The 54,558-nt window shown below is 70.7% G+C and carries 39 protein-coding genes, 1 tRNA gene and 1 pseudogene; 33 read left to right on the plus strand and 8 right to left on the minus strand.

Translation table 11 applies throughout. The features are described from left to right. Positions 1-730: 730 nt before the first annotated feature. A complete protein-coding gene (locus ABZT18_RS29650; RefSeq protein WP_355253001.1) occupies positions 731-2,470 on the minus strand; it encodes a beta-N-acetylhexosaminidase in 1,740 nt (579 codons plus the stop codon). A 310-nt stretch (positions 2,471-2,780) separates the two neighbouring features. On the opposite strand from ABZT18_RS29650, the gene ppdK reads away from it, so the two are divergent. Then, positions 2,781-5,489 (plus strand): pyruvate, phosphate dikinase, encoded by a 2,709-nt coding sequence (gene ppdK, locus ABZT18_RS29655; protein ID WP_355253004.1) that lies wholly within the window; start codon positions 2,781-2,783, stop codon positions 5,487-5,489. Positions 5,490-5,533: 44 nt separating this feature from the next. Here the strand turns inward: ppdK and ABZT18_RS29660 are convergent, their stop codons facing one another. After that, a complete protein-coding gene (locus ABZT18_RS29660) occupies positions 5,534-6,034 on the minus strand; it encodes a roadblock/LC7 domain-containing protein (RefSeq protein WP_354997411.1) in 501 nt (166 codons plus the stop codon). A gap of 254 nt (positions 6,035-6,288) precedes the next feature. Between ABZT18_RS29660 and ABZT18_RS29665 the strand changes: the two genes are divergently transcribed. Genes ABZT18_RS29665 through ABZT18_RS29675 form a run of 3 tightly spaced genes read left to right on the plus strand, consistent with a single transcriptional unit; the run spans position 6,289 to position 8,737 of the window. Further along, positions 6,289-6,642: a VOC family protein gene (locus ABZT18_RS29665; protein ID WP_354997410.1), complete on the plus strand. Its 354-nt coding sequence runs from the start codon at positions 6,289-6,291 to the stop codon at positions 6,640-6,642. Next, positions 6,626-7,864: a deoxyguanosinetriphosphate triphosphohydrolase gene (locus ABZT18_RS29670; protein WP_355253007.1), complete on the plus strand. Its 1,239-nt coding sequence runs from the start codon at positions 6,626-6,628 to the stop codon at positions 7,862-7,864. Before ABZT18_RS29665 ends, ABZT18_RS29670 begins: the two co-directional genes overlap by 17 nt. A 42-nt stretch (positions 7,865-7,906) precedes the next feature. Continuing rightward, positions 7,907-8,737 carry a siderophore-interacting protein gene (locus tag ABZT18_RS29675; RefSeq protein WP_355253010.1) on the plus strand — a complete coding sequence of 277 codons (831 nt, stop codon included), beginning with the start codon at positions 7,907-7,909 and terminating at the stop codon, positions 8,735-8,737. Positions 8,738-8,744: 7 nt separating this feature from the next. Here the strand turns inward: ABZT18_RS29675 and ABZT18_RS29680 are convergent, their stop codons facing one another. Next, positions 8,745-9,953, minus strand: coding sequence for a low temperature requirement protein A (locus ABZT18_RS29680; protein ID WP_355253013.1), 1,209 nt, complete (start codon positions 9,951-9,953; stop codon positions 8,745-8,747). Between the two features lie 110 nt (positions 9,954-10,063). Between ABZT18_RS29680 and dnaG the strand changes: the two are divergent. Together dnaG and ABZT18_RS29690 are read left to right on the plus strand one after the other, a co-directional pair. Then, positions 10,064-11,966, plus strand: a pseudogene (dnaG, locus tag ABZT18_RS29685) (DNA primase). Next, positions 11,967-12,503 carry a hypothetical protein gene (locus ABZT18_RS29690; RefSeq protein WP_355253016.1) on the plus strand — a complete coding sequence of 179 codons (537 nt, stop codon included), beginning with the start codon at positions 11,967-11,969 and terminating at the stop codon, positions 12,501-12,503. A 9-nt stretch (positions 12,504-12,512) separates the two neighbouring features. Here the strand turns inward: ABZT18_RS29690 and ABZT18_RS29695 are convergent, their stop codons facing one another. Continuing rightward, a complete protein-coding gene (locus tag ABZT18_RS29695) occupies positions 12,513-13,532 on the minus strand; it encodes a TAXI family TRAP transporter solute-binding subunit (protein ID WP_355253019.1) in 1,020 nt (339 codons plus the stop codon). Then, positions 13,529-15,901, minus strand: a complete 2,373-nt coding sequence (locus ABZT18_RS29700; protein WP_354997404.1) for a TRAP transporter fused permease subunit — start codon at positions 15,899-15,901, stop codon at positions 13,529-13,531. Before ABZT18_RS29700 ends, ABZT18_RS29695 begins: the two co-directional genes overlap by 4 nt. A gap of 167 nt (positions 15,902-16,068) precedes the next feature. Here ABZT18_RS29700 and ABZT18_RS29705 point away from each other — a divergent pair, with 167 nt between their 5' ends. The 22 genes from ABZT18_RS29705 (at position 16,069) to ABZT18_RS29810 (ending at position 43,317) form a co-directional block, all read left to right on the plus strand. Continuing rightward, a complete protein-coding gene (locus ABZT18_RS29705) occupies positions 16,069-17,001 on the plus strand; it encodes an ABC transporter ATP-binding protein (protein ID WP_354997403.1) in 933 nt (310 codons plus the stop codon). Positions 17,002-17,205: 204 nt separating this feature from the next. Continuing rightward, positions 17,206-17,745: a hypothetical protein gene (locus tag ABZT18_RS29710; protein ID WP_354997402.1), complete on the plus strand. Its 540-nt coding sequence runs from the start codon at positions 17,206-17,208 to the stop codon at positions 17,743-17,745. 330 nt (positions 17,746-18,075) lie between these two features. Continuing rightward, the gene (locus ABZT18_RS29715) at positions 18,076-18,831 is read left to right on the plus strand and encodes an ABC transporter permease (protein ID WP_354997442.1); all 756 of its coding nucleotides are present in this window, start codon (positions 18,076-18,078) and stop codon (positions 18,829-18,831) included. 10 nt (positions 18,832-18,841) lie between these two features. Further along, positions 18,842-19,651 (plus strand): ABC transporter permease, encoded by an 810-nt coding sequence (locus ABZT18_RS29720; protein WP_354997401.1) that lies wholly within the window; start codon positions 18,842-18,844, stop codon positions 19,649-19,651. Positions 19,652-19,714: 63 nt separating this feature from the next. Continuing rightward, positions 19,715-20,740, plus strand: a complete 1,026-nt coding sequence (locus tag ABZT18_RS29725; protein WP_354997400.1) for a YihY/virulence factor BrkB family protein — start codon at positions 19,715-19,717, stop codon at positions 20,738-20,740. Between the two features lie 275 nt (positions 20,741-21,015). Continuing rightward, a complete protein-coding gene (locus ABZT18_RS29730; protein ID WP_354997399.1) occupies positions 21,016-22,194 on the plus strand; it encodes an ROK family protein in 1,179 nt (392 codons plus the stop codon). A gap of 133 nt (positions 22,195-22,327) precedes the next feature. Further along, positions 22,328-23,836 (plus strand): sugar ABC transporter ATP-binding protein, encoded by a 1,509-nt coding sequence (locus ABZT18_RS29735; RefSeq protein WP_354997441.1) that lies wholly within the window; start codon positions 22,328-22,330, stop codon positions 23,834-23,836. Further along, the gene (locus ABZT18_RS29740) at positions 23,833-24,960 is read left to right on the plus strand and encodes an ABC transporter permease (RefSeq protein WP_354997398.1); all 1,128 of its coding nucleotides are present in this window, start codon (positions 23,833-23,835) and stop codon (positions 24,958-24,960) included. The genes ABZT18_RS29735 and ABZT18_RS29740 overlap by 4 nt, the downstream gene beginning before the upstream one ends. Before the next feature lie 98 nt (positions 24,961-25,058). Then, positions 25,059-26,111, plus strand: a complete 1,053-nt coding sequence (locus ABZT18_RS29745) for a substrate-binding domain-containing protein (protein WP_354997397.1) — start codon at positions 25,059-25,061, stop codon at positions 26,109-26,111. Positions 26,112-26,131: 20 nt separating this feature from the next. Beyond that, positions 26,132-27,358, plus strand: a complete 1,227-nt coding sequence (locus ABZT18_RS29750; protein WP_354997396.1) for a Gfo/Idh/MocA family oxidoreductase — start codon at positions 26,132-26,134, stop codon at positions 27,356-27,358. A 610-nt stretch (positions 27,359-27,968) separates the two neighbouring features. Continuing rightward, complete coding sequence (locus tag ABZT18_RS29755) at positions 27,969-29,135, plus strand: inositol-3-phosphate synthase (RefSeq protein WP_354997395.1); 1,167 nt, start codon at positions 27,969-27,971, stop codon at positions 29,133-29,135. Next, positions 29,119-29,973: an SCO3242 family prenyltransferase gene (locus ABZT18_RS29760; RefSeq protein ID WP_354997394.1), complete on the plus strand. Its 855-nt coding sequence runs from the start codon at positions 29,119-29,121 to the stop codon at positions 29,971-29,973. Before ABZT18_RS29755 ends, ABZT18_RS29760 begins: the two co-directional genes overlap by 17 nt. Next, entirely contained in the window at positions 29,970-30,962 is a 993-nt protein-coding gene (locus ABZT18_RS29765) for a sugar phosphate isomerase/epimerase family protein (RefSeq protein ID WP_354997393.1), read from the plus strand. Before ABZT18_RS29760 ends, ABZT18_RS29765 begins: the two co-directional genes overlap by 4 nt. A 57-nt stretch (positions 30,963-31,019) precedes the next feature. Beyond that, positions 31,020-31,628 (plus strand): EboA domain-containing protein, encoded by a 609-nt coding sequence (locus ABZT18_RS29770; protein ID WP_354997392.1) that lies wholly within the window; start codon positions 31,020-31,022, stop codon positions 31,626-31,628. A gap of 1 nt (position 31,629) precedes the next feature. Continuing rightward, a complete protein-coding gene (locus tag ABZT18_RS29775; RefSeq protein ID WP_354997391.1) occupies positions 31,630-32,487 on the plus strand; it encodes a TatD family hydrolase in 858 nt (285 codons plus the stop codon). Continuing rightward, positions 32,487-33,686 carry a metabolite traffic protein EboE gene (gene eboE / locus ABZT18_RS29780; RefSeq protein ID WP_354997390.1) on the plus strand — a complete coding sequence of 400 codons (1,200 nt, stop codon included), beginning with the start codon at positions 32,487-32,489 and terminating at the stop codon, positions 33,684-33,686. Before ABZT18_RS29775 ends, eboE begins: the two co-directional genes overlap by 1 nt. Beyond that, positions 33,683-35,104: a nucleotide pyrophosphatase/phosphodiesterase family protein gene (locus tag ABZT18_RS29785; protein WP_354997389.1), complete on the plus strand. Its 1,422-nt coding sequence runs from the start codon at positions 33,683-33,685 to the stop codon at positions 35,102-35,104. Before eboE ends, ABZT18_RS29785 begins: the two co-directional genes overlap by 4 nt. After that, complete coding sequence (locus ABZT18_RS29790; protein ID WP_354997388.1) at positions 35,101-36,168, plus strand: polyprenyl synthetase family protein; 1,068 nt, start codon at positions 35,101-35,103, stop codon at positions 36,166-36,168. Before ABZT18_RS29785 ends, ABZT18_RS29790 begins: the two co-directional genes overlap by 4 nt. A 220-nt stretch (positions 36,169-36,388) precedes the next feature. Next, positions 36,389-39,241, plus strand: coding sequence for a PQQ-dependent sugar dehydrogenase (locus ABZT18_RS29795; RefSeq protein ID WP_354997387.1), 2,853 nt, complete (start codon positions 36,389-36,391; stop codon positions 39,239-39,241). Positions 39,242-39,267: 26 nt separating this feature from the next. After that, on the plus strand, positions 39,268-41,382 hold the full coding sequence (locus ABZT18_RS29800) for a ThuA domain-containing protein (protein ID WP_355253023.1): 2,115 nt from the start codon (positions 39,268-39,270) through the stop codon (positions 41,380-41,382). A 212-nt stretch (positions 41,383-41,594) separates the two neighbouring features. After that, positions 41,595-42,098, plus strand: coding sequence for an ATP-binding protein (locus ABZT18_RS29805; protein ID WP_354997385.1), 504 nt, complete (start codon positions 41,595-41,597; stop codon positions 42,096-42,098). Positions 42,099-42,309: 211 nt separating this feature from the next. Further along, positions 42,310-43,317, plus strand: coding sequence for a sugar phosphate isomerase/epimerase family protein (locus ABZT18_RS29810; protein ID WP_354997384.1), 1,008 nt, complete (start codon positions 42,310-42,312; stop codon positions 43,315-43,317). 85 nt (positions 43,318-43,402) lie between these two features. On the opposite strand, the gene ABZT18_RS29815 is transcribed toward ABZT18_RS29810, so the two are convergent. Next, complete coding sequence (locus ABZT18_RS29815) at positions 43,403-43,813, minus strand: hypothetical protein (protein WP_354997383.1); 411 nt, start codon at positions 43,811-43,813, stop codon at positions 43,403-43,405. 293 nt (positions 43,814-44,106) lie between these two features. On the opposite strand from ABZT18_RS29815, the gene ABZT18_RS29820 reads away from it, so the two are divergent. Then, positions 44,107-44,179, plus strand: a tRNA-Asn gene (locus ABZT18_RS29820). A 92-nt stretch (positions 44,180-44,271) separates the two neighbouring features. On the opposite strand, the gene ABZT18_RS29825 is transcribed toward ABZT18_RS29820, so the two are convergent. Then, complete coding sequence (locus ABZT18_RS29825; RefSeq protein ID WP_354997382.1) at positions 44,272-44,868, minus strand: TetR/AcrR family transcriptional regulator; 597 nt, start codon at positions 44,866-44,868, stop codon at positions 44,272-44,274. Positions 44,869-44,967: 99 nt separating this feature from the next. Between ABZT18_RS29825 and ABZT18_RS29830 the strand changes: the two genes are divergently transcribed. From ABZT18_RS29830 to ABZT18_RS29840, 3 genes are all read left to right on the plus strand, one after another. Next, a complete protein-coding gene (locus tag ABZT18_RS29830; RefSeq protein WP_354997440.1) occupies positions 44,968-45,906 on the plus strand; it encodes an ABC transporter ATP-binding protein in 939 nt (312 codons plus the stop codon). Continuing rightward, the gene (locus ABZT18_RS29835) at positions 45,887-46,624 is read left to right on the plus strand and encodes an ABC transporter permease (protein ID WP_354997381.1); all 738 of its coding nucleotides are present in this window, start codon (positions 45,887-45,889) and stop codon (positions 46,622-46,624) included. Before ABZT18_RS29830 ends, ABZT18_RS29835 begins: the two co-directional genes overlap by 20 nt. Before the next feature lie 194 nt (positions 46,625-46,818). Then, positions 46,819-47,166 (plus strand): MoaD/ThiS family protein, encoded by a 348-nt coding sequence (locus ABZT18_RS29840; protein WP_354997439.1) that lies wholly within the window; start codon positions 46,819-46,821, stop codon positions 47,164-47,166. 15 nt (positions 47,167-47,181) lie between these two features. On the opposite strand, the gene ABZT18_RS29845 is transcribed toward ABZT18_RS29840, so the two are convergent. Next, the gene (locus ABZT18_RS29845) at positions 47,182-48,261 is read right to left on the minus strand and encodes a Glu/Leu/Phe/Val dehydrogenase dimerization domain-containing protein (RefSeq protein WP_354997380.1); all 1,080 of its coding nucleotides are present in this window, start codon (positions 48,259-48,261) and stop codon (positions 47,182-47,184) included. A gap of 376 nt (positions 48,262-48,637) precedes the next feature. Between ABZT18_RS29845 and ABZT18_RS29850 the strand changes: the two genes are divergently transcribed. Continuing rightward, a partial coding sequence (locus tag ABZT18_RS29850) for an amino acid adenylation domain-containing protein (protein WP_355253026.1) occupies positions 48,638-54,558 on the plus strand: 5,921 nt, incomplete at its 3' end.

Consider the following 54,558-nt stretch of genomic DNA (forward strand, 5'->3'; position numbering starts at 1 on the left):
TGAAGGCGAGCCCAGCGGCGGTCAGTGCGGTCTTACGGATCAGATCGGTACGCATGATGGCGTGCTCCTCTGCCTTGGGGGAACCCACACAGCACTCAGGGGGGTGGTGCTGCCGTGCGGGCGGAAAGGTTCACGGGAACGACCCGGCGATCCGGGGGGACCTGCTCAGCGTTCCGGGGGGATGTAACCGGGGCGGCCTACCGGATGTTCCCGGGGGCCTGCCGGCGTCTGGCGGGTCTTACCCGGCCAGCGGTTACGGGGGATGTAACCCGGCCGGCCTGGTGGGTGTTCCCACGGTCGGCGGCTACGGGGGTGTAACCGGGGCGGCCGGTCGGGTGTTCCCGGCGGCTGCCGTGCACCGGGCCAGGGGGCCACGGTCGCATGCCAGGTATAACGACCCGGGCCGGCCCCCGATTCCACCGCCAGAGTGGCCCCGACCACGGGACAGCCAGCCCATAACCGGACACCCACCCACCGGCGTTACATCCCGAACCGGACGCCACGCCCACACCCGCCCGCGACGACCGGCGTCGAGATCCACGCACTTTCGGGGAAAGTGCTGCCTCCCGACGCGTCGAGGCCGCACTTTCCCCGGAAAGTGTGCGGATCTTGGCCGCCCGCCGCCCGCCGCCCGCCGCCCGCCCGCCGGGTCGCCCGGCTGCCGGTCTTTGGGGCGGCTACCTGCGGGGAGGCCCGGATGAGGTGATTTCGCCGGTTTTGGGCGGGGGCGTCAGGGCTTGTCGGGGACGGGGGCGGGGGCGGGATCGGGGGAGAGGGCGGTGTCGGGGCTGGTCTGGGTCGGGAGGTGCGGGCGGGTCGGCTGGGTGAATCCCTCTGCGGGCCAGGGGATCTCGGGGGAGCGGTGGAAGGTGACCCCGGCGGTGGCCCAGCGGGGGCCGTGCCCGGCCAGCCGGTCGCGGAACCCGGCCCAGTCGTGCGTCGCCCGGGGCGACCAGCCCAACTCGGCGATGGCGGGCAGCCGGGGGAACAGCATGAACTCGATCTCGGCCAGCGAGGTGATCGACTCGGTCCAGAGCGGGGCCTCCATGCCGAGGACCGCAGCCTCCGGCACGCCCGTCACGTGTGATCCGGGATCCCAGTCGTACGCGCGTCGCACGTCGATCAGGCCAGCCCAGTCCTGCCCGACCGGGGTGTCCGGGGCGTACTTCATGTCCAGGTAGGCATGGTTGCCGGGGGAGAGGATGAGTCGGGCGCCCTGGCGTACGGCCTCGACCGTGGTCTGGTCCTCGCTGTCGGTGCCCCACCACTGCAGGACCCGCCCGTCGATGTGGGTGGCCGGTGCGAGCTGGTGCCAGCCGACCACGGTCTTCCCGAGGCCAGTCACGATGCGCTGGACCCGCTCGACGAAATCGGTGTAGACCTCGCCCTTCACCTTGAATGCCTCGTCGCCACCGATGTGCAGCCACGGCCCGGGGGTGATCGCGGCCAGCTCGCTCAACACGTCGGCAACGAAGTCGTACGTCCGCTCATCGGCCGGGTCGACGTAGCTGAAACCGACCTCGGTGCCGGTGTAGGGCGGCGGCGCGGTCTTGTCCGGTGCCAGCTCCGGGTACGCGACCAGCGCCGAGTTGGTGTGCCCGGGGAGGTCGATCTCCGGGACGACAGTGATGTGGCGGGCGGCCGCGTAGGAGACGATCCGCACGTAGTCGGCCTTCGTGTAGTGCCCGCCCGGGCCGCCACCGACCTCGGTCACCCCGCCGACGGTGGTCAGCCTCGGCCAGGAGTCGACAGCGATCCGCCAGCCCTGATCGTCGGTGAGGTGCAGGTGCAGGTGGTTGAGCTTGTACCGGGCGAGGTGGTCGATCACCCGCAGCACGTCAGCGACGGCGAAGAAGTGCCGTGCCACGTCGAGCATCGCGCCCCGGTACGGGAAACGGGGTCGGTCGACGATCGACCCGCCGGGCAGCATCCAGCGCTCGGTGATCGGGACCGGGCTCTCGATCGCCGGTGGCAGCAGTTGGCGCAGGGTCTGCACGCCGTGGAAGAGGCCGGTGGCGGTGACCGCGGTGATGGTGACCCCGGCCCGGGTCACGGTGAGCCGGTAACCCTCGGCGCCCAGGCCGTCGTCGTCGGTCAGCACGAGTGCGATGCCGTCGGCCGGTGTCGGTCCGGCTGCGTCGGTCACCGGCAGCGGGTATCCGGTGGCGGGGCGCAGCAGCTCGGCGAGCTGTTCGGCGACCGCCAGCGCGGCGGGATCGGCGGTGGCCACGACGATCGCTTCGGCCGGCAGCAGCCAGTCCTCGGACGGGTTCGGCTCGACGCTCTGCGGGGCGGGCACGACGTCGGCCAGACGGACCGGGGCCGGAGGGGCGAGCAGCTCGCCGGCGGCCCGTTCGGCGGCCCGGGCCAGCGTGGCCGCGTTCGGTTCGTGGGCCGACAGCGAGATCGGGCCGGGGGACCCGGCTGCACTGGGGGTGGCGGTGGGTCCGGGGGAGGAGGTGGTCGACACGGCGGCGGCTCCGGGGTGTATTCGCGCCGGTTATGGCAAAAGCGAGGTTCACCGGCTGCGTTGCCATCCAGGGTACGGCGACAGGGCGGGATGCGTGATAGTGCGCGTGGAAGCGTTCCCAAAAACCGGTACGAACACGGATAGTCGTGATAGCTGTGCCTATTGTCACCGAACGGTCCCAGGTCACCCGATGTTCGCTTAACCTTCGCCCACCGATCGGCGTTGACCCCCGGGATTACCGGCGGTCCGTTCCGGGGTAATCAACTGAACCTTCGTTAAGTGTCAATCCGGCGCGTGTGTGGAGGCTCTGGTGGCAGCGCAAGAGACCGTCGATCAGAAGTACGTCTACGACTTCTCCGAAGGCAACAAGGATCTCAAGGACCTGCTCGGCGGCAAGGGGGCGAACCTCGCCGAGATGACCAACCTCGGCCTGCCTGTTCCGCCCGGCTTCACCATCACCACCGAGGCCTGCCAGGCGTACCTCGAAACAGGGCAGGAGCCGGACGGGCTCGCCGGTCAGATCGAGGCGCACCTGGAGTCGCTGGAGCGCACGATGGGCAAGCGCCTCGGCGACCCGCAGGACCCCCTGCTGGTCTCCGTCCGCTCCGGCGCCAAGTTCTCCATGCCCGGCATGATGGAGACCGTCCTCAACGTCGGCCTCAACGACCAGAGCGTGATCGGTCTCTCCGCGCAGGCAGGGGGGAACGACCGGTTCGCCTGGGACTCCTACCGCCGCCTCATCCAGATGTTCGGCAAGACCGTCTGCGAGGTGCCGGGCGAGGAGTTCGAGCACGCGCTCGACGGAATCAAGAACGCCAAGGGCACTCACAACGACCTGGACCTGGACGCCGACGACCTGCGCGGGCTGGTCGACGCGTACAAGAAGATCTTCCTGACCCACACCGGTCGGGAGTTCCCGCAGCAGCCGCGCGAGCAGCTCGATCTCGCGATCCGGGCGGTCTTCGAGTCGTGGAACGCCGACCGGGCGGTGCTCTACCGTCGCCAGGAGCGGATCCCGGCCGACCTCGGCACCGCGGTCAACGTGGTGACCATGGTCTTCGGCAACCTCGGTCCGGATTCCGGCACTGGCGTCGCGTTCACCCGCGACCCGGCCAGCGGCGCGCAGGGAATCTACGGCGACTACCTGGCCAACGCCCAGGGCGAGGACGTCGTCGCCGGCATCCGCAACACCGTGCCCCTGCAGGAGCTGGAGCAGCTCGACAAGGCCTCCTACGACGAGCTGCTCAGCATCATGGCTCGGCTGGAGGAGCACTACAAGGACCTCTGCGACATCGAGTTCACCATCGAACGCGGCAAGCTGTGGATGCTGCAGACCCGGGTGGGCAAGCGCACCGCCGCCGCCGCGTTCGTCATCGCCGGGCAGCTCGTCGACGAGGGCCTGATCGACCTGGACGAGGCGCTGCACCGGGTCAACGGCGCGCAGCTGGCCCAGCTGATGTTCCCCCGCTTCCAGCTCGACCACGAGTTCCAGCCGGTCGCCAAGGGCATCGGCGCCTCGCCCGGCGCGGCGTCCGGCAAGGTGGTCTTCACCTCGGCGCGGGCCGTCGAGCTGGCCGCCGAGGGTGAGTCGGTGATCCTGGTTCGTCGGGAGACCAACCCCGACGATCTGAACGGCATGATCGCCGCCCAGGGCATCCTCACCTCGCGCGGCGGCAAGACCAGCCACGCCGCCGTGGTGGCCCGGGGCATGGGCAAGACCTGCGTCTCCGGTGCCGACGAGATCGAGGTGAACGTACCGGCGAAGCGGTTCGCCGTGGCCGGGCAGACCGTCAACGAGGGCGACATCGTGTCCATCGACGGCACCACCGGCAAGGTCTACCTGGGCGAGGTGCCGGTCATGCCCTCGGAGGTGGTGCAGTACTTCGAGGGCAGCCTCGACCCTGAGCACATCGACAACGCGCTGGTCCGGGCCGTACACCGGATCATGACGCACGCCGACAGCAAGCGGCGGCTCGCGGTCCGGACGAACGCCGACACCGGCGCGGACGCCGCTCGGGCCCGGCGCTTCGGCGCCGAGGGCATCGGGCTGTGCCGCACCGAGCACATGTTCCTCGGCGACCGGCGGGAGCTGGTCGAGCGGCTGATCCTGTCCCGAGCCGAGGGTGAGCGGGAAGCGGCGCTGGCGGCGCTGCTGCCGTTGCAGCGGGCCGACTTCGAGGAGATCTTCCGCGAGATGGACGGCCTGCCCGTCACGGTCCGGCTGATCGACCCGCCGCTGCACGAGTTCCTGCCTCCGCTGGAGCAGCTCGCGGTCAACGTCGCGGTCGCTCAGGAGCGCGGCGAGGACGTCGCCAAGGAGGAGGCGCTGCTCGCCGCCGTCCGGCGGATGCACGAGGAGAACCCGATGCTCGGGCTGCGGGGCGTCCGCCTCGGCCTGGTCATCCCGGGCCTGTTCGCGATGCAGGTCCGGGCCATCGCCGAGGCGGCGGTCAGCTGCGCCCGTGGCGGCGGGGTGGCAAAGCCGGAGATCATGGTGCCGCTGGTCGGAGCCGTGCAGGAGCTGGAGACGGTCCGCGCCGAGGCCGAGAAGATCATCGCGGAGGTGGTCGGTGACAGCGGGGTCGAGGTGCTGATCGGCACCATGATCGAGGTGCCCCGGGCGGCACTCACCGCCGGGCAGATCGCCGAGGCGGCCGAGTTCTTCTCGTTCGGCACCAACGACCTGACCCAGATGGGCTGGGGCTTCTCCCGCGACGACGTCGAGGGCGCGTTCTTCTGGCGCTACCTGGAGCTGGGCATCTTCGGAATCTCACCATTCGAGTCGATCGACCGCGACGGTGTGGGCCGGCTGGTGCGGATCGCCGCCGAGGAGGGTCGGGCCGCCCGGCCCGGGCTGAAGCTCGGCGTCTGCGGTGAGCACGGCGGCGACCCCGACTCGGTGCACTTCTTCCACGAGGTCGGCCTGGACTACGTGTCCTGCTCGCCGTTCCGCGTGCCGGTGGCCCGGCTGGAGGCCGGCCGGGCGGTCGTGGAGACCGGCGGTTCGGACAGCCGCTGACGCGGGGCCGGCGGCGGACCGGGCGACCGGGCCGCCGCCGGCGTTCAGATCGGCGGGCGACGCCAGGTGGGCCGGGACGAGCGGTGCAACTGGGCTGGCAGGGTGGCCATCGGGGTACGCACGGCCAGCGGGGCGTGGGCATCCGGAACAGCGGTGGCGCCGATTCCGCCGCCGCGAATGTCCAGTACGGAGCCGGCCCGCCGGGCCACGGCACGCGCCTCCTCGTGCAGCGCCTCCAGATCGTCCGCCGCCGACACGGTGACCAGGGTCAGCAGGGCGGTACGCCCGGCCGGGTAGGTCACCACGCAGCCGGCGGTCGTGCACACGACCGATTCCCGGAACGCACCGCGCCGGACGGTGTCGGCCACCCGGTTGCCGAGCCCGAAGCTGGCCGCGGCGAGCGCCGCGAGATGGGTGGCGTCGGTGCTGGGCAGATCGCTGGAGATGAGCAGCCCGTCGGTGCCGGCCAGCACTGTTCCGGCGACCTCGGGTCGGCGTTGGCGCAGCTTGCGTAGCTCCGTTCCCACCACCGTGTCCGCGTCCACGAGCGTCACCCCTAACCGGTCGGGCTCTGTGTGTCAGTCGGCTGGTCACGTTCCGCGCTGGGAACGCTACCGGTGGCCACCCTCCGCCCGCGAGCCCGTGACCCTCGGCAATCGGTTGACAACTCCGAGCCAATCGGCGGTTGTGCACCCACCGTCGATGCGTCGGAGGCGGGTCGAGCCGCTGTGGCGGGCGTAATCTTGGCTCGCTCGCACACGGCCGATTGCGCACGCCGTCGAACGGGAAGGGTGACTGCATGACCAGTGTCTGGGAGAGCCTGACCGTCGACGCCCGGGATCCGGCCCGACTGGCCCGATGGTGGGCCGAGGCGCTCGGCTATCAGGTCGTCACCGAGAAGCCGGACGAGGTGGAGATCCGCCAGTCCGCCGACCGCCTGCCCGGCCTGGTCTTCGTGCCGGTGACCGACGCCAAGGAGCGTAAGAACCGCCTGCACCTCGACCTGCGACCCGCCGACCAGGAGGCCGAGGTCGAGCGGCTCGTCGACATGGGCGCCCGGCACGTCGACATCGGACAGGGCCACGTCGAGTGGACGGTGCTGGCCGACCCGGAGGGCAACGAGTTCTGCGTGCTGCATGCCCGCGAGGAGTGAGTCGGCGGAAGCGCGGCTGGTCGAGGAACCGCCCAAGGACACCGGGCACCGTCGGTCACCGTACGAGCGCGACCGGGCCCGGGTGCTGCACTCCGCGGCGTTCCGCCGGCTGGCCACGAAGACCCAGGTGCACACCGCCGGCACCGACGACTTCCTGCGTACGCGGCTGACGCACTCGCTGGAGGTGGCCCAGATCGCCCGGGAGATGGGTGCCCGACTGGGCTGCGACCCGGACGTGGTGGACGTCGCCGGGCTCGCCCACGACCTGGGGCACCCGCCGTTCGGGCACAACGGTGAGGCGGCCCTGGACCTGCTCGCCACACCGTGCGGCGGCTTCGAGGGCAACGCGCAGACCCTGCGGGTGCTGACCCGACTGGAGGCGAAGGTGCTCGCCCCGGACGGCTCGTCGGCCGGGCTCAACCTGACCCGGGCGTCGCTCGACGCGATCGGCAAGTACCCCTGGCCGCGCCGCCCCGGGGAGCGCAAGTTCGGGGTGTACGCCGACGACGTGGCCGTCTTCGACTGGATCCGGGCCGGTGCGCCCGGAGACCGCCGGTGCCTTGAGGCGCAGGTGATGGACTGGGCCGACGACGTCGCGTACTCGGTGCACGACGTGGAGGACGGCATCCACGGCGGGTACGTCACGCTGCACCCGCTGCTCACCGACGCCGACGAGCGGGCCGCGCTCTGTGTCGACGTGGCCGGCGCCTACTCGGGGGAGGCCGAGATCGACCTGGCCGAGGTGCTGGTCGAGCTGCTGGCCGACCCGCTGCTCGCCCCCCTGGTCGGGTACGACGGCAGCCACCGTGCGCAGAGCGCGCTGAAGGCCACCACCAGTGGGTTGACCGGCCGGTTCGTTGCCGCGGCGGTGGCCGCCACCGAGGAACGCTTCGGTCCCGGCCCGCACCGCCGCTACGCCGCCGACCTGGTGGTGCCCCGGCTGGTCCGGGCACAGTGCGCGCTGCTCAAGGGCATCGCGCTGCGTTACGTGATGCGTCGAGCCGGCTTCCGGGGCCGCTACGAGCGGCAGCGGACGATGCTGGCCGAGCTGGTCGCCGCGCTGGTCCGGAAGGCGCCGGAGGGGCTCGACCCGATCTTCGCCCCGCTGTGGCGGGCCGCCCCGGACGACACGGCCCGACTGCGGGTGGTGATCGATCAGGTCGCCTCGCTCACCGACCCGGCGGCAGTGACCTGGCACACCCGCCTGGTCGGCGAGAGCTGACCGCCGACCCGGCATGGCAGAGCTTAGGCTAGCCTAACTGGCATGACGGAACGCCCCAGGAACGTCACCTTGGCAAGAGTGCTGCGCACCGAGCGGCCCACCCCGCACCTGATCCGGCTCGTCCTCGGCGGGAACGAGTTGGCCGACCTGCCGGTGGGTGAGTTCACCGACCACTACATCAAGGTGGTGTTCCCGCAGCCCGGCGTCGCGTACCCGGAGCCGCTGGATCTCGCCGCGATCCGCCGGGACATGCCCCGGGAGCAGTGGCCCCGGCAGCGCGCGTACACCGTGCGACGCTGGGACCCGCTGGCCGAGGAGCTGACCGTGGACGTGGTGCACCACGGCGACGAAGGGCTGGCCGGCCCGTGGGCCGCCGCGCTGCGTCCGGGTGACCCGGTGCACTTCATCGGACCCGGCGGGGCGTACGCCCCGAGCCCGGACGCCGACTGGCACCTGCTGGTCGGCGACGAGAGCGCCCTGCCGGCGATTGCCGCGGCCCTGGAGCGGTTGCCGTTGGGCGCCCCGGCCCAGGTCCTCGTGGAGATCGCCGACCCGGCGGAGGAGCAGAAGCTGCTCAGCCCCGGCGCGGTCCAGCTCACCTGGTTGCACCGTGGCGACCGCCCGGTGGGCGAGGCACTGGTGGCGGCAGTCCGGAAGTTGGAGTTCCCGCCCGGCCAGGTGCACGCCTTCGTGCACGGCGAGGCGACCTTCGTCCGGGAGCTGCGCCGCCTGCTGCGCGCCGAGCGAGGCGTGCCCGCCGGTCAGCTCTCCATCTCCGGCTACTGGCGGCGCGGGCTGGACGACGAGGGCTGGCGCTCCACCAAGGCCGACTGGAACCGGGCGGTGGAGGCCGAGGAGCCGGCCGGCGCCTGAGGACACCTCAGCCTTCGGCCACCTCCTCCGACTCCCGACCGGCCCTGTTCAGGCGGCGGGTGAGCAGCACGGCGTACCCGACGATCGACGCAGCGAGCAGGAACAGCAGCAGGCGCGGCTCGCGTACCGCTGCGGCGATCAGGCTGACCGAGACCACCCCGTAGCAGGTGATCGCCAGCCGGAGGAGGTTCGGAGGGCTCCACAGCCAGTACAGGGCCAGCCCGCAGAGCATCCAGACGACCACCGAGCCAGCCAGCATCAGCCGCAGCTCCAACGGCAGCCGGACCGCGTCGTCGTCGACGAGCCGGACGACCTGCCCGAGCGCCCAGCCGAGCACCAGCAGCGCCCCGTCGAGCGGGACGTGCAGGTAGCTGTACGCCTGCCCGCCCCGCAGTCGACTCGCCACCAGGTGCGTGGTGACGAACGTGGTGTAGAGCCACCAGATCGCGGCCGGCACCAGGAAGGCGATTCCGGCGGTGAGGATCATGTGCGGTCGGGGGTGGTCCGGCACCGCGAAGAGCAGGCTGGCCAACGCGCTTCCCAGCACGATGATGGTGAACTGCCCGATCCGTTCCGGCAGGTGCCGGTTGTCCACCGGCCACTGGTTGAGCCAGCGCACGCCGACCCACGGCGTGGCCAGCTCGATGCACATCGCGACGATCCACAGCACCGGGCGCAGCGCGCTGGGCGCGGTCAGCGACACCAGCCAGATCAGCCAGCCCGACCCGAAGCCGATCAGGTAGACCGTCGTCACCATGCGAGCCATCGGGCTGGTCGGCCGGGCACGTAGGTACAGCACGAGCAGCACGCCCCGCACGATCAGGTACCCGACCGGCAGGAGCACGCTCTCCGGCACCTCGTCCACGCCGAGCGTCATCGCGCCCGCCCCGACCAACGCGACCAGCACCAACACCCGGTGCAACGCGTCGTCCGGGTCGAACCGGGTGTCGTAGTAGACCTGCCCCACCCAGGCCCACTGGACCACCACGAAGAGCCCGATCACGGCCAGTACGGCCTCCGGCGCCGGGGTGGGGTCGTTGCCCAAGCGGGCCACCACGGCCGCCAGCGCGTACACGAAGATGAGGTCGAGGAAGAGCTCCAGCCAGGTGGCGTGCCGGTGGCCGGCCTCGTCCGTCTGCGGGGACTGTCCGCGTAGCCCCAGCCGGCCGGTCAACCATCCGCTCGGCCGGAGGTCGTCGGCCCGTACCCTGCGCATCTGGTCATGGTCCCCGCGCGGCCCCGGCGTACGGGCGAAAACCGGCGAGCCGGCGGCCGTCGCCACACCGGCGTCCCCCGGCCGGCACGTCGTCGGTCCGGCAGGGCAGGATGTACGGCGAGGGGGTGGCGCATGGCTGGGCGGATCCGGGACGAGGACATCGCACTGGTCCGGGAACGCACCTCGATCGGGGATGTGATCTCCGAGACGGTCACCCTGAAGTCCGCCGGCGGCGGCAACCTCAAGGGCCTGTGCCCGTTCCACGACGAGAAGAGCCCGTCGTTCAACGTCTCGCCGGCCCGCAACGTCTGGTACTGCTTCGGCTGCGGAGCCGGCGGCGACGCGATCAAGTTCCTGATGGACGCCGATCACCTCAGCTTCGTCGAGTCCGTCGAGCGGCTGGCCGGCCGCGCCGGCATCCAACTGCGCTACATCGAGGACGACAAGGGCACCCCACGCCCCCGTCCGCAGCAGGGCCAGCGCCAGCGCCTGGTCGCCGCGCACGCCGCCGCGGTCGAGTTCTACCGGGCGCAGCTCAGCACCGCCGGGGCCCGTCCGGCACGGGAGTTCCTGGCCCAGCGAGGGTTCGACCGGGCCGCCGCCGAGCGCTACGGCTGCGGCTTCGCGCCGGATGGCTGGGACCTGCTCACCAAGCACCTGCGCCAGCAGGGATTCACCCACCAGGAGCTGGTCACCGCCGGGCTGTCCCGGGAGGCGCGTTCGGGCAGCCTCATCGACCGGTTCCGCCGCCGGCTGCTCTGGCCGATCCGCGACCTCGCCGGCGACGTGATCGGCTTCGGCGCGCGCAAGCTCTTCGACGACGACGACGGCCCGAAATACCTGAACACCCCCGAGACGCCGATCTACAAGAAGTCGCACGTGCTCTACGGCATCGACCAGGCCAAACGGGAGATCGCCAAGCAGGGCCGAGCGGTGATCGTCGAGGGCTACACCGACGTGATGGCCTGCCACCTCGCAGGGGTGACCACGGCGGTGGCGACCTGCGGCACCGCTTTCGCGGCGGACCACATCTCCGTCCTGCGTCGGCTCCTGTTCGACAGCGACGAGGTGGCCGGCGAAATCATCTTTACCTTCGACGGCGATGCCGCCGGCCAGAAGGCCGCACTGCGCGCCTTCGAAGACGATCAGCGCTTCGTCGGGCGCACCTTCATCGCCGTCAGCCCGGACAACATGGACCCGTGCGATCTGCGGCTGGCCAAGGGCGACCTGGCGGTGCGTGACCTGGTCGCCCGCCGCGAGCCGCTTGTCGACTTCGCGCTGCGACACGTGATCAGCCGCTTCGACCTGGACACCGTCGACGGCCGGGTCGAGGCGATGCGCCACGCCGCGCCGCTGGTCGCGCGACTCAAGGACCGGGAAAAGCGCCCGGAGTACGTCCGCAAGCTCGCCATGGACCTCGGCATGGAGATCGAGCCGGTGCAGCGGGCGGTGCTCGCCGCCGCCAACACCCCGCCGCCCGGCACCCGCGACGCTCCACCCGCCGCCCGGCCCACGTCGGCCCGCCCCGAGCCGGTACTGGACAGCCCGCTGTCGATGGTCGAGCGCGAGGCACTGAAGCTCGCCCTCCAGCAGCCGGTCCTGGCCGGGCCCATGTTCGACGCCGTCGAGGCCACCGAATACCGCCACCCGGTGCACGTCGGGGTGCGTACGGCCATCGCGACGGCCGGTGGGGCCGCGTCGGCGACCGGCGGCGCGGTCTGGATCGAGTCGGTCCGCGACGCCTGCGACGACCTGGCGTCAGCGGCGCTGGTCGGCGAGCTGGCGGTGGAACCGCTGCGGATCGACGGAGAACCAGACCCACGCTACGTGTCGATCACGATGGCGCGGGTGCAGTTCGGGTCGGTGACCGCCCGGGTCCGGGACCTCAAGTCACGCATCCAGCGGATCAACCCGGTCAACAACAAGGACGAATACTTCGCCGCATTCGGCGAGCTGCTGTCACTGGAGCAGCACGCCCGGGCGCTGCGCGAGCAGGCCGCGGGAGGCCTCTAGATGGGACTGTTCAGCCGCAAACCGAAGCTGCCACCGGCCGACCGGCCACCGCTGACCGCCGACGAACGGGCGTTGGCGTGGGCGGCCGTCGGCAACGGCGAGGGCGACGGGGTGGTGGTCGCCACCAACCTCGGGCTGTGGCTGCCCGGTCGGGGGCACCGGCTCGGCTGGCACACCATCCTCAAGGCGGTCTGGTCCGGCCGGGAGTTGACCGTCACGCCCGCCGAGACGGTCGTCGAACGCGACGGCCACACGGTGGTCGCCGACGGCCCGACCGAGACGTATCTTCTCCTCGATCCGGGTGAGCTGCCGCACCAGGTACGGGCGCGGGTGACCCGCTCGGTCGCGTACACCGAGCACCACCCGGTGCCCGGCGGCGCGGCCCGGGTCGCGGCCCGGCGCGTGGCCGGGGTCGACGGTCTGACCTGGACGGTCCGACTCGACCCCGGCACCCCGGCGGACCATGAGGCCCTGCTCGCCGAGACCGACCGCCTGGTCACCGTGGCCCGCGCCGCCACCGCGCCGGCCGACGGCTGACCGGCCGGGTCAGTTGGCGCCGAGATCCTTCAGCGCCTTGTCAGCGCCACGATGCAGCGGCACCGGCTCGGTCTTCCGGGCGGTGTCCAGCGAGATCCCCCGGGCGGCCGGGTTCGCCTGGGCCAGCGTGTCCCGCTTGTCGAACACCGTCCGGGTGATCGCGCAGGCGACGTTGGCGTCCAGATCCTTGCGGACCAGCAACACGTTGGGTACGACGATGGTCGGGGTGTCCGTTGCCGTCCGGTACGCGTCCCGGCCGATCGTCCCAGGCTGGTAGGCAGGGCTCAACTCGGTCATCTTCGGCAGCAGGGGCGCGATGTCGACGAACCGCACGGAGTCGCCCGCGGTGGTGAACAGGTCGGTCAGGCCCCCGGTGGGCAGGCCGCCAGACCAGAAGAAGCCGTCGATGCTGCCGTCCTTGGTCCCCTCGACCGTCTTGGTCAGGTCGAGCCGCTGCGCCCGGATGTCCTTGGTCGGATCGAGACCGGCCGCCGTCAACAGCCGGTTGGCGATCACCTCGGTACCGGACTTCGGTGAGCCGGTGGAAATCCGTTTGCCGCGCATGTCGGCCACCGACTTGATCCCGGAGTCGTTGCGGACCACCACCTGGGTGTAGTTGTCGTAGATGCGTGCCAGCGCCTCGACCGGCTGCGGCGCGGTGAAACTGCCCTTGCCCTCGACCGCGTTGACCGCCGTGTCGAAGAGGGAGAACGCCACGTCGTACTGGCCACCGACCAACTGCTCGACGTTCTGCACCGACGCGCCGGTCTCGGCGGCGGTGCCGCTGAGCTTGCCACCGGTCGCACCGGACAACTGCCCAGCCAGGGCGTTGCCGACCACGTAGTAGACGCCGGTCGCGTTGCCGGTGGCGATGCCGACGCGGGTCTCCCGGGTCACCTCGCAGGTGACCTCGCTGGCCGCGTCGTCCTTGGCCGCGCCGCCCTGCTGGCCTCCGCAGCCCGTGGCACCGACCGTGACGATGGCGAGCACGCTCAGGCCCGCCGCGAGCCGTACGTCGATTCGTCTCACAGTTTCTCCTCCCGGAGGTTGGCTGACGATCCGGCTCGGGGCCGACCGGCCCGGCCGGCGGATCCGCGTCGGATGAACACACCCGCCGCCGCGACGGCGGCCAGCGCGGTGCCGACCGTGACCGGCACGGGTTCGAGCCAGAGCAGGGTGACGCCGGCGAGGGCCCCGAGCACGCGCTCCGGGGCACCGGCAGGGCCCACACCGGGCAACCAGCCACCGGCGGCGACAGCGAGCACCGCCACGCTGAGCGCGGTGACCACGGCGGCGAAGGCGATCCGCTGCACGCCACCGATGCCGAGCAGACCGAGCCCGGCCGGCGTGATGACGAACGCGATCGGGATCAGGTACGCCGGCAGCGCGTACCGCAGGGTCTGCCACATGGTCGGCACCAGCCGGCCGCCGGTGACCGCCGCGGCGGCTACCGCGGCGAGCGCGGTCGGCGGGGAAACCTCGGACAGGACCGCGAAGTAGAAGACGAACATCGCCGCGGCGGGGGCGGCCACGCCCAGGTCGAGCAGGGCCGGACCGACGATCACCCAACCGATCACGAACGAGGCGGTGACCGGCACGGCCAGGCCCAGCAGGCTGAGTGCGACGGCCGCGAGCAGCGCGGTGAGCACCAGCACCAGCGTCGGGTCCGAGGTGGCCGCCTTGGCACCGCCGATCAGCAGCGCCGCCGCCTGCGGCCCCAGGCCGGTCTTCGTGGTGGTCGCCGTGATGATGCCGGCAGCGGCGCAGACCGCGGTCACCGCGAGCACGCCGCGTACCCCCGTGACGAGTGCGGTCACGAGCCGCGCCGGGGTGAGCCGGTGCGCACGGTCCAGGAAGGACAGCGCAGCGGCGAGGATGGTGGCGAAGACGACCGCCCTTGTCGCGGACACACCGATCGCGAGCAACACGATGATGGCGATCAGCGAGGCGAAGTGGTAGCCGAACCGGGCCAGCAGACGCCAGGACGAGCCGACGTCGATCACCACCGGGCGTACGCCGGAGCGGCGAGCGTCGATCTCCACGGAGAGCAGGATGCCGAGGTAGTAGAGCACCGTCGGCACCGTGGCCCAGCCCAGCACCTGCAGGTACGAGACGCCGAGATACTCAGCGATGATGAACGCCGCCGCACCCAGGGTGGGCGGGGAGAGGATGGCACCCACCCCGGCCGCGGCCAGCATGCCGCCGGCCCGCTCCGGGGGATAGCCGGCGCGGCGCAGCAGCGGCCAGGTGACCGCGCCGATGCTCACCGTCGTCGCCGCACCGGAGCCGGAGACGGTGCCGAGCAGGAAGCCGGAGGCCACCGCCGTCCGACCGGCGGCGGTGCGCGAGCGGCGGAACGCGGCAGCCGACAGCTCGACGAAGAACCGCCCGGCCCCGGACAGCTCGAGGACCGCGCCGTAGATGGTGAACAGCACGATGTACGAGGCGGCCACGTCCAGTGGAGTGCCGTAGAAGCCGCTGTCGGAGTTGTAGAACGCGTCGACCAGTTGACTGAAGTCGAGCCCGGCGTGGGCGACCGGCCAGGACTGCGGCAGCAGCCCACCGTAGTAGCCATAGCCGAGGAACAGCAGGCAGACCGCGGGCAGGATCCAACCGGTGGTACGCCGGCACGCCTCCAGCAGCAGGAGCAGCAGCACAGTGCCCAGCGCCAGGTCCATCGGCACCAGCAGGCCCTGCCGGTCGAGGAAGGCGTTGTAGCCGCCACCACCCGTACCGATCCAGACCGGCAGGACGGGGTAGAGGCAGGCGGCCACCGCCAGGGCGACCAGGACCCAGTCCGTCGCGGTGGGTCGCGCCGACGTGGTGGCGCTGCCGTTCTTGGCGGCGCTGCCGGTGCGGCGTCGCCGGGCGCGCAGGCGGGCCGGTAGCCGCAGGTCGGCCGGGTAGGCCAGGAAAACCAGCGGGAGTACGCCGGCCAGGAAGATGATCAGGTAATACTTGCTGCCCTGCGACAGCGGGCGGAACACCTGCCAGAGGGCGAGCCCGCCGATCGCCAACGCCGCCACGGTGAGGAGCAGACCCGCCGGCCCGGACAACACGCGGCCAGGCTTCTCGTCCTCGAACTGGGCGGCCAAGTCCCGGGTCGCCCGCTCGGCGACGGAGCGGCCATCATCGACGCTGGGGGCGGCCGTGTCGATGCCGCGTTCGCTCGTGTCGGTGCTGTGCGCGACCGCGTCGTGCGCTACCGCGTCGGTGCCGTGCGAGACCGCGTCGGCGTCGCGCTCGCTCGGGTTGGCGGTGCGCTCGGCTGCGGTGGGCTCGGCCGTCGATCGCGGTCGGGGTGGTGGGCCGCCGGTGCCCGACGTGGGCTCACCGGCAGGAGAGTTGACTGGTCGGACGGGTGGCGACGAACCATCGGGCGAGCTGATGGGCGACACGAGGGGACGATACACGTCGATCGGCCAGCCGGTGGGGCATCGATCGACGTTTCGCTGTCGATGGTTCGGGCGGTGAGGCGATCGTCTCGGCGCTGGCGCCCCCGCGGTCTCGCCGTGTGCGCGTATTTGCGTGGAGGGCTGTCGGGCCCGGCGGTTAGGGTCGGGCGGTGACTTCGGGGCGACCACTCATTCAGGCTCGGGGGCTGGTGAAGCGGTTCGGTGAATTCACCGCCGTGGACGGCATCGACGTCGAGGTGCGCTCGGGGGAGGCGTTCGGCTTCCTCGGGCCCAACGGCGCCGGCAAGTCCTCCACCATGCGCATGATCGGCTGCGTCTCCCCACCCAGCGGGGGCAAGCTGCGCATCCTCGACATGGACCCGGTCGGTGACGGGCCGGCGATCCGGGCTCGGCTCGGTGTCTGCCCACAGGCGGACAATCTCGACCCGGAGCTGACCGTCCGGGAAAATCTGACCGTCTACGCGCGCTACTTCGGCATCGCCCGTCGGGCGGCCCGGGAGCGGGCCGATGAGCTGCTCGATTTCGTCCAGCTCACCGAGCGGGCCGACAGCAAGGTCGAGCCGCTCTCCGGTGGGATGAAGCGCCGGCTGACGATTGCCCGCGCGCTGGTCAACGATCCGGAGATCGTGCTGCTCGACGAGCCGACCACCGGGCTCGACCCGCAGGCCCGGCACCTGGTGTGGGAGCGGCTGTTCCGGCTCAAGCAGCAGGGCGTGACGCTGGTGCTCACCACGCACTACATGGACGAGGCCGAGCAGCTCTGCGACCGGCTGGTGGTGATGGACGGCGGGCGGATCGTCGCCGAAGGCTCACCCCGGGCGCTCATCGAGCAACACTCCACCCGCGAGGTGGTCGAGCTGCGCTTCGCCGCCGAGTCCCAGGAGCCGTTCGCCGGCAAGCTCGCCGGGCTGGGGGAGCGCGTCGAGGTGCTGCCGGACCGGGTTCTGCTCTACGTGCCCGACGGCGACGCGGCGGTCGTCGAGGTCTCCGCGTTGGGGCTCAGCCCGGCCAACGTGCTGGTGCGGCGCAGCGGCCTGGAGGACGTGTTCCTGCACCTGACCGGCCGCACCCTGATCGACTGATCGACCACGGGTGATCGTTGGCAGCTCAGCCACTACTTCCCCGGCGTGTCGACCTGCTGAGCTGCCAACGATCAGCGCTCATCGGCTCTGGCCTGGCCGGGAAGGTGCGCTGAGCCCGGCGTGCGGTCACATTTGATCTTGGGCGTAGCATCGGCCGGCCCGGTCAGTGAATTCACCGAACCGGCTTCCGACCCCGGGGGTTTCATGTCCGACCTGTTGACTGCCAACCGACGTCAGGCCGGGCTGACCGCGCTCTACCTGGGCATCTTCGCGATGGTCTGGTTCAGCGTGCCGGCGGCGGAGCAGCCACTGCGTGCCCTGCTTGTGGTGGGCAGCATCGCCGCACTGCTGACCGCCGTGGTGGGGGGCGTGGTGGCGGCCCGGCTCCGAGGGGTCGGTGGTCCTCGGGACCGGGCGGCCGACCGTCCGTACCTGCTCATCGTCGTCGCAGAATTCGCCGCCGCCGGGCTGGGTGCCGCCGTGCTGGCTGCCGCCGGCTGGTCCGAGTACGTCCCGGTGCTGGTCTGCCTGGTGGTCGGACTGCACTTCTTCCCGCTCGCCCCGCTGCTGCGGGATCCATTGCTTCGGCCGCTCGGTGTCGCGCTGTGCCTGGTGGCAGCGGCGGGGCTCGTCACCGGCCTCGCCTCGGGGGTGTCCGCCGGCCTGGTGGTGGGCACCGGCGCGGGGGTCCTGCTGCTCGGTTACGCCGTACAGGCGCTGATCCGCGCGTACCGCCCGGCCTGACCGGCCTGTCCGGTGCTGGCCTTCACGCCCGACGCGTGGCGCGCGTTCGTCGGGTCCGACGCCGTCCGCGCGCTGATCGACTCCATGTCGGCGATACGGGGGTGTCCGGGCGGCGGGATGCCGCCACATCGTCGATGTGGAGTGAATCATCGCGTCGAAGCGCCACGAGCACGACGCGTCGCCGCCCGATAACCCGGGCGACACGCCGATGAGGGCGTCGTAGGGTGACCGCCAGCCTGTCGTACCCCGGGGGTAGACAGGTCGTGGTGGCCGGCACGGTGGGGCGGGGTGGTCGTGGTGGGTGTGGTGGGGCAGGCACGATTCCCCTGGATGCCGGCGTACGCGGTCTTCGAGTACTTCCTGGTGGGTCTACGACGCACCTGGCGGGCGGGGGTGTTCTCCTCGTTCCTGCTGCCGGTGCTGACCGTGCTCGGCTTCGGGCTGGGTGTCGGCGCCTACATCGACCAGGGCGTCGGCGGGGTGCGTTACCTCGACTGGCTGGTCCCCGGGCTGATCGCCTCGACCGCCCTCCAGGTGACCGTCGGCGACTCGACGTGGCCGGTGTTCAGCAACTTCCGGTGGATCAAAATCTACTTCGCGCAGAGCGCGTCGCCGCTGCGGGTGGGCGACATCCTGGCCGGGCACCTGGCCTTCGTGCTGTTCCGGGTGCTCACCACGATCACGGCGTTCCTGCTGGTCACCGGGCTGTTCGGGGCGTTGCGGTCGCCCTGGGCGGTGGCGACCCTGCCCGTGGTGGCACTACTCGGGCTGGCCGTTGCCGCGCCGACCTTCGCGTACACCGCGTCGGTGTCCAGCGACAGTTGGCTGGCGATGCTGTTCCGGTTCGCGGTCATCCCGATGACGCTCTTCGCCGGGGTGTTCTTCCCGGTCGAGTCGCTGCCCGACGCGCTGCGCTGGCTGGCCTACGTGACGCCGCTGTGGCACGCCGTCGACCTCTGCCGCGCGGCCACGCTCGGCGTCGCCCCGCAGTGGTCGGTCGTTGGGCACCTGCTTTACCTGACCGCCTGGGTGGTCGCCGGCTGGTTGCTGGCGCTCCGCGCGTTCCGTCGCAAGCTCGTCATCTAGAGAGGCTGTCGTGGTCACGCTGATCCTGCCCCGGCTGGTCGACGTCTCCGCCGTGTCCCGGCGCTCGGCGTCGGTGGTCGAGCGCAACGTCGCGGCGCTCAAGTCGGTCTACTGGCTGCTGCTGCTCTCCGGCTTCGTGGAGCCACTGCTCTACCTGTTCTCCATCGGGGTGGGCGTCGGGGCGCTGGTCGGCGACCTGCCGCTGCCCGACGGGCGGCTGGTCTCGTACGCCGAGTTCGTGGCGCCGGCGATGCTCGCCTCCTCGGCGATGACCGGGGCGCTCGCGGAGACCACCTTCAACTTCTTCGGCAAGATGAAGTACATGAAGCTGTACGACGGGATGATCGCCACCCCGGTACGGCCGTTCGAGATCGCCCTCGGTGAGCTGGGTTGGGCGATGCTGCGGGGCAGCGCCTACTCGGCCGCGTTCCTCGGGGTGATGGTCACGCTGGATCTGACCAGCATCACCCGGGCGTTGACGGCCCTCCCGGCCGCGGTGCTGGTCGGGTTCGCGTTCGGGGCGCTCGGCATGGCGATCTCCACCTTCATGCGCAGCTGGCAGGATTTCGACCTGATGGCCTCCGCCCAGTTCACGCTCTTCCTCTTCTCCGGGACGTTCGTGCCGGCGCAGGCCTATCCGACCCTGCTGCACTGGCTGATCGAGGTCACCCCGCTCTACCGGTCGGTGCACCTGATCCGCGGCGTCGCCCTGGGCGGCGGTGGCTGGGTCTGGCTCCTCGACGTGCTCTACCTGTTGGTGATGGTGGCGGTCGGCCTGCTGGTGGCCTCGCGCCGGATGGGCAGGTTGCTCTACAAGTAGGGGTTACCCGCGCCTGTCCACGGGGCATGTCGGAGGCGACACCACCGATGAACAGGAGGGGCGATGGCCTCGGACGAGTCTTCCGCCCACCGGGAGCACGAGCGTGATCCCGCCAGCGCGCCGGTCGGGCCTGACGCGGGGCCGGACAGCCCCACCGATCTCCCCGGCAGCGGCTGGAAGGCGGCGCTGCGCCGGACGATCAGCGAATTCCAGGATGACAGCCTGACCGACTGGGCGGCGGCGCTGACCTACTACGGGGTGCTGTCGATCTTCCCGGGGCTGTTGGTGCTGATCTCGCTCCTCGGCCTGCTCGGTGAGAGCGCCACCCAGGGCGTCCAGGACACCGTCAACCAGGCGGTGCCGGATGACAGCATCCAGAAGATCATCGAGGGTGCGATCACCCAGGCGCAGGGCAACGGCGGCCTGGCCAGCGTCGCGGCGATCATCGGTCTGGTGGCCGCCTTCTGGTCCGCGTCCGGTTACATCGGTGCCTTCATGCGTGCGTCGAACACCATCTACGACGTGCCGGAGGGTCGCCCGATCTGGAAGACGCTGCCGATCCGGCTCGGCGTGACCGCGGTGATCGGGGTCCTGCTGCTGGCCAGCGCGGTGATCGTGGTCTTCACCGGTCGGCTCGCCGAGTTGGTCGGGGATGCGGTCGGCCTTGGCTCGACGGCCGTCGCGGTGTGGGACATCGCCAAGTGGCCGGTGCTGCTGATCCTGGTCAGCCTGATGTTCGCGATCCTCTACTGGGCCTCGCCGAACGCACGGCACGGCGGGTTCCGCTGGGTCAGCCCGGGCGGTGTGCTGGCCGTGGTGATCTGGCTGGTGATCTCCGGCCTGTTCGCGTTCTACGTGAGCAACTTCGGCTCGTACAACAAGACGTACGGGGCACTGGCCGGGGTGATCATCTTCCTGGTCTGGCTCTGGCTGAGCAACATCGCGATCCTGCTGGGCGCCGAGTTCGACGCGGAGCTGGAGCGGGGCCGGGCCATCGCGGCCGGCCACGGCATCGACGACGAGCCGTACGTCGAGCTGCGCGACGACCGCAAGCTCCGGAAGAAGCGGAACTCCGCCGGCCGACGCTGACGGCTGCGCGCTGACCGCCCCGCGCTGACCGCCCCGCCACCGGAGACCGGCTGGCGGGGCGGTTTCGTGTCCATCGATGGCACTGCGGGCGAGCGGATGCGGGCGGCCCGTGATCCTTTTCTTGATCGACTAGTAGCTTTTGTTCTTTCGGACAAAAGTTGGTCTCGGAACGGTTGAAGCTATGGACATGCGGTGCGGAGCGCTCTTACTGTGTCGGACACAACACATCGGCATTGCGTCGATGTGAACGAGGCCGATGACGAGGTGAGTTTCCGGTGCGGACCGTCGACCCCCTGCACGTTCGACTGTTGCGGTTGCTCCGCGACGAGGGGGCCGTGTCCCGGGCCGAGTTGGGCGACCGACTCCAGATGCCGCGCCCGCGCCTGCTGGCCGAGCTGGATCGCCTGGTCGCGCTGGGTTACGTCGCCGAGGCAGGGCTTGCCGCCTCCCGGGGTGGGCGTCGCTCCACCCTGGTCGAGCTGAACCCGAAGCTGCGTTTCGCCGCCGTCGACCTCGGTGCCAGCTCGATCGACGTGGAGGTGGTCAACGGCCGCCTCGAACCGGTCGCCCACTACGCCGAGCCGGCCGAGATCCGCAACGGACCGAAGGTGACCCTGCAACGGGTCAACGAGTTGCTGCACAAGGCCCGGGTCGACGGCGCGTACGAGCGGTTGGACGCCGTGGGCATCGGCGTGCCCGGTCCGGTCAGCTTCCGTGACGGCGTTCCGGTCTCGCCACCGATCATGCCGGGCTGGGACCGGTTCCCGGTGCGCGAGTTGCTCAGCCGGGAGCACGGCTGCCCAGCGGTGGTCGACAACGACGTCAACATCATGGCGATCGGTGAGCGGCACGGTGGGGTCGCTCATTCGGTGGACGACTTCCTCTTCGTGAAGATCGGCACCGGCATCGGGTGCGGCATCTACCTCACCGGCGAGGTCTACCGGGGCACCGACGGCTGCGCCGGCGACATCGGCCACATCCAGGTCGACTCGCACGGTCCGATGTGCTCCTGCGGCAACATCGGCTGCCTGGAGGCGCTGTTCAGCGGCGCCGCGCTGGCCAAGGAGGCCGCCGCCGCGGCCCGCAGCGGGGTGTCGCCGGCGCTGGCCGAGCGGATGGCCCTGCGTGGTGTGGTGACCGCACTGGACGTCGCCGAGGGCGCCGTCGAGGGCGACGTGACCTGCATCCAGCTGATCCGTGACGGCGGACGGCGGGTCGGCGGGGTGCTCGCCGGCCTGGTCAGCTTCACCAACCCGTCGATGATCGTGATCGGCGGCGGGCTGGCCCAGCTCGGGCACATCCTGCTCGCCGAGATCCGCAGCGTGGTCTACCGCCGGTCGCTGCCGCTGGCCACCGGCAACCTGCCCGTCGTGCTGTCCGAGCTTGGTGGTCGTGCAGGCGTCGCCGGCGCGGCCGTGCTCGCGAGTGACGTCGCCTTCGGGGAAGCCGCATGAGGCTGTCTGAGATTCCGTCGTGAGCGAGGAGGAGACCGTGGCCCTGCCCGAGGATGACCCCGCCACCGCGTCGGCCGAGGCCGTCGCCGAGGCGCCGCTGGTCGAGGCTCCCGCCGACACCGTCGCGGGCGAGGTGGTCCTGCGCCTCACCGATCTGGTCAAGACCTTCCCCGGCGTACGCGCGCTGGACGGCGTGCAGCTGGAGGTGCGTGCCGGCGAGGTGCACTGCCTGCTCGGGCAGAACGGGGCTGGCAAGTCCACCCTGATCAAAGTGCTCTCCGGGGTGCACCAACCGGATTCCGGGCAGGTGGAGTGGCGCGGCGAGCCGGCCAACTTCGTCAACCCGCAAGCCGCGATGCGCGCCGGGATCGCCACCATCTACCAGGAGCTCGATCTCGTCGAGGATCTCTCGGTGGCGGAGAACGCCTTCCTCGGCCACGAGCACCGCAGGTTCGGGTTCGTCCGGCGCGGCACGATGGCCCGGCACACCCGGCAGATCCTCAGTCGGCTCGGCCACGGTGAGATCCCGCCGGGGCGGATGGTCCGATCGCTGCCGGCCGCTGGTAAGCAGATCGTCAGCATGGCCAGGGCGCTGTCGCACGAGGCCCGACTGATCATCATGGACGAGCCGAGCGCGGTGCTGGCCCACGACGAGGTCGGCAACCTGTTCCGGATCATCCGGGAGCTGACCGCGCAGGGCATCGCCGTCATCTACATCTCTCACCGCCTGGAGGAGATCCGCGAGATCGGCGACCGGGTCACCGTACTCAAGGACGGCCGGACCACGGCGGCCAACCTGCCGGCGCGCGACACCCCGACCCGCGATCTGGTCAGCCGGATGACGGGCCGCACCATCGAGTACGTCTTCCCGGACCGGCCGACCGACGACGCCGTCGGTGCCGAACTGCTCCAGGTCGAGGGGCTGACCCGCACCGGCGAGTTCGCCGACGTCTCGCTGAACGTGCGCGCTGGCGAGATCGTGGGCATCGCGGGCCTGGTCGGCTCCGGCCGCTCCGAGCTGCTGGAGACCATCTACGGTGCCCGGCTCGCGGAGGTCGGTGCGGTCCGGATGGACGGGCGGGTGCTGCGTCCGGGCGTCGGCGCGGCGGTGCGGGCCGGCATGGGGATGGCCCCGGAGGAACGTAAGAGTCAGGCGTTGCTGCTGGGTGAGCCGATCTACCGCAACGTCACGCTGGCCACCTTCGGCCGGTACGCACGGCTCGGCTTCACCGACGCCGGCAGGGAACGAGCCGAGGCGGATCGGATCGCGGAGAGCCTGGAGCTGCGGCCCCGGGACGTCAATCGGCCGGTACGCACGCTCTCCGGTGGCAACCAACAGAAGGTCGTGGTCGGGCGGTGGCTGCTCGGCGGCACCAAGTTGTTGCTGCTGGACGAGCCCACCCGGGGCGTGGACGTGGGCGCCCGGGCTGAGCTTTACCAGGTCATCCGGGCGTTGGCCGCCCAGGGCGTCGGGGTGCTGCTGGTCTCCAGCGAGGTGCCCGAGGTGCTTGGTCTGGCCGACCGGGTGCTGGTGATGCGGGAAGGGCGGGTCGTCCGCGAGGCTCCCGCCGGCGAGCTTGACGAGAACACCGTGCTCGACCTCGTGATGGCGGGGTCCTTGATGGAAGGCGCACCGGCATGAGCGACGCGACTCCCACTCCCACCGCGACACCGGAGCGCCCGCAGCTTCCGGCGCAGTCGCCGCCGGTGGACCCGGCGGAGACGGCCGCGGCCAGTGGCAAGGCAGGATCCACGCGCCGGCTCTCCTGGTGGCAGGGGGACGGCGGCGACGGTGCCAAGCGCAATCTTGGTCTGATCGGTGTGCTGGCCGCGCTCGTCGTGGTCGGTGCGGTCACCAAGCCCGACCTCTACGGCGACCCGAACTGGGTCTGGAACAACGTCCTGGCCATCCTGCAACTGGCCTCGGTCGTCGGCGTGGTCACGGTCGGCATGACCTTCGTGATCATCGGCGGTGGGATCGACCTGTCGGTCGGGGCGATCGTTGCGCTGGCCGGGGTCTGGTGCACCACGGTGGCCACCCAGAGCTACGGCGCCGCTGGGATGATCTTCACCGCCATCGTGGTCGGCATCTGCGTCGGCCTGGTCAACGGTGTGCTCATCTCGTACGGGAAACTGGTCCCCTTCATCGCGACGCTCGCGATGCTGGTGGCGGCTCGCGGGCTCGCGGCGTCGATCTCCAACAAGCAGACCCAGGTGTCGAGCAGCACCTTCATCAACGACATCGCGGCGCGCAAGGTGCTCGGGATTCCGATCCTCGTCTACATCCTGGGTGCGGTGGTGGTGGCCGGTTGGATCCTGCTCAACCGCACCACCTTCGGTCGGCGGACCATCGCCGTCGGCGGCAACCCGGAGGCGGCCCGACTGGCCGGCATCAACGTCCGCCGGCACACCATGCTGCTCTACGCGCTCTCCGGGCTGTGCTGCGGCATCGCCGCCATCATGCTGACCTCGCAGGCCACCTCGGCGCAGGCGGCGATGGCCAACCTCTACGAGCTGGACGCGATCGCCGCGGCGATCATCGGCGGGACGCTGCTCAGCGGTGGCCGGGGCACGATCGTCGGCTCGCTGCTCGGCGTCATCATCTTCGCCACGATCACGAACCTCTTCGCCATCAACGGCCTCTCCATCGAGGCGCAGAACATGGTCAAGGGCGGCATCATCGTCGCCGCCGTCCTGGTCCAGCAGTTCCAGTTCAAGTCCCTCACTCGGCTCCTCGCGCGGAACAGGGTCACCACCGCAACCTGACGCACCGCACCGTTGTCCCTGGCGACGTCGAGACATTCGACAGTGGCCGGGCCTCGCACACCCTCACTACCTCAAATCCCGCTCCCAGGAGGTCGTTCATGACCCAGCACAGTCGCGACCTGTCGCGCCGCCGGTTGCTCTTCGGTGGAGCCGCAGTCGGCGCCGCCACCCTGCTGACCGCCTGCACCAGTAACGAGACCCCGGCGGCCAGCACACAGACGAAGGCCGCCGGAGACAGCGCCGGCAACAACGCCCCGGGCAAGAAGGTCGTCATCGGCTTCTCGGCTCCCGCCGCCGACCACGGCTGGATGGGCGCGATCCACGCCAACGCCAAGGCTCAGGCCGCGGCCTACTCCGACGTGGAGTTCAAGGAGGTCGACGGTGGGTCGAACTCCGAGGCCCAGCGCTCCACCCTCGGCACGCTGATCGCCCAGAAGCCGGACATCATCGTCGTGCTGCCGCACGACGGCAAGGAGGTCAACGCCGTTGCCCTCCAGGCGATGCAGGCGGGCATCCCGATCGTGAACCTCGACCGGGCCTTCCCCGACGCGCTGGCCTCGCGGCTGGTGATCAAGGGCGACAACTACGGCATGGGCGTCTCGGCCGGGCACTTCATCGGCAAGCAGCTCAAGGACAAGGGCGTTGCCAACCCGATCATCGGTGAGATCGCCGGTCTGGAGATCCCGCTGACCGTCGAGCGCAGCGCCGGCTTCGCGGCGGCCCTGGCGACGTACGGGTTCAAGGTGAACAACCGTCGTTCGGCCGAGTTCACCTCGGACAGCGGTCAGCGCGAGGCGGCCCAGCTGCTCCAGGCGCTGCCGAAGATCGACGCGATCTGGAACCACGACGACGACCAGGGCATCGGTGTGCTTGCCGCCATCAAGCAGGCCAACCGGACGGAGTTCTTCATGGTCGGCGGCGCGGGTTCGAAGCTCGCGATCGAGGCGATCAAGGCCGACAACACCGTGCTCAAGGCGACGGTCACCTACAACCCGTCGATGGCCTCGTCGGCGATCTCGCTGGCGCGGCTCGTCGCGCAGGGTCGGGGCCTGGGCGACCTGACGGAGCTTCAGGTGCCCAAGGAACTAACCCTGGCCTCCGAGACGATCACCAAGGAGAACGCGAGCAGCTACGAGAAGCTCGGGTTCTGACATACGGGGGGAGACCCACCTTGTCCACGACAGACAAAGAACTGCGGGTCGGCATGGTCGGCTACGCGTTCATGGGCGCCGCGCACTCACAGGCGTGGCGCACCGTGAACCGCGTGTACGACCTGCCGGCGCGGGCCCGGATGGCGTTGATCTGCGGTCGAGACACACCGAAGGTGGCAGACGCCGCCGACCGGCTCGGCTGGGACGCGTACACCACGGACTGGCGTGACCTGATCAACCGGGACGACATCGACGTGGTCGACATCTGCACCCCGGGTGACAGTCACGCCGAGATCGCCCTCGCCGCATTGGCTGCCGGCAAGCACGTCCTGTGCGAGAAGCCGTTGGCCAACACGGTGGCGGAGGCACGGGCGATGACCGCTGCGGCGGACGTCGCCCGGGCCGCCGGAGTGCGGTCGATGTGCGGGTTCAACTACCGCCGGGTCCCCGCGGTCACGATGATGCGCCAGATGGTCGCCGACGGACGACTCGGTGTGATTAGACACGTCCGTGCGACGTACCTGCAGGACTGGATCGTGGACCCGCAGTTCCCGCTGGTCTGGCGGTTGCAGAAGGACAGGGCGGGCTCTGGCGCGCTCGGTGACATCGGTGCGCACATCATCGATCTGACCCAGTTCGTCACCGGCCAGCGGATCAGCGGGGTCAGCGCCGTCACCGAGACCTTCGTGAAGGAACGGCCGTTGCCGGCCGGGTCGAGCGGACTGTTGGCCACGGTGGACGGTGGCGGTTCCGTCGACGGTAATGGCGCGGGCACCGGGTTGGTCACCGTCGACGACGCCGCGGTCTTCGTGGCCCGGCTCGACGGTGGCGCCCTGGCCACGTACGAGGCGAGCCGGTTCGCCACCGGCCGCAAGAACGCTCTGCGTGTCGAGATCAACGGCTCGCTGGGCAGCGTGGTCTTCGACCTGGAACGTCTCAACGAACTGGAGTTCTACGACGCCACCCGGCCCGGCTTGGAGCAGGGTTTCAACCGCATCCTGGTGACCGAGGGCGAGCACCCGTACATGTCGGCGTGGTGGCCTCCGGGCCACATCATCGGCTACGAGCACTCGTTCACGCACGAGATGCGCGACTTCATCGAGGCGGTCGCCACCGGCGTCGACCCGGCTCCCTCCTTCGCCGACGGGTTGCAGGTCCAGCTCGTGCTGGACGCGGTGACCCGCTCGGCGGAGTTCGGCTCCTCCTGGACCGAGGTGGAACCGGCGCTGACCGCGGCGGCCGTCTGACCAGTGACCATCCGCGATGGCGGTGTTCGTACCGCCATCGCCCGACCGGCTTTCCGACGCCGACCGGCGAGGGACCGACCGCGGATTGCGCCCCGCGGTCGGGACGAGGTCGGCATCGGAGGGTGTGCAGCCGGGCCGTACGGCCCGGTGGCGCACGAGCAGGACGGTCGTCCGGTGCGACCGGACCGGGATTCCCCGGCCGCACCGGAGGACCGCCACCATTCCGGAGATCCGGAGGACTTGATGGCACGGCACGCCGCTGCCCCCACCCGTACCGCATCCGCTGGCCATCGTCCGGCGAGGCGTGCTCCGGTGGGCGCGGCGGCCTGAGACGCCCGGTCGGGGCACGCCAACGCCCCGGCTGGTCGGTTGCGGGGGAGGCAGGGTCGAGACGCCGACCCGACCCTGCCTACCAAGCCCCGTCTGCCCGCACCCGGACCGGGAGCCGGTCCGGCGTCGTCGCCGCCGACGCCGACGTCGGAAACCGGTGCCGTCCCGGTACGGAGCGGGCGGGCGGGGCCCCGCCACCCAGGCCATATCTTTCCGAAGAATATTCTGATATTCCTATATTTAGCGGTACCGACGTCCCTCCTGAACGGGAAGGAGCACCATGCGAACAGGTGTCTGGCTGGTAGGAGCGCGCGGTTCCGTCGCGACCACCAGCATCGTCGGAGGGCTCGCGCTGCGGGCCGGGCTGGTCGGGCCCACCGGTTGTGTCACCGAGCTGCCCGAGCTGCGCGGTCCCGCCCTGCCGGCCTTCGCCGACCTCGTCTTCGGCGGGCACGACCTGGCCACCACCCCCCTGTGCAAACGCGCCGAGGCGCTGGCCGACGCCGGTGTCGTTCCCTGGCGGCTGGTCGCCGCGCTCCATGACGAGCTCGGCGCGGTCGAGCAGGAGCTGCGCCCCGCACCGGTCGGCGCCACCCAGGCAGATCGGGCCGCCGCCGTGGTGCGCGACCTCACCAGCTTCCGCGAGCGGCACGAGCTGGACCGGGTGGTGGTGGTCAACGTCTCCGCCACCGAGGCGGCCCCCCGACCGCACCCCGGGCACGCCGACCCGGCCGCGCTGCGCGCCGCCCTCGCCGGGCCGGACGAGGTGCTGCCGACCAGCTCCCTCTACGGGTACGCGGCACTGCTGGCCGGCTGCCCCTACGTCGACTTCACCCCGTCCACCGGGCTGCGGCTGCCGGCGCTGGCCGCGCTGGCCGAAGAGGTCCGCCTGCCGTACGCCGGGCACGACGGTAAGACCGGGGAGACCCTGGTCAAGTCGGTGCTCGCGCCGATGTTCGCGATGCGCAACCTGGCCGTGCGCTCCTGGTCCGGGGTCAACCTGCTCGGCGGTGGCGACGGCGCCACCCTCGCCGACCCGGCCGCCAACGCGGCGAAGGTGCAGAGCAAGCAGCGGGTGCTCGGCGAGACGCTGGGCTACGTCCCGCAGGGCGGCACGCGCATCGAGTACGTCGAGGAGTTGGGCGACTTCAAGACCGCCTGGGATCTGATCACCTTCGCCGGTTTCCTCGGCACCGGCATGCGGATGGAGTTCACCTGGCACGGCTGCGACTCAGCGCTGGCCGCGCCGCTGGTGCTCGACCTGGCCCGGCTCACCGCCGCCGCGCACGCCGCCGGGCAGGTGGGGCCGCTGGCCGAGCTGGGCTTCTTCTTCAAGGACCCGCTCGGCTCGCCCACCCACTCGCTGGGCGAGCAGTGGGCCCGGCTGACCGACTTCGCGCGGCTTCTGCACGCCGGCTGGGACGGTGCCCATGGCCACGCTGGCTGACCTCGCCGAGCTGGTCCGGGCGCCGGCCGCGCTCTCGGTGCCCGGTGACGTGATCGCCGGAGCGGCGGCGGCCGGCACGCTGGGCCCGCGTACTCCCGCCCTGGCCGGCGCCTCGGTGCTGCTCTACTGGGCCGGCATGGCCGCCAACGACTGGGCCGACCGGCGCCTGGACGCCGAGGAGCGGCCCGAGCGGCCGATCCCCAGCGGCCGGGTGACTCCGGCCGCCGCGGTCGGTCTCGCAGCCGGCCTCACGGCCGCCGGTGTGGGCCTGGCCGCCGCCGTGGGCGGTCGCCGTGCCGCCGCGCTCGCCGTGCCGCTGGCCGCCACCATCTGGGGGTACGACCTGCTGGCCAAGAACACCGCCGCCGGGCCGGCCGTGATGGCCGCCTGCCGAGGGCTCGATGTGCTGCTCGGCGCGTCCGGCGGCCGGGTGATCCGGGCGTTGCCGGCGGCGGTGACCGTCGCCGCGCACACCTGGACGGTCACCGCGCTGTCCCGCCGGGAGGTCACCGGAGCCGATGCCGCCCTCCCGATGCGCACGCTGGCCGGCACCGCCCTGGTCGCCGCCAGCGCCGCCGTCGCCACCCCTCGCCGTGCTGCCGTGCTGCCCGCCGTGCTGGCCGGGTGGTACGCGGCCCGGTACGGTGCGGCCCAGGTCGAGGTGGTCCGGGACCCGTCGGCGGGGCGGGTGCGCGCCGCGGTCGGCGCCGGGATCACCGGGCTGCCCGCCCTCCAGGGAGCGCTCACTGCCCGGGGCGGAGCCGGCCTGCTCGGGATGGCCGTCGCGGCGGCCGCTCCGCTGGGTCGACGGTTGGCCCGGAAGGTCTCCCCGACATGACCGTTCCACAGCCCCGACCCGCACCGCCGGCGGCCGACGCCACGACGCTGCGCCTCGGGTACGGCACGAACGGCTTCGCCAACCACCGTCTCGACGACGCGCTCGCCGTCCTCGCCGACCTGGGCTACGACGGGGTCGCCCTCACTCTGGACCACGACCATCTGGACCCGTTCGCGCCCGGGGTAACACGCCGGGTCGCCGCCGTCGGCCGACGGTTGAACGCGCTGGGTCTGGCGGTGGTGATCGAGACTGGGGCCCGCTACCTGCTCGACCCGTGGCACAAGCACGCCCCGACGTTCCTGCACGACGACCCGACGCGGCGGATCGAGTTCCTGCGGCGGGCCGTCCGGATCGGCGCCGACCTGGGCGCGGAGGCGGTCTCGTTCTGGGCCGGTGTCCGGCCCGAGGCGGTGTCACCGCAGTGCGCTTGGGACCGGCTGGTGGCCGGCTGTGCCACCGTGGTCGACGCGGCCGACGCCGCTGGCGTCACCCTCGGCTTCGAGCCGGAGCCGGGGATGCTGGTGCAGGACATCGCCGACTGGCGTCGGCTGCACGCCGCCCTCGGCGGCCCGGCCCGCTTCGGCATCACCCTCGACATCGGCCACTGCCGCTGCCTGGAGCCGTGGCCGGTGCCGCAGTGCGTCGCCGAGGTGGCCGGGCACCTGGTCAACGTGCAGATCGACGACATGCGCCGGGGCGTGCACGAGCACCTGGAGTTCGGCGTCGGCGAGATCGACTTCCCGCCGGTGCTGGCGGCCCTGGCGGAAGCCGGCTATCGCGGGCTGGTCGCGGTGGAGTTGCCACGAGACTCGCACGCCGCGCCCGCCGTTGCCGCCCGGTCGATCGAGTTCCTGCGTGCCGCCGCCGCGACTGCGGCGGCCAGCCCGCGGACCACCGAGGACAAGGTGCCCCCAGGCGCCCTTTGCTCTGCTTCAACGGACGCAACAGCGACCGTCCGATATTCGGACAGTGACCGTCGCGTGGGTTGAAGCAGAGCAAAGGGGCGCGCCTGGGGTGCCTGCGTAGCAGCTAGGGGAGGAGACGGGATGACACCGGATTCACTACGGGCCGCGCTGCGAGGCGTACCCGATCCCGATTGGCTCGACACGGCGCTGCGCCGGGTCACGGCCGAGCCCACCGCGATCACCCGGCTCTTTCCCGCCGTCGGCCGGCGTTGCGGCCGGGCCGCGTTGCCCGACGCCCCCGGCTGGACCGCCGACGACGCCGCCCGGGTGCTGCTGCTCACCAGTCTGCCCGGCGACCACGCGGCGTACGCCGAGCGCCTCTACCAGCACGGTGACGCGACCGAGCGGCGAGCCGTGCTGCGGGCCCTGCCGCTGCTGCCGATCGGCGCCGCCGGGGTGCCGCTCCTGCACGACGCCATCCGGACCAACGACACCCGGTTGGTCGCCGCCGCGCTCGGCCCGTACGCCCAGCACCTCGACCCGGCCGCCTGGCGGCAGGCGGTGCTCAAGTGCGTGTTCAGCGGTGTCCCTCTCGCCGTGGTCGCCGACCTGGACGCCCGGGCCGACGGGGAGTTGGCCGCGATGCTGGGCGCGCTGGCCGCCGAGCGGCACGCCGCTGGCCGGGAGTTGCCCGCCGACGCCACCGATCTGCTCGACCGGCTCACCGCCGCACTGCCCCGGGAGGCGTGACATGCGTATTTTCGATCCGCACATCCACATGACCTCACGCACCACCGACGACTACGAACGGATGGCCGCCGCCGGAGTACGCGCCGTGGTGGAGCCGGCGTTCTGGCTGGGGCAGCCGCGCACCAGCGCGGCCTCGTTCACCGACTACTTCGACTCGCTGATCGGGTGGGAGCCGTTCCGGGCCGGTCAGTTCGGGGTGCGCCACTTCGCCACCGTGGCGCTGAACCCCAAGGAGGCCAACGACCCGCGCTGCCGTCCGGTCCTCGACCTGCTGCCCCGCTACCTGGACAAGGACGCGGTGGTGGCGGTCGGCGAGATCGGGTACGACTCGATGACGCCCGAGGAGGACGAGGCGTTCGCGGCGCAGCTCGCCCTCGCGGTGGCGTACGACCTGCCGGCGCTGGTGCACACCCCGCACCGGGACAAGGCGCGCGGCTGCGAGCGGACCCTCGCCGTCGTCACCGAGTCCGGCATCGCGCCGGGCCGCGTGGTGGTCGACCACCTCAACGAGGTGACCGTCAAGCTGGTCCGCGACAGCGGCTGCTGGCTGGGCTTCTCCATCTACCCGGACACCAAGATGACCCCGCAGCGGATGGTGGAGCTGCTGCGGGAGTACGGCACGGAACGGACGCTGGTCAACTCGGCGGCCGACTGGGGACGCTCCGACCCGCTGCTGACCCGGGCCACCGGCGAGGCGATGCTGCTGGCCGGCTTCAGCGACGACGACGTCGACAAGGTGCTGTGGCGCAACCCGGTGGAGTTCTACGGGCAGTCGGGGCGGCTCGACCTCAGCGACCTGGACGTCGCCGTCGCCGTGGACCCGCAGACCGGCAACTCGATCCTGCGCGGTGGCAGCTGATGCGGCTACGACACGCCGGCGGCGACACCGTCCACCTCGGCTACTGCACCAACGTGCACCCCGCCGAGGACCTCGCGGGCATCCTCGGTCAACTGGACACCTACGCCGTGCCGGTCCGTGAGGCGCTCGGCAGCGACCTGCTCGGGCTCGGCCTGTGGCTGGCCGCCCCGGTCGCCGCCGAGCTGGCCGCCGACCCGGCGCTGCGCCGCCGGCTGCGCACCGAGCTGGACGTGCGCGGGCTGGAGGTGGTCACCCTCAACGGCTTCCCGTACGCGGCCTTCCAGGCACCCGTGGTCAAGCACGACGTCTACCACCCCGACTGGACCACCGAGCAGCGGTTGACGTACACCCTGGACCTGGCCCGGGTGCTCGCCGACCTGCTGCCCGACGACGCCGCCCGGGGTTCGATCTCCACCCTGCCGCTGGCCTGGCGGCAGCCGTGGGACACCGAGCGGGCCGACGCCGCCCGACGCCGGCTGGACCAGCTCGCGGCCGGCCTGGCCGCGGTGCAGCGGGACACTGGCCGCGACGTGCGGGTCGGCTTCGAACCGGAACCTGGTTGTGTGGTGGAGAGCACCGACCAGGCAGTTACGTTACTGTCCGGTATGGACACCGAGCGGCTGGGCGTCTGCCTCGATCTCGCTCACCTGGCCTGCGCCTGGGAGGAGCCGGCCGAGGCGCTGGACCGGTTGCGGGCGGCTGGTTTGCCGGTGGTGAAGGTGCAGGTCTCCGCCGCCGTCGAGGCGGCCGACCCGGCGGGCGGGGCCGACGCGTTGCGCCGCTGGGTGGAGCCACGCTTCCTGCACCAGACCCGGGGCGCCGGTTGCGCCGGCCTGGCCGACCCGGCTGACCCGAGGCACGCGGCCGACGACCTGGACGCAGCACTGGATCAGGCGCTGCCCGGCCCGTGGCGGGTGCATTACCACGTGCCCCTGCACGCCCCACCCGAGGAGCCGCTCGGCTCGACCCTGCCGGTCCTGCGCGCGGCCCTGAGAGCGCTCTTCGACGGCCCGACCGCCGGCTGCGACCACCTGGACGTCGAGACGTACACCTGGGGGGTGCTGCCGGCCGCGCGACGGCCCGGCACCGACGTGGAGCTGGCCACCGGCATCGCCGCGGAGCTGACCTTCGCCCGTGACGAGCTGGTCGGCCTCGGCCTGACCGCAGAGCGAACCGTGAGCATGGGAGGGACGCGATGAGCCGGCGACTGGTGGTGCTCGACGTGGTGGGGTTGACCCCGCGACTGCTGAAGCACATGCCCCGGCTGCGGGGCGTCGCCGACGGCGGCTTCCGGGCCGAGCTGGGCACCGTGCTGCCCGCGGTGACCTGCTCGGTGCAGTCCACCTTCCTCACCGGCGAGCCGCCGAGCGGGCACGGGATCGTCGGCAACGGGTGGTATTTCCGGGAGCTGGGTGAGGTGTTGCTGTGGCGGCAGCACAACGCGCTGGTCGGTGGGGAGAAGCTCTGGCAGGCGGCCCGCAAGGCCGAGCCCGGCTACACCGTCGCCAACGTCTGTTGGTGGTACGCGATGGGCGCGGACGTCGACTGGACGGTCACGCCACGCCCCGTCTACTACGCCGACGGGCGCAAGGAGCCCGACTGCTACACCGACCCGCCGGAGCTGCACGACGCGCTGACCGGGCGGCTGGGCACCTTTCCGCTGTTCACCTACTGGGGGCCGACGGCCGGGCTGCCCTCGTCCCGGTGGATCTGCCAGGCGGCCGAGCAGATCCTGGCCGACGTGTCACCCGACCTGACCCTGGTCTACGTCCCGCACCTGGACTACGACCTGCAACGGTACGGCCCGTCGTCGGCCCAGGCCGCCGCTGCCGCAGCCGAGCTGGACGCGGTGCTCGGGCCGCTGCTGGACGCCGCCCGGGCCCGCGACGCCACGGTGGTGGTGCTCTCGGAGTACGGCATCACCGACGTGTCCCGGCCGGTGGACGTCAACCGGCTGCTGCGCGCCGAGGGGCTGCTGCGGGTGCACACCCAGGCCGATATGGAATACCTCGACCCGTGGACGTCGAGGGCGTTCGCGGTGGCCGACCATCAGGTCGCCCACGTCTACGTCCGGGACCCGGCCGACGTGCCGGCGGTGGCGAAGCTCTGCGCCGGGCTACCCGGGGTGGCCGAGGTGCTCGACGCCGACGGTAAGGCCGCGCACGGGCTGGACCATCCACGCGCCGGTGAGCTGGTGTTGGTGGCCGAGCCGGACGCCTGGTTCACGTACTACTACTGGCTGGACGACGCCCGCGCACCGGACTTCGCCCGGCTCGTGGAAATTCATCGGAAGCCAGGTTACGACCCGGCGGAGTTGTTCTTCGACCCGGCAAACCCCGGTGCCGCGAAGGCTCGCGCCGGCGTGGCCCTGGCCCGCAAGAAGCTCGGTATGCGCTACCTGATGAGCGCGGTCGGCCTGGACGCCGGTGCGCGGGCGGTGCGGGGTTCGCACGGGCGACTGCCGACCGACCCGGCGGACGCCCCGGTGCTGCTCTGCTCCGACCCGGCCGCCGCTCGGGAGCGGATCGCGGCCACCGAGGTCAAGGGGCTGTTGCTGGAGCTGGCCGGGCTGAGCCCTGGCGGTACGGACGTGGGTCGGCCGGGTGAGGGGTCATGACGGTCACCGTCGCACCCACCGACACGAGCGGGCTGCGGGCGCGCTTCGACGCGGAGCTGGCCGGGTTCCTCGACCGGCAGGGCCCGGACTGGCCGGACGGCGCGCCGCGCGGCGTGTTCACCGCGCTGCAACGGTTCGTGCTGGCCGGTGGAAAGCGGATACGCCCGCTCTTCTGTTACTGGGGCTGGCGCGGCGCGGGGGCGGCCGACGGCACCCCGATCGTGGTGGCGGCGGCGGCCCTGGAGCTGTTCCACGCGTTCGCGCTGATCCACGACGACATCCTGGACGGCAGCGACCGACGCCGGGGCGAGCCGTCGGTGCACCGGCTCTTCGCCGATCTGCACGCCCGCTCGTCGTGGCGCGGTGACCCCGAGGCGTACGGCCGCAACACCGCGCTGCTCTGCGGGGATCTCTGCGCGGCCTGGTCGGATCAGATGTTCCACGAGTGCGGGCTGAGTGCCGATGCGGTGCACCGGGGGTACGGCGTGTTCGCGCTGATGCGTACCGAGGTGATCGCGGGTGAATACCTGGACCTGGTCTCGGGCGTGGGTGACGGCTCGGTGGCCAGCGCGCTCACCGTGATCCGGATGAAGGCCGCCCGGTACACGGTCACCCGCCCGCTGCAGATCGGCGCGGCCCTGGCCGGCGCGGGGCCGGAGTTGATCGCCGCGTTGGGCGAGTTCGGTGACCCGCTGGGCGACGCGTTCCAGCTCCGCGATGATGTGCTGGGTGTCTTCGGGGACCCGGCGGTCACCGGCAAGTCGGTCCTGGACGACCTGCGTGAGGGCAAGCCCACGGTCATGATGGCGCTGGCCCGCAGCGCCGCCGACCGACCGCAGACCACCCGGCTGCGGGAGCTGTTCGGCAACCCGACGTTGGACGCCGAGGGCGCAGCGGAGCTGCGGAGCATCATCGAGGCGACCGGCGCCCGGGAGCGGATCGAGCAGATGATCCGGGTCCGGACCGAGGCGGCGCTCGCCTCGTTGCAGAGCGCGATGGTGGCCGACGAGGCCCGCTCGGCGCTGGTTGCGCTGGCCGCGCAGGCGATCGACCGCCGCGCCTGACCGGCAACTTTTAACCAGATCGACAAAAGTTGATGCTGGATCGCCGGAAGGTATGGACACATTGACACTCGCAACTTAGTGTCGTGACCAACACGACATTGTTTCGTCGAGGTGAACCGGCGGCGCGGCAACCCATCGACCCCCACCATCACCGCTACGGCATCCGGCGCGACGGCGCGCGCCCGGCCTGGCAGTCATTCGTCAGGAAAGGGCAGCACACATGTCCATGAAGGACGCTCCCACACGTCGATCCCGACGATGGTTCTCCGCCGGTTCAGCAGCGTTGCTGGTGGCCGCGGCCGGCACGGTCGCACTCGGTGCCGGTTTGACCCCGGCGCAGGCGCACCCGATCAACGCGACCGACTTCCAGCAGGTCGAGCTCGCCCGTGGCGTGACCGACATGGGTGAGCCGATGTCGCTGGCGGTGCTACCGGACCGCTCGGTCCTGCACACCGCTCGCAACGGCACCCTGCGCCGCACCGACGCCAACGGCACCACCTCCGTGATCGGCACGCTGGCGGTCTACAACCACGACGAGGAGGGGCTGCAGGGCGTCGGGGTCGACCCGAGCTTCGCCAGCAACCGGCAGATCTTCCTCTACTACGCCCCGCCGCTGTCCACCCCCGCCGGTGACGCGCCAGCCACCGGCACCGACTTCTCGGCCTGGAACGGCGTCAACCGGCTCTCCCGGTTCACCCTCAACGCCGACTTCACGATCAACCAGGCGAGCAAGGTCGACGTGCTCGACGTCCCGGCCAGCCGCGGCCTGTGCTGCCACGTCGGTGGGGACATCGACTTCGACGCCGCCGGCAACCTCTTCCTCTCCACCGGCGACGACACCAACCCGTTCGAATCGGCTGGCTACTCACCGCTGGACGAGCGGACCAACCGCAACCCGGGGTACGACGCGCAGCGCAGCGCCGGCAACACCAACGACCTGCGGGGCAAGATCCTGCGGATCAAGGTGAACGCCAACGGCACGTATTCCATCCCGGCCGGCAACCTTTTCGCGCCGGGCACGGCCAAGACGCGGCCGGAGATCTACGCGATGGGGTTCCGCAACCCGTTCCGGATCAGCGTGGACAAGGCCACCGGTGTCGTCTACGTCGGTGACTACGGGCCGGACGCCGGCACCACCAGCGCCACTCGCGGGCCGTCCGGCCAGGTCGAGTTCAACCGGGTCGCCGCGCCGGGCAACTACGGCTGGCCGTACTGCACCGGCACCAACACCTCCACCGAGACGTACAACGAGTGGGACTTCGCCGCCAACACCAGCGGTGCGAAGTACAACTGCACCGGCGGGCCGACCAACAACTCGTTCCGCAACACCGGCCTCACCACCCTGCCGCCCGCCCAACCGGCCTGGATCCGGTACGCAGGCGACGCCGGCACCCCGACCGAGTTCGGCGGCGGCTCCGAGTCCCCGATGGGGGGCCCGGTCTACCGGTACAACGCCTCGTCGACCTCCACCACCAAGTTCCCGCAGTCCTTCGACGGGCAGTTCTTCGCCACCGAGTTCGGCCGAGGCTGGATCAAGCCGATCCACGTCAACTCCGACGGCTCCCGGGGCGCCATCGACACCTTCCCCTGGGTCGGCAAGCAGGTGATGGACTCGGCGTTCGGCCCGGACGGTGCCTACTACGTGCTCGACTACGGCACCGGCTACTTCAACGGCGACGCCAACTCGGCGCTCTACCGCTTCGACTACGTCGGCGGCGGCAACCGGGCACCGACCGCGGTGGCCAGCGCCAACCGGACCTCCGGTGCCGCCCCGCTCGCGGTGACCTTCTCCTCGGCCGGCTCGTCCGATCCCGACGGCGGTGCGCTGACGTACTCGTGGAACTTCGGCGACGGGACCACCTCGACCGCGGCCAACCCGTCGAAGACCTACACCGCCAACGGCAGCTACACCGCCACGCTGACGGTGCGTGACCCGCAGGGCGCCACCGGCAGCAGCAGTGTGCAGATCAGCGTCGGCAACACCGCGCCCACGGTGACCATCAACAACCCCGGCAACGGTCAGCTGTTCAGCTTCGGTGACACGGTCCCGTTCAGCATCACGGTGACCGACCCGGAAGACGGCACGATCGACTGCACGAAGGTCAAGATGACCTACGTGCTCGGGCACGACCAGCACGGGCACCAGATCACCTCGAAGACCGGCTGCTCGGGCACGATCACCATCCCGGTCGACGGTGAGCACGACGACGCGGCGAACATCTTCGCGATCTTCGACGCCGAGTACACCGACGCCGGTGGTCTGACCACGCACACCCAGCACACGCTGCCACCGAGGCACCGGCAGGCCGAGTTCTTCGGCACCTCGTCCGGGATCAACGTGTTCAGCAAGGCCACGGCCGAGGGCGGCAAGACCGTCGGTGACATCAACAACGGCGACTGGATCGCGTTCCAGCCGTACCGGCTGGGCAACGTCACCTCGTTCAACGCCCGGGTCTCCTCGGCGGGTGCCGGTGGCACCCTCCAGGTCCGGGCGGGCTCGGCCACCGGCACGGTGCTCGGCTCGGCCACGGTCGCCGTGACGGGCAGCTGGGACACCTTCGCCACGGTGACCGGGACGATCACCAGCCCGCCGACCGGCACGACCACGCTCTACCTGACCTTCGCCGGGTCGGGCACCGGGGCGCTCTACGACGTGGACGCGTTCACCTTCGTCACGGGGACCCCCACCGGCGGGAGCGGCCCGATCAAGGGTCTGGGCGGCAAGTGCCTGGACGTGCGTAGCGCCGCCACCGCCGACGGCACCCAGATCCAGATCTACACCTGCAACGGCAGTGCGGCGCAGAACTGGGCGGTCACCCCGAACTCCACGATCAAGTCGTTGGGCAAGTGCCTGGACGTCTCGGGTGGTGGCTCTGCCGACGGCACCAAGATCCAGCTCTACACCTGCAACGGGACCGGGGCGCAGAACTGGTCCGCACAGGCCGACGGCACGGTACGCAACGCGGCGTCCAGCAAGTGCCTCGACGTCTCCGGCAACAACTCCGCCGACAGCACGGTGGTCCACCTCTGGACCTGTACCGCCGCCGCCAACCAAAAGTGGATCCTGCCCTGAGCCTGAACCGCCTTTAGGAGAGCGATATGCGCAGAATTCTGCGACCCGTCCTCGGTGCGGGCCTGGCCGCCCTCGCCGTCATCGCCTGCACCACCCCGGCCAGCCCGGCCAGCGCCGCCGACGCCCCGTACGACGTGCTGGTCTTCTCCAAGACCGCCGGCTTCCGGCACGACGCGATCCCGGTCGGCATCCAGGCCATCCGCGACCTGGGCGCGGCGAACAACTTCACCGTCACCGCCACGGAGGACGCCGCCACGTTCACCACCGGCAACCTCGCCCAGTACGAGGCGGTCGTCTTCCTCAACACCACCGGCGACGTGCTCAACGCCAGCCAACAGACCGCGTTCGAGTCGTACATCGGCTCGGGTCGTGGGTATGTGGGTGTGCACGCGGCCTCCGACACCGAGTACGACTGGCCGTTCTACGGCAACCTCGTGGGCGCCTGGTTCGCCTCGCACCCTGCGATCCAGCAGGCCAACATGAAGGTGGAGGACCGGGGGCACGCCGCGACCGCGCACCTGCCGCAGACCTGGACCCGCACCGACGAGTGGTACAACTACCGGACCAACGCCCGGTCGACCGCCCACGTGCTGGCCACTCTGGACGAGTCGTCGTACTCCGGTGGCGGGATGGGCGCCGACCACCCGCTCAGCTGGTGCAAGAGCTACAGCGGCGGCCGGTCCTTCTACACCGGTGCAGGGCACACCCAGGCGTCGTACGCGGAGCCGGCGTTCCGGGCGCATCTGCTCGGCGGCATCCGGTACGCCTCCGGTCGGAGCAAGGCCGACTGCCGGCCCGAGACCGGCTACACCCCGATCTTCAACGGCTCGACGACCGGCTGGTCGCAGGCCGGCCCGGGCAGCTTCAGCAACTCCGACGCCACCCTGACCTCGGTGGGCGGCATGGGGCTGTACTGGTACAACGCCAAGCAGTTCACCAACTACTCGTTGAAGATGGACTGGCGGCTCGCCGGCGACGACAACTCCGGTGTGTTCATCGGGTTCCCGCCGTCGAGTGATCCGTGGTCCGCGGTGGACAACGGTTACGAGATCCAGATCGACGCCACCGACGCCGCAGACCGCACGACCGGCTCGGTCTACACCTTCAAGTCCGCCGACATCGCGGCCCGCGACGCGGCGCTCAACGCGCCGGGGGAGTGGAACACCTACGAGCTGTTGGTCGAGGGCGAGCGGCTGCAGATCTTCCTCAACGGGGTGAAGATCAACGACTTCACCAACACCAACCCGGTCCGTTCGCTGGCCGGCCACATCGGCATCCAGAATCACGGCACCGGTGACGACGCCTCGTTCCGCAACATCCGGATCAAGGAGTTGGGCACCACGCCACCGCCGACCGGGAACACCACGATCCAGGCCGAGGCGTTCAGCTCGGCCAACGGGGTCACCCCGTTCGCCAAGGCGGGCGCCAACGGTGGGCAGACCATCGGCTACATCGACCCGGGCGACTGGGCCGCGTACAACGGCGTCAACCTGACCGGGGTCACCTCGTTCACCACCCGGGTCGTCTCCGGCGGAGCGGGTGGCACCGTCCAGGTGCGCACCGGCTCGGCCACCGGCCCGGTGCTCGGCTCGGTCGCGGTGCCGAACACCGGCAGTTGGACGACCTTCGCCAACGTCACCACCACGCTGTCCGGCGTCCCGTCCGGCACCCAGAACCTCTATCTCACCTTCACCGGTAGCGGCACGGGGCTCTTCGACGTGGACGACTTCACCCTGGTCAAGGGGGGTGGTGGCACTCCCGGGGTCGGCCCGATCAAGGGGCTGGCCGGCAAGTGTCTGGACGTCCGCAGCGGCGGCACCGCCGACGGCACCCAGATCCAGATCTACACCTGCAACGGCGGAACGGCGCAGAGCTGGATCGTGACGCCGAACTCGACGATCAAGGCGCTCGGCAAGTGCCTGGACGTCTCGGGCAGCGGCACCGCCGACGGCACCAAGATCCAGCTCTGGACCTGCAACGGCACCGGTGCGCAGAACTGGGCGGCCCAGGCCGACGGCACCCTGCGCAACACGTCCTCGGGCAAGTGCCTGGACGTCTCCGGGAACAACTCGGCGGACAGCACGGTCGTGCACCTCTGGACCTGCCTCAACGCGGCCAACCAGAAGTGGACGCTGCCCTGACCGTCTGAGCCTCGCCGTCGCGGCCCACCCCCCGCGGCGGCGAGACTCGGGAGCGGTGTCATCCGCGAGCGTTATACCTGTGAGTCATAGATATGACCCACAGGTATAACGCTCGCACCGCTATGTCCGCCGACGCTCAGACGTCGCCCGTGGCGCGCGACCCACGGACGCCCGCAGACCAGCTCACAGCCGGCTGCCGTACCTTGACCGGCATGGGGCAGTTCGCGCAGTGGCGCGGGATGGTGCGGGCGCAGGGGCACCGGCTGCGTGCTGCGCTGCGCCGGGCCGAGGAGCCCGACGATTCGTCCGAGCCGGCGCCCAGTCTCAATCGCCTCGGCGCGCTGGTGGAGGGCTTCGCCGCGGGCCAACCGGTGCGCTGGAAGCTGGCCGGGCCGCCCCGGCCGCTGCCCGGCCCGGTCGACGCCGTGGCGTACCGGATCATCGAGGAATCGCTGACCAACGCGTGCCGGTACGCCCCGGGCGCGCCGGTCGCGGTTCGTCTGCGCTACGACCCCACGGGCATCACCATCGAGGTACGCGACGAGGGCGCTGGTCCCGCACCGTCGGGCGGAGGCAGCCAGGGTGCCGGCCGGGGCCTGCTCGGGGTACGCAGGCGTGCCGAGCGGCTCGGCGGCACGTTCTCCGCCGGCCCGCGCGCCGGTGGCGGCTTCACCGTGCGAGCCGTCCTGCCCGCGCCCGAGGAGATGGCCGAATGACGATCTGGCTGCGGGGCTTTCGCGATGGGGTGCTGCGGAAATAGGGTGAGGGCGGCGACCGTGCTGGTGGCCGGTGACCCGGTGGGAGGCGCAACCCGCCGGGCCCAGGTGTGTTCCGCACCCACCGGTGACCGCCCCGGCGTCGCGTACGTCCGGTCACCCTCGCCCTGGTCCGCACATGGAATCCCCATCACAACAGGGGAGAAGGACAATGGCGCGACCCATCACGCTCTTCACCGGCCAGTGGGCCGACCTTCCGTTCGAGGAGGTCTGCCGGCTCGCCTCCGAGTGGGGCTATGACGGTCTGGAGATCGCCTGCTGGGGCGACCACTTCGAGGTCGACAAGGCGCTCGCCGACGACTCGTACGTCGAGCGCAAGCGGGAGACCCTCGCGAAGCACAACCTTGAGGTCTTCACGATCTCCAACCATCTCGTCGGTCAGGCGGTCTGTGATCACCCGATCGACGAGCGGCACCAGGACATCCTGCCCGGTCGGATCTGGGGCGACGGGGAGCCCGAGGGTGTCCGCCAGCGGGCAGCCGAGGAGATCAAGGACACCGCGCGGGCGGCCGCGAAGCTCGGGGTGAAGACGGTCGTCGGCTTCACCGGTTCGTCGATCTGGCACACCCTGGCGATGTTCCCGCCGGTGCCGCCGTCGATGATCGAGCGCGGTTACCAGGACTTCGCCGACCGGTGGAACCCGATCCTCGACGTGTTCGACGAGGTGGGGGTGCGGTTCGCGCACGAGGTGCACCCCAGCGAGATCGCGTACGACTACTGGACGACGAAGCGCACGCTGGATGCGATCGGCAACCGGCCCGCGTTCGGGCTCAACTGGGACCCGTCGCACTTCGTCTGGCAGGAACTGGACCCGGTGAACTTCATCTTCGACTTCGCCGACCGGATCTACCACGTGGACTGCAAGGACGCCAAGGTGCGGACCGGGGACGGCCGGCGCGGTCGGCTCGCCTCGCACCTGCCCTGGGCCGACCTGCGTCGTGGGTGGGACTTCGTCTCCACGGGCCACGGCGACGTGCCATGGGAGGACTGCTTCCGCGCGTTGAACGCGATCGGCTACACCGGCCCGATCTCGATCGAGTGGGAGGACGCCGGGATGGACCGGCTGGTCGGTGCCCCGGAGGCGTTGCAGTTCGTCCGTCGGCTCGCCTTCGACGCTCCGAGCGCCGCCTTCGACGCGGCGTTCAGCAGCAAGGGCTGACGGCTCCTGGGTAGGCGGTCACCCGCACCCGGACAGACCACGGGCCGGTCGCCCTGCGGCGACCGGCCCGTCGACGTGCGATTGGTCAGAGCGTGCTGGCGTTCGTGCCCGAGCCGGACGGCTTGGTGCGGGGGTTGGTGGACGACGGCGACCCGGAGGTCGTGCCGACCGTGCTGGTGTTCGCCTTGGCGCCCATGGTGGCGGGCGTGCCGGCGAACGCGTCGTCGGCGGCGGTCAGCTCCTGCTTGTCAGTGCTGCCGTTGCCGTTGCCGTTGCCCAGCTTCTCGCCCAGTTTGGTCTGGCCGAGCTTGTCCTTGCCCTCGCTGTAGAACTTGTTGGCCTGGGCCTGCGCGACCCCGGCCGCCTCTTGGACGGTCGGGTGGTCGAGCACCTTGCGGCCCCGGACCACGAGCTCTTCGTACTTTTCCCGGCCGGCACGGGCGCCCAGGACGAATCCCGCAGCCAGCCCGCCAAGAAACATGATCTTTCCGCGCATGGCGGCTCCTTCCGTACCTGACGCGCCGTCGCCCCGGTAAGTTGCCCCGCCGGGAGCGACCAAATCGCGCCTGCGTCCTCTGTCCGCAGCTAACTACCCATCCTGCTCTCCACTCAAGCATCCTTGTGCCAGGATGACGATTTACCCCAATTGTCAAGGCACCGCGGCCCTGACCTGCGCGCCTTGATCATGGTGGGGGTGGGCTGCAACCCACTGGACCGCCACCCGGGAATGTCCTGTACTCTTGTCCCGTCGCACGGCGTCGGCGAGATCCGGAGTCGCGCGGTGCACGATCCCCTGTAGCTCAATTGGCAGAGCAGCCGGCTGTTAACCGGCAGGTTATTGGTTCGAGTCCAATCGGGGGAGCTTTCCTCGCAGGTAAGGGGCCACTTCGGTGGCCCCTTACTGCTGTGCCGGCCCGGACGGGTCGGATGGAGAGATCACGGCGGCCCCAGGTGTCAGTGGGGGCGGGTAGGCCGGTCCGAGTCAGCGATCGCCGCCAGGCCGACGGCGTACAGGTCGGCCGGCACGGCCTCGGGGTCGATGAGGTGCTGGAGGCTCACGCCGATCTCCAGGGCCAGCACGAGAGCCGCGAGTTGTTCGGGCGGCAGTGCCGGTTGGCCGTCGGCCTGTTCGGCGATCTGTTTGGCGGTCTCCTCGCGGGCGGTACGCAACCACTGGGCCACGGTGTCCCCGGCGGCCGGGTTCCGCATGCTGTACAGCCAGAACTCGACGAAGGCCATGGCGAACCGGCGATGCTCGGGCAGCAGGATGTTGAAGCCGTACGCCTCACCGATCCGGTGCAGCGCGTCGGAGACGCTGCCGGCTGTGGGCACGTGGTCATCGGCGTTGCGACCCGCCAGGATCTCGTCCACGAGACCGGTCTTGCCGTCGAAGTTCGCGTAGATCGCGCCCTTGGTCAGCCCGGCCTCGGCGGCCACGTCGTCGAGTGAGGTCTGGTGGATCCCGCGCTCCGCGAACAGTCGCTCCGCCGCGCTGAGCAGGAGTTGACGTGTGCGCTGCTGCTGCTGCGTCCGGGTCAGTCGTTGCGCCATGGCGTCGATCCTTTCATATCCCGCACCTTGACATTCCTCCGAGTATCAGGATACTCAGGAGAATTCGAGTACTCTCGGGTATCTGAAGGAGGCGGGATGCTGCTGCAGATCGACGATCTGACCAAGGTGTACCGGCGGGGGGTGAAAGCCAACGATCGGTTGTCACTGCAGGTCGATGAGGGTGAGGTGCTCGCCCTGCTCGGTCACAACGGCGCCGGCAAGACCACGCTGCTCAGTCAGGTCGCCGGCCTGGTCAAGCCCACCGAGGGTCGGATCCGGCTGGACGGCCGCGACGTCGTGAAGGATCCGGCGTTCGCCCGGCGGGCCTGTTCCCTGCAACCCCAGACCCACGCACCGTTGACCGGGGTCACCCCGCGCCAGGCGATCGACACGCTGGGCCGGATCCGCGGCGGGTCCCGGCAGCAGGTCCGCGAGCGGCTGGCCCACCTGGTGACCGCCCTCGACATCGGCGAGTGGGTCGATGTGCCGGGCGAGCGCCTGTCCGGTGGGGTTCGCCGGCTGACCGCGTTCGCCATGGCCGTCGTCGAGCCGGGCCGCCTGGTGATGCTGGACGAGCCGACCAACGACGTCGACCCGGTGCGGCGGCGGCTGATGTGGCAGGAGATCCGGCGCCTGGCGGCCGGCGGCTGCGCGATCGTCCTGGTCACGCACAACGTGGCCGAGGCGGAGCGCAGCGTGGACCGCATCATGGTGCTCGACCACGGCCGGATCGCGTCCGCCGGCACCCCTGCGGAGCTGCGGGTTCGCGCTTCCGGAGACCTGCTGCTGGACCTCACGCTGGCCAAGGGTGAGGCTCCGGCCCTGCCGGCCTGGGCCGGCTCTCCCACCAAGTCCGGGACCCGCATGGTGGTGCCCGTGGCCACCGCGTCCGCGCAGGAGGCGGTCGAGTGGGCCCAGCTCCTGCTCGCCTCCGAGGCGATCGTGCAGTTCGCTCTCAACCCGATCAGCCTGGAGGACATCTACGTCGGGCTGACGACGACCGCCGGGGAGGCCGACGATGTTTCAGTGGCTGCGTAGTTACCTGCTGCTGCTGCGCTGGAGCATTCTCCGGCTCAAGTACATGCTCCCGCTGATGCTGATCATCCAGACCATGCTCGCGGTCGGCATCGTGATCGGCTTCTCGTTCCTGTTGCCGGAGGTCGACAAGAACACCGCCCTCTACCTGGCGACCGGCGCTCCCACGCTGGGTCTGATCACTGTCGGCATGGTCCTCGCCCCGCAGATGATCGCCCAGGCGAAGACCGAGGGGACCTTCGAGTACAACCGCACGCTCCCGGTGCCCCGGTCGGCGATCCTGGCGGCCGACGTCAGCATCTGGCTGGGCACGTCCCTGCCGGGTCTGGCGCTGGCGCTGCTGACCGCGACGCTGCGTTTCGACATCGAGCTCGACATCAGCCCGGCGGTCGTGCCGGCGATCCTGCTCGTCGCCCTCACCGCGACCGCCATCGGCTATGCGATCGCCTATGCCGCGCCCGCCGCGCTCGCCAGCCTGATCGCTCAGTTGATCGTCTTCATCGCGCTGATGTTCTCGCCGATCAACTTCCCGGCCGACCGGTTGCCCGGCTGGCTGCAGACGGTGCACGAGGTACTCCCATTCCAATACATGGCAGACGCCGTGCGCAGCACACTGGCGGTGCCGGCCGGCGGGATCAGCGTCACGCCGTTTGTCGTCCTCTCCGTATGGTGCGTGGCTGGCCTGGCCATCACCCTGCAGATCATGACGCGCCGGCCGTGACCGGCTGACCAAATTGCCGACCGGGCGGCCTTCGACAGCGGAGGCCGCCCGTTTGCTTTCGTGGGCGCCGATCAGGCTAGCCGAATGGCTAGAGTTCACCCCGGACGGATCAATGGGACACTTCCAGAGCAATGAAATACGCGTTTCGCATTCCCCGCGCGCAGGAATCGAACGATTTCCAGGAGCGTGTCGTCATGCCTGTCGAAGTGCATATTCCCTCGATGCTTCGAGGTTGTACCAACGGCGCCCGGACAGTGCGGGGATCAGGCGGCACCCTCGCCGATCTGCTGGTCGATCTGGAGGCCCGCCATGCCGGCGTCCGCAGCTTGATGATCACTGAGGACGGTGCGCTCCACCGCAGACTGCTCGTGTATGTCAATGACCGGGAAGTCCGCGGCGTCGGCGGATTGCAGGCCGTCATCCAGGACGGCGACATCGTGACGATCAGCCCGGCGCTGGCCGGCGGCGCGCTGGGCTTCGCCGCCGCGGCCGCCCTGACCGGGCGGTGGACCACCGCGACGGCGGTTCCGGAACGCAGGTGAGAGCACCGCTGCCGGTCACGGCAGGTACAGGCTGCGCAGCCTGCCGACCTCGGCCATCCGGCGCTCGGCCAGCCAGGCGGCGGCTGCGCCGGGCGCGATCCCCTCGGACTCGGCCAGCCGGATGATCTGCTGCGTCGTGTCGAAGATGCGGGTCACCCGCAGCTTGGCCCGCTCGAGGTCGAAGCCGCCGATCTCGTCGGCGACCTGGATGACACCGCCGGCGTTGACCACGTAGTCGGGTGCGTAGAGGATGCCGCGGTCGACGAGCAGCTTGTCGACGCCCGGGTGGGCGAGCTGGTTATTGGCCGCGCCGGCGACCACCTTGGCCCGCAGTACGGACACCGTCTCGTCGTCCAGGGCGCCGCCGAGTGCGCACGGGGCGTACACATCGATGTCGGATGCGATCAGGGCGGCGGCGTCGTCGACCAGGTCGACCTGGGGATACGTGTCTCGGGCCCAGGACAGCGCGCGTTCGTCGACGTCGGTGGCGACCACGGACGCCCCGTCGTCGAGCAGATGGGCCGTCAGGTGCTTGCCAACCTTGCCGAGGCCCGCCACACCGATCCGGCGACCGGCGAGCGACGGCGAACCCCAGACGTGCTCGGCAGCGGCCCGCATGCCCTGGAACACGCCCCAGGCGGTGAGGATCGACGAGTCGCCGGCGCCGCCGTGCTCGACGCTGCGGCCGATGACGAAGCGCGTCTCGCGGGCCACGAGGTCCATGTCGGCGACGTACGTGCCGACGTCACAGGCGGTGTAGTAGCGGCCGTTCAGGGACTGGACGAACCGGCCGTACGCGCGCAGCAGGGCCTCGCTCTTGATCTCCTGAGGATCGCCCCAGATGACCGCCTTGCCGCCGCCCAGGTCGAGCCCCGCCAGAGCGTTCTTGTAGGCCATGGCGCGGGACAGCTCGAGTACGTCGCGAACGGCGTCGTCCTCGCCGGCGTAGGGGTAGAAGCGGGTGCCGCCCAGGGCCGGGCCCAGCACCGTGGAGTAGATCCCGATGATCGCCCGCAGCCCGGTGTGCTTGTCCTGGCAGAACACGAGCTGCTCGTGGCCGGAATCCAGCCCGGACATGTCGCCGAATACTCCCATGACTCACTCCCGTGTGTTGTGCGGCGTGAGTGTCTCACTATGCCCAATCGTCCGGGGTCGGCGTCAATATAGCCGATCGGATACTTGTAGCCACACGGCCCTGGCCGGTCCGCGCCGATCGGGTATGGCCACAGTGACCGTACCTGGGGGCACCCTTTCGCCATAGAGTGGGACGCGATTCCTCTGGCGAGAGCCGCCCAGCCGATCCGCGGTCCCAACCGCCGCAGAGTCCATCGTGCCGGCTATGGCAGGACAGCATTCCACGCCGGTTCCCCGATTCATAGGCGCCATACCCAGCCCGCCTGTAAATGCAGTGACCGGCAGCAAAGGTGTCCGATCCGAAATGACTCAGGAAACTGTTGCAGCACGTCACCCGATGACTCCCACGCAACAGGGGGTGATGTTCCAGAGCGACTTCTCCCGGACCCGCGGGCTGTTCCACGTGCAGGTCGAGCTGCTGATCGAGCAGGACCTCGACACCGACGCGTTCCGCCGGAGCTGGGAGTATGTCGCGCAACGGCACCCCGCCCTGCGGACGAGCTTCGAGAACCTGCAGGGGCAGGCCCCGGAGCAGGTGGTGCACCAGCGTGTGGACGTGCCGCTGGCCGCCGAGGACTGGCGGGGGCTGAGTCCCGCCGAGCAGCTCCAGCGGTCGGCGGCCTACCGGCAGCAGGATCTGGACCACGGGCTGCCACTCACCGCCCCGCCGCTGTGGCGCCTGCACGTCGCGCGTCTGGCCGACGCCTCCCATCAGGTGATCTGGAGCCTGCACTACATCGTTCTGGATGGGATCAGCCAGTCGATCGTGCTGCGCGACCTCGCCGAGCACTATCGGCACCTGACCACCGGTTCCACCCTGGACCTGCGGCCGGTCACGCCCTACGAGGACTATCTGCGGTGGCTGGGTGACCAGGACCTGGCCGAAGCTGAGCGTTTCTGGCGTGCCGATCTGGCCGGGGTGGAGCCGGCCGCGCCACTGCCGGTGGAGCGCCGGGCCGGTGCCGGTGCGGAACCTGCCCCTGGGGCCCGGCTCGACATGTACGACCAGGTGAGCATGGTGCTCGACGAGGAGGAGACGGCGCGCCTGGCTGCCGCGGGTGAGCAGCACGGTGTCTCGCTCGGCACGTTGTTCCGGGGCGGCTGGGCGCTGTTGCTGAGCCGCTACACCGGGTCCGCCGACGTCGTCGCCGGCGTGACCAGCGCCGGGCGTCCCGCGGAGCTGCCCGGGGCCGACGGCATGACGGGCCTGTTCATCAACACTCTTCCCCTGCGGGTACGGGCGCAGGCGTCGATGCCGTGGGGCGAGTGGATGCGTGGCGTGCAGGACCGGTACGCCGAGATCCAGCAGCACAGCCACAGCCCGCTCCTGATGATCCAGCAGTGGAGCGGCATCGGCCCCGGCAAGGTGCTGTTCGACAGTGTCGTCTCGGTCGTGGCGGACCTGCCCTCCGGTCGGGGCCTGGCGATGACCGGCCGGCAGGAGGAGATCAGGGCGCCGTACCCGCTGAATCTGGTCGTCACCCTGGGCGCCGCGACCACGATCACCCTGCACGTCGACACCGCGCGCTTCGACGGCGCCGCCGCCAGGGCGATGCTGAGGCACCTGCGGCGGATCTGTGCCGGCCTGGTGTCCGCGCCGGACGCCCCGGTCGGACGGTTGTCGCTGCTCACCGGGGACGAACAGCACCTGCTGGTGCGCGAGTGGAACGACACTGCAACGCCCTACGACGGACAGGCGTGCATCCACGAGTTGTTCGAGCGGCAGGTACGGCGTACCCCGGAAGCCCCCGCCCTGCTCTTCGGGGACGGCGAGTGGACGTACGACGAGATCAACCAGCAGGCCAACCGGATCGCGCACCATCTGGTGAGCCTCGGCATCGGACCGGGATCCTTCGTCGCGGTGCTGATGGAGCGCTCCGCCGAGATGATCCCCGCCCTGCTCGGCGTCCTCAAGGCCGGCGGGACCTATGTGCCGATCGAGTCGAACGCCCCGGTCCGACGGTGGCACTGGATCATCGACTCGCTGGGGATCACCTGTGTGCTGACCCAGCACGCGCTGGTCCCGGCGTTCGGCACCGCCGACCCGCTGCCCCGGCTCGCGCACCTGATCTGCCTGGACGAGGCCGCAGACCCGTTGGACACCGCGCCCTACCGGCTGCACACCCTGGCCGACGTGAGCCGGCGGCCGGTCGAGGACCTGCCGGTACGGGGGACCTCGCAGGACCTGGCGTATGTGATCTTCACGTCCGGGTCGACCGGCACGCCGAAGGGCGTGATGGTCGAGCACCAGCCGGTGATCAACCTGATCGAGTGGGTCAACACGACCCACCGGGTGACCGCCGACGACCGGATCCTGTTCATCACGTCGCTCAGCTTCGACCTGTCGGTGTACGACATCTTCGGCATCCTCGCGGCCGGCGGTTCGATCCGGCTGGCCTCCCGCGCGGACATCCAGGAGCCCACCCGGCTGCTGGAGATCCTGTCGACCGAGCGGATCACCTTCTGGGACTCGGCGCCGGCCGCACTGATGCAGTTGGTGCCGTTCCTGCCGGCGGACGGCGTCGTGTCGGACGCGCTGCGGCTGATCTTCATGAGCGGTGACTGGATCCCGGTCAACTCGCCGGACCTGCTGCGCGCCGCGTTCCCGCAGGTGCAGGTCATCGGTCTGGGCGGCGCCACCGAGGCCACCGTCTGGTCGAACTTCTTCCCGATCGGCCGGGTCGACCCGCAGTGGACGAGCATCCCCTACGGCAGGCCGATCCAGAACGCCCGCTACTACATCCTCGACGGTGGCCTGCAGCCCTGCCCGATCGACGTGCCGGGTGACCTGTACATCGGCGGTCCGTGCCTGAGCCTCGGCTACGCCGGGGACCCGCAGCTCACCGCCGGCAAGTACATCGCGTCGCCGTTCGATGAGCCGGGCGCGCGGATCTACCAGACCGGGGACCGGGCCCGCTGGCGGTCCGACGGCACCATGGAGTTCCTGGGCCGGGTCGACTCCCAGGTCAAGATCCGGGGCTACCGGATCGAGCTGGGCGAGATCGACACGGTGCTGAGCCGCCACCCGGCGGTGCGGACCGCGGCCACGCTGGTCCGTGACGACCAGCCGGGCGGCGCGTCGCTGGCGTCCTACGTCGTGCTCGACCAGGTGGCGGCGCAGGCCGCGGTCCAGGACGACGACCTCTCCCTGCTCGACGACCGGCTCGACCACTGGCAGCAGGTCTACGACGGTTTCGACGAGCTGGAGACGGCGCCCACCGAGGACGGCGCCGACTACTCCGGCTGGAACAGCAGCTACACCGGCCGGCCCATCCCGTTGGACGAGATGCAGGCGTGGCGGCAGGAAACGCTCGACATGGTCCGGGCGTACCGGCCGGAATCGATTCTCGAAGTCGGTTGTGGCACCGGCCTGCTGCTCGTACCGCTGGCCCAGGAGGGCCGGCGGTACTGCGGCACGGACTTCTCGTCGACGGTGCTCCGGTCGCTCCAGGCGCGCCTGGACGAGATGCCGCAGATCCGGGAGACGGTCACGCTCCTGCAGGCACGGGCCCACGAACTCGGCGACCTGCCGATCGACGCGGTCGACACCGTCCTCATCAACTCCGTCGTGCAGTACTTCCCCGATGCCCATTACCTGCTGCGCGTGCTGGACGGGGCCCTGGACCGGCTCACCGCGAATGGCCGCATCATCGTCGGCGACGTGCGCAGCCTGCCGCTGCTGGAGGCGTTCCACGCCAGCGTGGAGCTCAGCCGTACGCAGGACGGGAGCCGGCATCGGCACGCCGTCCGGCAGCGGGTGCGCCAGCGGGTCCAGCAGGAGAAGGAACTCGCGCTCGATCCGGCGTTCTTCCGGGCCTGGGCGGCCGGAACCGGCCGCGTCACCCGGGTGGAGATCCGGCCGAAGCGCGGACGCGACCGCAACGAACTGACGATGTTCCGGTACCAGGTGGTGTTGCACGTCGGCGAGCCCACGGCACCGGCGTCGCCGACATCGGAGCGCACCTGGCCGGTCATCGGCGGCACCCTCCCCTCGCTGCGCGAGCTGCTCGTCAGCGAGCGCCCGGCCCGGTTGCGGCTGCGCGGCGTACCCAACTCCCGCGTCGCGGAAGCCACCCAGGCCCTGTGCTGGATCAAGGGCGACACCGGCCCGGCCACCGTCGAGGAGTGGCGCGCCGCATCGCCGGCCCCGGACGGCGTCGATCCGGAGGACCTGACGGAACTGGCCGGCGCCCACGGCTATCAGGCGACGGTCGACTGGACCGGTCACGGGGCGGACGGCGCCTACACGGTGCTGCTCACCGACGCGGACGCCGCCGTCGCCCAGGTGAACGAGGACGAGTTCGTCGACCCGGCGGAGGCCGGCGGCGCCGACGACTGGCTGCGCCTCGCCGGACAGCCGCTGCGGGCCGAGGTCGAATCCCGGTTGCTTCCTCAGCTCACCGCCTACCTGCAGGAACGGCTACCGCACTACATGGTGCCGGCCGAGCTGGTCGTCCTCGACGCCCTGCCGGTCACCGCAAGCGGGAAGCTCGACCGCAAGGCTCTGCCCCTGGCGGGCGCCGCGCCGGCGGCCGGGTCCGCCGGACACCTGCACGCCCGCAACACCACCGAGACGCTGCTCGTATCGATCTACGAGCAGGTCATGGCGCGTACCCCGATCGGGGTCGACGACGACTTCTTCGCCCTGGGCGGCCACTCGCTGCTGGCTGTGCAACTGGCTGCCCGCATCCGGCAGGTGTTCGCCCTCGACCTCCCGGTGCACAGCTTCTTCGACCTGACCACGATCGCCCGCCTGGCCCCCGAGCTGCAGCGGCTGCGTGACGAGCGGCAACCCCTGCGACTGCCGCCGCTGGCCCCCGCGCCGGCCGGGACGCCGGTGCCGGCCAGCTTCGAGCAGCAGCGGCTGTTCTTCCTCGACCGGCTGCACCCGGACAGCAATTTCTACACCGTCAACTGGCTGATCCCGTGGCCGGCGACGATCCCCACCGACGTCATCGAGGCGGGTCTGCACGAGATGCTGGGCCGCCATCAGGCCCTGCGGACGACCTTCCGGGAACGCGACGGCCAGGTGTGGCAGGTCGCCGCCGAGCAGTGGTCGGTCACCGTACCGGTCACCGATCTGTCCGCAGTGGACGTCGGGGAGCGGGACCAGCAGGCCCAGGAGGTGATCCGCCGGTGCTGGGCGGAGCCGTTCGACCTGGAGTCCGGCCCGTTGCTGCGCGCGATGCTGGTGGTCCTCTCGGACACCGAACGGGTGCTGGCCTTCGGCGCCCACCACACGATCTTCGACGGCTACTCGATCGGCCTGTTCGGCCGGGACCTGCTGCGGATCTGTCAGGCGCTGACCGACGGCGTCCCGGCCGGCCTGCCCGACCTGCCGGTCCAGTACGCGGACTACGCCGTCTGGCAGCAGCACTGGCTGGACGAGGACTGGCTGACTCTGCACCTCGACTACTGGCGCGAGCAGCTCGCCGACGCACCCGAGGTGCTCAACCTGCCCACCGACTTCCCCCGGCCGGAGGTACAGCGTCACCAGGGAGCGTTCCTGCGGCGCCAACTGCCCGCCGCCCTGACCACCGAGATCCGGCGGATCAGCGGCGAACACCAGGTGACGAACTACATCACCATGCTGGCCGGCGTCGCCGTACTGCTGTCCCGCTGGTCCGGGCAGGACGTGGTGGTGATCGGCGCACCGATCGCGAACCGTCACCGGGTGGAGCTGGAGCCGCTGATCGGCTTCCTGGTCAACACCGTGGCGCTGCGCGTCGACCTGCGGGACAACCCCACCTTCGCCGAGGTGATGCTGCGGATCCGCCGGCAGTTGTTCGACGCACAGAGCCACCAGGAAGTGCCGTTCGACCGGGTTGTCGAGGCGCTGAGCCCGGAGCGCGACCTCAGCCACAACCCGATCTTCCAGGTGATGGTGGCCGACGAGAGCCTGCCGTTGCTGGACTACCTGCCCGACACGATGCCGGTGCAGCCGTGGATGCGCCGGCTGATCGAGGAGGGCATGAGCCTGCGGGTGGCCCGCTTCGACCTGGTGCTGATGATCGAGGAGGACACCGCAGGGCTCCGGCTGGGCTTCGAATACAGCACCGACCTGTTCGCCGAGCACACCATCGAACGCATGGCCGAACACTTCCAGGTGCTGCTGGCTTCGGCGACCGCACGACCACAGGAACGGGTCAGGCACCTCGACATCCTCCCGGGTTCGGAGCGGGAGCGGTTGGTGGGGGAGTGGAGTCGGTCGGGGTCGGGTTCGTTGTTTTCGGGGTTTTGGCATGAGTTGTTTGTTGA

It is taken from the genome of Micromonospora sp. NPDC005291 (assembly GCF_040607415.1).
GTDB lineage: Bacteria > Actinomycetota > Actinomycetes > Mycobacteriales > Micromonosporaceae > Micromonospora.

Coding starts and splice junctions, on each gene's coding strand:
- ABZT18_RS29665 (WP_354997410.1), top strand. CDS start 6,289: ATGACCAGTGTCTGGGAGAGCCTGACCGTCGACGCCCGGGATCCGGCC.
- ABZT18_RS29670 (WP_355253007.1), top strand. CDS start 6,626: ATGCCCGCGAGGAGTGAGTCGGCGGAAGCGCGGCTGGTCGAGGAACCG.
- ABZT18_RS29675 (WP_355253010.1), top strand. CDS start 7,907: ATGACGGAACGCCCCAGGAACGTCACCTTGGCAAGAGTGCTGCGCACC.
- ABZT18_RS29680 (WP_355253013.1), bottom strand. CDS start 9,953: ATGCGCAGGGTACGGGCCGACGACCTCCGGCCGAGCGGATGGTTGACC.
- ABZT18_RS29690 (WP_355253016.1), top strand. CDS start 11,967: ATGGGACTGTTCAGCCGCAAACCGAAGCTGCCACCGGCCGACCGGCCA.
- ABZT18_RS29710 (WP_354997402.1), top strand. CDS start 17,206: ATGTCCGACCTGTTGACTGCCAACCGACGTCAGGCCGGGCTGACCGCG.
- ABZT18_RS29715 (WP_354997442.1), top strand. CDS start 18,076: ATGCCGGCGTACGCGGTCTTCGAGTACTTCCTGGTGGGTCTACGACGC.
- ABZT18_RS29725 (WP_354997400.1), top strand. CDS start 19,715: ATGGCCTCGGACGAGTCTTCCGCCCACCGGGAGCACGAGCGTGATCCC.
- ABZT18_RS29740 (WP_354997398.1), top strand. CDS start 23,833: ATGAGCGACGCGACTCCCACTCCCACCGCGACACCGGAGCGCCCGCAG.
- ABZT18_RS29745 (WP_354997397.1), top strand. CDS start 25,059: ATGACCCAGCACAGTCGCGACCTGTCGCGCCGCCGGTTGCTCTTCGGT.
- ABZT18_RS29755 (WP_354997395.1), top strand. CDS start 27,969: ATGCGAACAGGTGTCTGGCTGGTAGGAGCGCGCGGTTCCGTCGCGACC.
- ABZT18_RS29760 (WP_354997394.1), top strand. CDS start 29,119: ATGGCCACGCTGGCTGACCTCGCCGAGCTGGTCCGGGCGCCGGCCGCG.
- ABZT18_RS29765 (WP_354997393.1), top strand. CDS start 29,970: ATGACCGTTCCACAGCCCCGACCCGCACCGCCGGCGGCCGACGCCACG.
- ABZT18_RS29770 (WP_354997392.1), top strand. CDS start 31,020: ATGACACCGGATTCACTACGGGCCGCGCTGCGAGGCGTACCCGATCCC.
- ABZT18_RS29775 (WP_354997391.1), top strand. CDS start 31,630: ATGCGTATTTTCGATCCGCACATCCACATGACCTCACGCACCACCGAC.
- eboE (WP_354997390.1), top strand. CDS start 32,487: ATGCGGCTACGACACGCCGGCGGCGACACCGTCCACCTCGGCTACTGC.
- ABZT18_RS29785 (WP_354997389.1), top strand. CDS start 33,683: ATGAGCCGGCGACTGGTGGTGCTCGACGTGGTGGGGTTGACCCCGCGA.
- ABZT18_RS29790 (WP_354997388.1), top strand. CDS start 35,101: ATGACGGTCACCGTCGCACCCACCGACACGAGCGGGCTGCGGGCGCGC.
- ABZT18_RS29795 (WP_354997387.1), top strand. CDS start 36,389: ATGTCCATGAAGGACGCTCCCACACGTCGATCCCGACGATGGTTCTCC.
- ABZT18_RS29800 (WP_355253023.1), top strand. CDS start 39,268: ATGCGCAGAATTCTGCGACCCGTCCTCGGTGCGGGCCTGGCCGCCCTC.
- ABZT18_RS29805 (WP_354997385.1), top strand. CDS start 41,595: ATGGGGCAGTTCGCGCAGTGGCGCGGGATGGTGCGGGCGCAGGGGCAC.
- ABZT18_RS29810 (WP_354997384.1), top strand. CDS start 42,310: ATGGCGCGACCCATCACGCTCTTCACCGGCCAGTGGGCCGACCTTCCG.
- ABZT18_RS29815 (WP_354997383.1), bottom strand. CDS start 43,813: ATGCGCGGAAAGATCATGTTTCTTGGCGGGCTGGCTGCGGGATTCGTC.
- ABZT18_RS29825 (WP_354997382.1), bottom strand. CDS start 44,868: ATGGCGCAACGACTGACCCGGACGCAGCAGCAGCAGCGCACACGTCAA.
- ABZT18_RS29835 (WP_354997381.1), top strand. CDS start 45,887: ATGTTTCAGTGGCTGCGTAGTTACCTGCTGCTGCTGCGCTGGAGCATT.
- ABZT18_RS29840 (WP_354997439.1), top strand. CDS start 46,819: ATGCCTGTCGAAGTGCATATTCCCTCGATGCTTCGAGGTTGTACCAAC.
- ABZT18_RS29845 (WP_354997380.1), bottom strand. CDS start 48,261: ATGGGAGTATTCGGCGACATGTCCGGGCTGGATTCCGGCCACGAGCAG.